Source organism: Pseudoalteromonas sp. MMG005 (genome assembly GCF_018101015.1).
Classification (GTDB): domain Bacteria; phylum Pseudomonadota; class Gammaproteobacteria; order Enterobacterales; family Alteromonadaceae; genus Pseudoalteromonas; species Pseudoalteromonas aurantia.
Map to the genome: position 1 here is coordinate 1 of NZ_JAGJEK010000010.1, position 57,671 is coordinate 57,671.

Annotated in this window: 42 protein-coding genes and 1 pseudogene (1 of these 43 running past the window's edge); 22 read left to right on the forward strand and 21 right to left on the reverse strand. The window is 40.0% G+C overall.

The window, feature by feature from the left end; translation table 11 throughout:
* The 7 genes from J8M01_RS09130 to J8M01_RS09160 all read right to left on the reverse strand — a co-directional run.
* A partial coding sequence (locus J8M01_RS09130; protein WP_211057774.1) for an IS256 family transposase occupies positions 1–796 on the reverse strand: 796 nt, incomplete at its 3' end.
* A 247-nt stretch (positions 797–1,043) separates the two neighbouring features.
* Positions 1,044–2,387: a hypothetical protein gene (locus J8M01_RS09135; protein WP_082653643.1), complete on the reverse strand. Its 1,344-nt coding sequence runs from the start codon at positions 2,385–2,387 to the stop codon at positions 1,044–1,046.
* Positions 2,380–4,611, reverse strand: a complete 2,232-nt coding sequence (locus tag J8M01_RS09140; protein ID WP_058405805.1) for an ATP-dependent RecD-like DNA helicase — start codon at positions 4,609–4,611, stop codon at positions 2,380–2,382. The genes J8M01_RS09135 and J8M01_RS09140 overlap by 8 nt, the downstream gene beginning before the upstream one ends.
* Positions 4,611–5,054 (reverse strand): hypothetical protein, encoded by a 444-nt coding sequence (locus J8M01_RS09145; protein WP_058405806.1) that lies wholly within the window; start codon positions 5,052–5,054, stop codon positions 4,611–4,613. The genes J8M01_RS09140 and J8M01_RS09145 overlap by 1 nt, the downstream gene beginning before the upstream one ends.
* A 3-nt stretch (positions 5,055–5,057) precedes the next feature.
* Entirely contained in the window at positions 5,058–5,762 is a 705-nt protein-coding gene (locus J8M01_RS09150) for a hypothetical protein (RefSeq protein ID WP_058405807.1), read from the reverse strand.
* Positions 5,755–8,124 (reverse strand): hypothetical protein, encoded by a 2,370-nt coding sequence (locus J8M01_RS09155; protein WP_058405808.1) that lies wholly within the window; start codon positions 8,122–8,124, stop codon positions 5,755–5,757. The genes J8M01_RS09150 and J8M01_RS09155 overlap by 8 nt, the downstream gene beginning before the upstream one ends.
* On the reverse strand, positions 8,114–11,386 hold the full coding sequence (locus J8M01_RS09160) for a hypothetical protein (RefSeq protein WP_058405809.1): 3,273 nt from the start codon (positions 11,384–11,386) through the stop codon (positions 8,114–8,116). The genes J8M01_RS09155 and J8M01_RS09160 overlap by 11 nt, the downstream gene beginning before the upstream one ends.
* A gap of 110 nt (positions 11,387–11,496) precedes the next feature.
* On the opposite strand from J8M01_RS09160, the pseudogene J8M01_RS09165 reads away from it, so the two are divergent.
* The 3 genes and pseudogenes from J8M01_RS09165 to J8M01_RS09175 form a co-directional block, all read left to right on the forward strand.
* Positions 11,497–12,036, forward strand: a pseudogene (locus J8M01_RS09165) (PhoH family protein); the annotation flags it as partial.
* A gap of 135 nt (positions 12,037–12,171) precedes the next feature.
* A complete protein-coding gene (locus J8M01_RS09170) occupies positions 12,172–15,891 on the forward strand; it encodes an ATP-binding protein (RefSeq protein WP_211057775.1) in 3,720 nt (1,239 codons plus the stop codon).
* Complete coding sequence (locus J8M01_RS09175) at positions 15,892–16,794, forward strand: diguanylate cyclase (RefSeq protein ID WP_210996018.1); 903 nt, start codon at positions 15,892–15,894, stop codon at positions 16,792–16,794. It begins immediately after the preceding gene.
* 48 nt (positions 16,795–16,842) lie between these two features.
* Here the strand turns inward: J8M01_RS09175 and J8M01_RS09180 are convergent, their stop codons facing one another.
* The gene (locus J8M01_RS09180; RefSeq protein WP_211057776.1) at positions 16,843–17,223 is read right to left on the reverse strand and encodes a DUF3192 domain-containing protein; all 381 of its coding nucleotides are present in this window, start codon (positions 17,221–17,223) and stop codon (positions 16,843–16,845) included.
* A 151-nt stretch (positions 17,224–17,374) separates the two neighbouring features.
* On the reverse strand, positions 17,375–18,322 hold the full coding sequence (locus J8M01_RS09185; protein ID WP_211057777.1) for a D-2-hydroxyacid dehydrogenase: 948 nt from the start codon (positions 18,320–18,322) through the stop codon (positions 17,375–17,377).
* A gap of 72 nt (positions 18,323–18,394) precedes the next feature.
* On the opposite strand from J8M01_RS09185, the gene zntR reads away from it, so the two are divergent.
* From zntR to J8M01_RS09205, 4 genes are all read left to right on the forward strand, one after another.
* Positions 18,395–18,808 carry a Zn(2+)-responsive transcriptional regulator gene (gene zntR / locus J8M01_RS09190; protein WP_210996020.1) on the forward strand — a complete coding sequence of 138 codons (414 nt, stop codon included), beginning with the start codon at positions 18,395–18,397 and terminating at the stop codon, positions 18,806–18,808.
* Positions 18,792–19,904, forward strand: a complete 1,113-nt coding sequence (locus tag J8M01_RS09195; RefSeq protein WP_211057778.1) for an SO_0444 family Cu/Zn efflux transporter — start codon at positions 18,792–18,794, stop codon at positions 19,902–19,904. Before zntR ends, J8M01_RS09195 begins: the two co-directional genes overlap by 17 nt.
* Positions 19,905–20,009: 105 nt before the next feature.
* Entirely contained in the window at positions 20,010–21,104 is a 1,095-nt protein-coding gene (locus J8M01_RS09200) for a 1-acyl-sn-glycerol-3-phosphate acyltransferase (protein WP_211057779.1), read from the forward strand.
* A 207-nt stretch (positions 21,105–21,311) separates the two neighbouring features.
* Positions 21,312–21,560, forward strand: a complete 249-nt coding sequence (locus J8M01_RS09205; RefSeq protein WP_211057780.1) for a DUF1289 domain-containing protein — start codon at positions 21,312–21,314, stop codon at positions 21,558–21,560.
* On the opposite strand, the gene J8M01_RS09210 is transcribed toward J8M01_RS09205, so the two are convergent.
* A complete protein-coding gene (locus J8M01_RS09210; protein WP_211057781.1) occupies positions 21,557–22,234 on the reverse strand; it encodes a hypothetical protein in 678 nt (225 codons plus the stop codon). The two genes, J8M01_RS09205 and J8M01_RS09210, sit on opposite strands and share 4 nt — an antisense overlap.
* A gap of 125 nt (positions 22,235–22,359) precedes the next feature.
* Here J8M01_RS09210 and J8M01_RS09215 point away from each other — a divergent pair, with 125 nt between their 5' ends.
* The 3 genes from J8M01_RS09215 to J8M01_RS09225 are packed head-to-tail and all read left to right on the forward strand — an operon-like array spanning position 22,360 to position 27,481.
* Entirely contained in the window at positions 22,360–22,566 is a 207-nt protein-coding gene (locus tag J8M01_RS09215) for a DUF3283 family protein (RefSeq protein ID WP_211057782.1), read from the forward strand.
* A 3-nt stretch (positions 22,567–22,569) separates the two neighbouring features.
* Positions 22,570–22,977 carry a GNAT family N-acetyltransferase gene (locus J8M01_RS09220; RefSeq protein ID WP_192506630.1) on the forward strand — a complete coding sequence of 136 codons (408 nt, stop codon included), beginning with the start codon at positions 22,570–22,572 and terminating at the stop codon, positions 22,975–22,977.
* Between the two features lie 16 nt (positions 22,978–22,993).
* Positions 22,994–27,481, forward strand: coding sequence for an EAL domain-containing protein (locus tag J8M01_RS09225; protein WP_211057783.1), 4,488 nt, complete (start codon positions 22,994–22,996; stop codon positions 27,479–27,481).
* Here J8M01_RS09225 and J8M01_RS09230 read toward each other — a convergent pair.
* Positions 27,478–28,422, reverse strand: a complete 945-nt coding sequence (locus tag J8M01_RS09230; RefSeq protein ID WP_210996144.1) for an ion transporter — start codon at positions 28,420–28,422, stop codon at positions 27,478–27,480. The genes J8M01_RS09225 and J8M01_RS09230 overlap by 4 nt on opposite strands.
* The gene (locus J8M01_RS09235; RefSeq protein WP_211057784.1) at positions 28,422–31,097 is read right to left on the reverse strand and encodes a bifunctional acetate--CoA ligase family protein/GNAT family N-acetyltransferase; all 2,676 of its coding nucleotides are present in this window, start codon (positions 31,095–31,097) and stop codon (positions 28,422–28,424) included. The genes J8M01_RS09230 and J8M01_RS09235 overlap by 1 nt, the downstream gene beginning before the upstream one ends.
* A 134-nt stretch (positions 31,098–31,231) precedes the next feature.
* Between J8M01_RS09235 and J8M01_RS09240 the strand changes: the two genes are divergently transcribed.
* Positions 31,232–31,945 carry an SIMPL domain-containing protein gene (locus tag J8M01_RS09240; protein ID WP_211057785.1) on the forward strand — a complete coding sequence of 238 codons (714 nt, stop codon included), beginning with the start codon at positions 31,232–31,234 and terminating at the stop codon, positions 31,943–31,945.
* Here J8M01_RS09240 and J8M01_RS09245 read toward each other — a convergent pair.
* The 4 genes from J8M01_RS09245 to J8M01_RS09260 all read right to left on the reverse strand — a co-directional run bounded on the left by J8M01_RS09245 (position 31,896) and on the right by J8M01_RS09260 (position 35,350).
* Positions 31,896–32,711 (reverse strand): transporter substrate-binding domain-containing protein, encoded by an 816-nt coding sequence (locus tag J8M01_RS09245; RefSeq protein WP_211057786.1) that lies wholly within the window; start codon positions 32,709–32,711, stop codon positions 31,896–31,898. The genes J8M01_RS09240 and J8M01_RS09245 overlap by 50 nt on opposite strands.
* Before the next feature lie 122 nt (positions 32,712–32,833).
* Positions 32,834–33,481 carry a hypothetical protein gene (locus J8M01_RS09250; protein WP_211057787.1) on the reverse strand — a complete coding sequence of 216 codons (648 nt, stop codon included), beginning with the start codon at positions 33,479–33,481 and terminating at the stop codon, positions 32,834–32,836.
* 176 nt (positions 33,482–33,657) lie between these two features.
* Positions 33,658–34,182: an NUDIX domain-containing protein gene (locus J8M01_RS09255; protein WP_211057788.1), complete on the reverse strand. Its 525-nt coding sequence runs from the start codon at positions 34,180–34,182 to the stop codon at positions 33,658–33,660.
* 115 nt (positions 34,183–34,297) lie between these two features.
* Positions 34,298–35,350, reverse strand: coding sequence for an aldo/keto reductase (locus tag J8M01_RS09260; protein WP_211057789.1), 1,053 nt, complete (start codon positions 35,348–35,350; stop codon positions 34,298–34,300).
* Positions 35,351–35,490: 140 nt separating this feature from the next.
* Here J8M01_RS09260 and dinB point away from each other — a divergent pair, with 140 nt between their 5' ends.
* The 3 genes from dinB to J8M01_RS09275 all read left to right on the forward strand — a co-directional run bounded on the left by dinB (position 35,491) and on the right by J8M01_RS09275 (position 39,938).
* The gene (gene dinB, locus J8M01_RS09265; protein ID WP_211057790.1) at positions 35,491–36,552 is read left to right on the forward strand and encodes a DNA polymerase IV; all 1,062 of its coding nucleotides are present in this window, start codon (positions 35,491–35,493) and stop codon (positions 36,550–36,552) included.
* Between the two features lie 72 nt (positions 36,553–36,624).
* Positions 36,625–38,310 carry a carbon starvation protein A gene (locus J8M01_RS09270; RefSeq protein ID WP_211057791.1) on the forward strand — a complete coding sequence of 562 codons (1,686 nt, stop codon included), beginning with the start codon at positions 36,625–36,627 and terminating at the stop codon, positions 38,308–38,310.
* Between the two features lie 95 nt (positions 38,311–38,405).
* The gene (locus J8M01_RS09275; protein ID WP_211057792.1) at positions 38,406–39,938 is read left to right on the forward strand and encodes a leucyl aminopeptidase family protein; all 1,533 of its coding nucleotides are present in this window, start codon (positions 38,406–38,408) and stop codon (positions 39,936–39,938) included.
* 125 nt (positions 39,939–40,063) lie between these two features.
* Here the strand turns inward: J8M01_RS09275 and J8M01_RS09280 are convergent, their stop codons facing one another.
* The gene (locus tag J8M01_RS09280) at positions 40,064–41,698 is read right to left on the reverse strand and encodes a methyl-accepting chemotaxis protein (protein WP_211057793.1); all 1,635 of its coding nucleotides are present in this window, start codon (positions 41,696–41,698) and stop codon (positions 40,064–40,066) included.
* A gap of 206 nt (positions 41,699–41,904) precedes the next feature.
* Positions 41,905–44,127, reverse strand: a complete 2,223-nt coding sequence (locus J8M01_RS09285; protein ID WP_211057794.1) for a S9 family peptidase — start codon at positions 44,125–44,127, stop codon at positions 41,905–41,907.
* Between the two features lie 110 nt (positions 44,128–44,237).
* Here J8M01_RS09285 and J8M01_RS09290 point away from each other — a divergent pair, with 110 nt between their 5' ends.
* Complete coding sequence (locus J8M01_RS09290) at positions 44,238–44,633, forward strand: HIT domain-containing protein (RefSeq protein WP_211057795.1); 396 nt, start codon at positions 44,238–44,240, stop codon at positions 44,631–44,633.
* Between the two features lie 33 nt (positions 44,634–44,666).
* On the opposite strand, the gene J8M01_RS09295 is transcribed toward J8M01_RS09290, so the two are convergent.
* Complete coding sequence (locus tag J8M01_RS09295) at positions 44,667–46,346, reverse strand: Zn-dependent hydrolase (protein ID WP_211057796.1); 1,680 nt, start codon at positions 46,344–46,346, stop codon at positions 44,667–44,669.
* 230 nt (positions 46,347–46,576) lie between these two features.
* On the opposite strand from J8M01_RS09295, the gene J8M01_RS09300 reads away from it, so the two are divergent.
* Complete coding sequence (locus J8M01_RS09300; RefSeq protein ID WP_192506645.1) at positions 46,577–47,416, forward strand: HDOD domain-containing protein; 840 nt, start codon at positions 46,577–46,579, stop codon at positions 47,414–47,416.
* 251 nt (positions 47,417–47,667) lie between these two features.
* Here the strand turns inward: J8M01_RS09300 and rdgC are convergent, their stop codons facing one another.
* The gene (gene rdgC, locus J8M01_RS09305; protein ID WP_210996040.1) at positions 47,668–48,576 is read right to left on the reverse strand and encodes a recombination-associated protein RdgC; all 909 of its coding nucleotides are present in this window, start codon (positions 48,574–48,576) and stop codon (positions 47,668–47,670) included.
* Positions 48,577–48,694: 118 nt separating this feature from the next.
* Positions 48,695–50,455: a HAMP domain-containing sensor histidine kinase gene (locus J8M01_RS09310; RefSeq protein ID WP_192506647.1), complete on the reverse strand. Its 1,761-nt coding sequence runs from the start codon at positions 50,453–50,455 to the stop codon at positions 48,695–48,697.
* Positions 50,456–50,666: 211 nt separating this feature from the next.
* On the opposite strand from J8M01_RS09310, the gene J8M01_RS09315 reads away from it, so the two are divergent.
* From J8M01_RS09315 to nrdR, 6 genes are all read left to right on the forward strand, one after another.
* A complete protein-coding gene (locus J8M01_RS09315) occupies positions 50,667–51,032 on the forward strand; it encodes a response regulator (protein ID WP_192506648.1) in 366 nt (121 codons plus the stop codon).
* Positions 51,033–51,313: 281 nt separating this feature from the next.
* Positions 51,314–53,731: a bifunctional aspartate kinase/homoserine dehydrogenase I gene (gene thrA, locus J8M01_RS09320; RefSeq protein WP_211057870.1), complete on the forward strand. Its 2,418-nt coding sequence runs from the start codon at positions 51,314–51,316 to the stop codon at positions 53,729–53,731.
* A gap of 12 nt (positions 53,732–53,743) precedes the next feature.
* The gene (gene thrB / locus J8M01_RS09325; protein WP_211057797.1) at positions 53,744–54,682 is read left to right on the forward strand and encodes a homoserine kinase; all 939 of its coding nucleotides are present in this window, start codon (positions 53,744–53,746) and stop codon (positions 54,680–54,682) included.
* Between the two features lies 1 nt (position 54,683).
* Positions 54,684–55,967: a threonine synthase gene (gene thrC / locus J8M01_RS09330; RefSeq protein ID WP_211057798.1), complete on the forward strand. Its 1,284-nt coding sequence runs from the start codon at positions 54,684–54,686 to the stop codon at positions 55,965–55,967.
* Between the two features lie 251 nt (positions 55,968–56,218).
* The gene (glyA, locus tag J8M01_RS09335) at positions 56,219–57,475 is read left to right on the forward strand and encodes a serine hydroxymethyltransferase (RefSeq protein WP_192506651.1); all 1,257 of its coding nucleotides are present in this window, start codon (positions 56,219–56,221) and stop codon (positions 57,473–57,475) included.
* Between the two features lie 85 nt (positions 57,476–57,560).
* Positions 57,561–57,671, forward strand: partial view of a transcriptional regulator NrdR gene (nrdR, locus tag J8M01_RS09340; protein ID WP_192506652.1) — the 5' end (the start) only. It continues 339 nt past the right edge of the window; only the first 111 of its 450 coding nucleotides appear in the window; it begins with the start codon at positions 57,561–57,563; the stop codon falls past the right edge of the window.

Here is a 57,671-nt window from a genome sequence, read left to right on the forward strand (position 1 = left end):
GGCGCAAAACCCCAACATACTTCATCGAATTACGAATTTGATGAATAACGCACTCCTGTACTTCGGCGTCAGGATAGATTGTTGCTATTGCTTCAGGGAAACCTTTTAGTCCATCAACACAGGCAATTAAAATATCGGATACACCACGATTATGTAAATCTGTTAATACTGATAACCAATAGTTAGCCCCTTCACTTTCAGAGACATATAAACCAAGTAACTCTTTGCGGCCCTCGATATTGACACCTAGTACGGTATAAATAGCCTTACTCACGTAGCGCCCATTTTCTTTAATCTTATAATGAATGGCATCAAGCCAGATAAACGGGTAAAGCGTGTCTAAGCTGCGCGCTTGCCATGCTTTAAGCTCTGGTATCAGTTGGTCTGTTACGGCAGTGATGGTGGCCTCTGATACTTCAACGCCATACATATCCTGTATGTGGCCTCGAATATCTCGGTAGCTCATACCTAAAGCAAACATAGATAGAATTTTCTCATCAATTTCAGGCGTTAACTTGGTTTGGTTCTTTTTAACAAGCTGAGGTTCAAACGAACCTGAACGGTCTCTGGGCGTTTCAAGTTCGAATTGACCTATGGATGACTTAACTGTTTTTTTGGTTGAACCATTTTTACGGTTAACTTCGGTCTCAGATTCTAAATGCTGCTCTAATTCAGCTTTAAGAGCCGCTTCGGTGAGTTGTTTGATTAATGGTGTTAGAACACCGTCTTCGCCAGTAAGATCTTTACCAGCTTGAAGTTCAGCTAATGCTTTGCTGAAGTCGAAAGATTGAGTCATGTGTCACTCCTGTTTTCTTAATAATACTGAAATGACACAGATTTCTAAACACTACCGTAAGCCCTTCTATAACTTCTTTAGTGGGATTTCCGTGAGGTGTTGTTTTTAACCACTCTTTGTTACTGTGGTCAACCTTGACTACGTTCCCGTGTACTATTAATCCCAATTACAGCCTCTTTCGCCTAACACTTTAACAATTCAGTCTAACCATTTATTGATTAAAAATAAATTTATATAATTATTTGCACTAACTTTGTTGTGTCAAATTAGCTTTTAACCTTTCTATCTCTAATAGTAATTTCTGATTCTCACTATCTTTCTGTTCGGCAATTTCAATCATTTTTTTCTTTTCCAATTCAAGACGTATTTTATCTGATTCTAATTCACTAATCTTCAATGACTTTTTAAAAGACTCCGTTTTTTGCATTGTTCTTTTTCGACTTGAAATATAATCTTCTAAGGAGCCTGAACTGCGATGGGTCATTTCTCTTTCCAACTGAAGTGCAATAGCGGTTTCACTTGCACTAAAACCTAACTCTATTGCAGCGTCCAGATGTTTATCAAGGCTATCTCCTGCAAACTTATGACGTAAAGAATAAATTGATTTACCTTTAGGCCAGCCAAGTTCTGTGGTGATTTCACTAAAGATCTTGCTAATATTCTCTGCCGTTAGTGGTTTAAAGCTGTTAGGGTCTAAAAACAAATGCCCTTCATAGCTACCTGTATCAACATTCCTAAGAAATTCATTCAAATCATTCTTAATGAAATGACTAATTGCTAGCACAGTAGATAACCTAAAGTTTATCGGCATAGTATTACCTTGCTTTGCTAGCTTCGGAACAACCGACAAGTAATCTTGTTTGTTTAGGTCGAATTCTTTAGTGATAATTTCATCTGAAAATTGAAGCCTTTTATAACTACTAACTGAAATTGGGCGACTACCAGTTTCATTCATAATCTGCGCAATTAGCAATAATGACGTGCGTTCATAACCGTCATATTCATTAATGATATAATTGTTTAATTCTTCTAGTTCGTATTCGCTAGCATCTTTCTTTTGTCTACTTCTTTTATCACAATCTCTGAATAATTCTGGATAAAGTGAATCATTGTTTGGCTTTTCGTTTCTAGATACGGCGATTTCCTTCAACAATAATGATGATGTTATTTGATATGAGAACTTATTAGCCGGATCAAAACCAAGAATATTTGGGTGATATGTACCTTGCTTTTGTACCCAATGATAAAAGTTATAGATTGGCATCAAAAAGTCGCTATTGACCGTCTGTTTAGCAACGTTTTCATCACCTCGATATCGTGAATCTGTTGTCGTTTCTTTCAAGCAGAACGTCCTAAATTCCCTCATGCGAGAGTCATTCATTTCAAGCCAGCTTATTTTATGTTTACCAGAGTTCAAAAATTTAAATAATCGTCTAAACGCTTTTCTATAGGTACGCTTGGTTTTAGGATCTCTATCAAGATCGATTAGAAAATCAGTAGGTCCCCAAAGGACCTCTCCGTTAATATCTTGATAGACGTAGTGATCGTGACGGTCATAGCGTATTTTTGTTTCAGTAATCTTGTTACTCACCTGAAACCTCCAATTTCAAAGGGGTGCCGTGATGTCTTTTAGCACTAAAATCAGTTGTATTAACTTGAGCAACTAGCTGGCTCTTATTGCCGATAAACAGAATGGAATCACTAGAAGCGTTAATACATGTATAAAGCCAAGGTTTATTAATCAAATAGAAATTATCCAAAACAACTAAGGAATGAGTAAATTGATTAGTTTGAACCTTATGCGCCGTAATTGCATAACACAGCGAAATACTTTCAATATCATCTGATGACAAATCGATACAATCATCGCCAATGTTTATCTTCATCCAATACTCACGCCCATATATAACGACAGGCTTTTCGTATATTTCTGCTATGTTTGCCAACGTACCAACTGGTACATCAACAAACTTATTAGATTTAGCAAAAATAATAGGCTCCCCCGCATAGAAAACAGATTCTCCAATTTCTAGCTTTGCTACTTTTTTTCGGTTAAAACGAATACGCTGAACTTGAGAATTTATGTCATCGCATAACTGAGGATTCGAACAAATGATCTTAGGTACATCACTTAACATTGGAATCAATTCGAACCAAATATTGATTGTAATGGCACTAAGCATCTCGTGAGATTTATCTTCAGTATGGTAAATACTTAGGCTTTGTTCTTTTGACACGTCAAATGCAGGAATAGCATCAAATACTGATGATGCCGTGCTGCCCATTAAAGAGCTATATAGCCGCTGGATATTAAGCTGGGACTCGGCACCATTGACCTCAACTAACTCTGTTACGGCTTCACTTTTCAATTCAACAGCTTGTTTAAAAAACGATCCCGGACCTATAGGCGGTAATGTAAATTTATCACCAATAAAACAAATGTGAGCATTAAGAGGAACAACCTTTAATAGTTTATATAACGTTAACATATCAACTGAATGTGAATTTTCTATCAGTATAAGTGCTCCTGACAATGCGCCTTTTAGGTTTCGCTTTTTTGCCTGTGAAATGAAGCGATTAATAGATTCTCCCTTTAAATTAGGCAGTATATTGTCTCCATTACAAACAACTGAATTAACTCTCCAAACGTTAATACCATTATTAAGGCATACATCAATGATGATCTGGGATAGCAAAGACTTTCCTGTACCAGCTTCTCCTACAATAAAAGAAACAGGTCGATTAAAGGCATTACCTAATGCCTGTAACTGAAGAGGATTTAGTTCAACACTGTGGTGATCTAATATTGATAACGTTTCGTCAAACGCCAACGAATTCGTATCAAATAGCTGCTTTATCTTAGATAAACGCCTGTGAAGTAATGCATTAATTGCCTTTTCAATCGCCTGATGACCTAAGATTTGTATAGTGTCATTTTGTTTGTTGAAACAAAGTGTCTGAAAAGCACAGTCTTCAATTTCATTAAGTTCAAGCCCAATGCCTGCTTCAATCAGTTCAGCTTTGACTTCATTAGCAGGTAACGCCATATCACCGTTATTGCTATGTGCTGAATAAAGTAGTGATTCAACAAATGAAATAGCTCTACGCTTATCGTTTAAATTGATATCAAAGTTAGCTCTTACTTTTTTGTCTAGTGATTTCCATGTCCGCTTTGCAGCATTTACAGATGTTATAGGATAGAGCAGATATGGATTCTTTTTTATCAAGCTAATTGCGTCACGGCCTAGTAGTTGACGAGTACTTTCAACATACTCAACTGGTAATTTGTGTCGTTCAAAAAATAGATTTAATTCACTTTCACCAACAGCCTTAGCCCAACCATCACAAAGATTTTGAGCCATAACTGGTGAGATTTTTAGCTTTTTACAGTTAGATAACTTTTTAGCTGAGTAACTTTGTAAAACTGCAAATAAATCTTCACCAAAAGCGAGATTAAGTTTCTTCGTCCAATAGCTATTTATACCGACAAAATGGGCGTTGTAGATAAGGAAATCACAAAGTACCTCAGTTGAAATTTCTGCGTTGGGGTGCAGCTTTAAAGCCTCATCTACAATGAACTGTGAGCCATATTCTTTATCAAAGGAATAATCACCAGTCGCTCTCCAGATTTCTCCTGTTTGCGGGATTGACGTAATCGCACCGAATTCAGCCTTAACGACTATTTTTTCACGTGCAACCTTTAATAAAAATATAGATGAGATACCACGTTTATCTTGTGTATAGTGCCGAACTAAAGTGACTACGCCTGTTAATTGCTTAACATCTTCGTGAAATGATATATTGCTTATTTGCATCACACGTCACCGTCATCCAAGTAAAGCTTTGGAATATACCGACCTGTTGCCAACAAAAACTCTTCTGAAGCCAGATCTAATTGAATAGAGTTAAGCTGGGTCTCTAATACCTTAACTTTCAATTCAAGCTCACTATTTGAAACCATATTTTCTACATTTTCTTTTGCTGAATTTTCTTCTTCAACATCATCAGGTAGTTCAATCTCAAGCCCGTTTTGTTTTCGAACTAGCTTCTCTATTGGACCATCAGGAGCAAATAACTTTTGTAGATCTTCATTCGTATCAAGTGTTGATTTAGGCACATTATGCATCTTGAAAATTTGAGTCTTGTTAACCCGACCTTGATACAAAGGGATAACAGGCGAAGTATTTACCCAATCTGCTATCTTTTTAGCATTCTGTTTACCGATATCCTGAGAAGATTTTCTGCGCTTATTCACCATGATTTACTTCCCCGGAAAATCAATAATAGAGGTGCTTTCGTCAGCATTTTCGTAGTCGATACCATGTTCGTCTAAAAGCTTTTTTAGCTTTGTATTTTCGATGCTAAGCTGCTTGCTCTTTAGATCAGACTGCTTAAGTTGTTTTTTCTTCAGATCAAGCTGGGATTTTATAGACAAACGTACACTTTCAATCTGGTTCTCTAGCGTGCAGTTTTCTTCTTCCAAGTGTTTGTTAGTCACTCGAAGTTCAATTAACTCGTATGCCAGCCCTTGGTGATTAGCTTTAGATATTTTCAGCTCTTCCTCTAGCTCTTGTAGGGCGTTCTTTTCTTTAGTGTTGGCTTGCAGCTTGGCCTTAAACTTCAGCCTTTCCCAAAGGTTAAGTTTATTTTTATCGCCATAAATTTTTAATTTTAAGCTCGTGGGTATAGCATCTAAAGACTTTGCAGACGTTGTATATGGCGGAATATCATATTGCTTAACAACTTCCTTACTATTTTGTTTACCGTTCCAATTTCTAAGTCCTGTAGGGCTGGTAGGAAAGAATTCAAGGACATATTTTCCTTTGTCATCAACTTGTTTATTACCTTGAACCAATACAAAAGGGATGCCTTCGTTTGCCCACTTTTCAAGTATTTCTACTTTTCGTTCAATACGCTCAAAGGCTTCTTTTTGTTGAGGATCTTGGTTTTGATTTGTCTTAGCCATTAGGTTGCCCCCCTTTGAAAATACTCTTACTTCTTTCCATTGCGCGTTCATGGCTTTCTATCAAAATAGATAAGTTATCGCTTTGCTCCTTTGCTCGCATACGTTCAATAGGAAGCATTGAAAAATCAGTTAGGACAGCCTTTAGCGCGATTAAGTCTTCTTTCATTATGTTTAGTTGAGTTCGTTTTACTTCTTGGTATACACAGCCCTTACAAACAGATGGCTCACAAGGAGACTTATGCTTTTTAGCTTCATTCTCTTTTTTATGGCAAGTTGCGTGGGGTTTAGGCTTGTGTTTATGACCTCTAGCATCAAGTACTTGAGCTATTTCATTACTTTTTTCTTCGTCAGGTAATTCGCTAAAGCCTTTACCGTACTTGTCTTTGGTATAGTTGTTGAACCTCACACTCTTTTGCAAAACGCGGTAAACCTTTTTCAAATAAGAAGTATATTTACCTGCCATTTCTTCGGTGCCCATAAGTAAAGCCAGAATGTCTTTTGCCGTTGTTTCAACACCTACTTCAGCAATGATTTTATCTAGAGACTTATTTTCTTCTTTTATCGCAATGGTTGATTCAGCTTTCTCATTTCGAGTCAGCTTGGTTTTATGATGAAGTTGCTCATGCGTTTCTCTAGCGGCAGGCTCCGTTACATAAACAGTTGTTTCTTCGGGATCAACATGTCCTAGCTGGTGACATAATGCTAGTAAGTCTGCGTTTTTATACTGATAATGGTAAATAACAGCGTAGATACGTCTGAATGGGTGGCTTGACATGTCCACTTCAGCATCATCTAGCACCATTTTTAAAAATGCATTGCCAGTGATCTTTGAATCTTTTCCCTTATTAAAATGATATTTATAGTGTTTAAAGTTTCCTTGATCATCAATTCGAAAACTTGGCACATTAAACAAACCGTCAACATCAACAGCGCCCCATGCTTTTTTCAATTTAATTAAGCATTGAATTGCTTTAGTGCTACCGTTGTTAGTTGTGTACCAGCGTCGCTCACCATTTTTCTCGTTATAAAAGCACGCTTGATACCAATTGAATTTTTTATCTTTACAGCGAAAGAACTCTTCCGTAATGCCAATAAGAGGGTGCTGGACTTCGGCTTGTCTTCTTGCGTTGTAAGTTTGCAATATGACATAGCATGCGGTCATCAATAACGTGATTACTTCGGTTACAGAGAACGCCTCAGAATCTTTATCTGAAGCGGTTAAACTCGATTTGTGAATTTCAATACCTAGCAGTTTTTCAAGCTCTTTAACTTTTTTCGAACTAACTAAAAACTCTGGAAATCTACCTTCAGTCAGTGTTCGATGGCGAAGCCCTTCATCAAGGTATTGATTTTTTAAGTTGGTAATTTCATTTACTAATGAAATTATTTTGGATGAATATTCGTATACCCAAAGGTGTGAACCGCCTAATAGATCAACAACATGTTCTAAATCCAAATTTTTTGTGCGACCAGCAACTTTACCTAGTTTTTTAGAAAGCTGGTTGGGGTTAGGAAAAGGAATAAACTGCATCCGATCTTCATTATCTAGTTTTGCAAACCTATTCCAAGTACCAAACCAGTTATTCAAAGATTTAACGGCTGGTTGAGAAGGTGCAGATGCGCCTTTAGATGCTAAACGAGCACCGAATTTAACTCCCTTTGATTTTAGGTGTTCTGTTACTTTTTTGTAAACGCTGGTTGGAACTTGATTTTCTAGACTAACCGCACCGATACATTGGGCAATCTTAGGTACTCTTATACTAGTTACTTTAGAGTTTTCGGTATTACCGTCTTTGATTAAAAATGGCTCTAGTTCGTCATTCTCGATTAACAAATCGACAAATGAATTAACTCGTTCATGCAAGGCTAGCGTTGCTGGAATACCACCTTCTTTGAGCGTTACTTTCATCTTATCGATTTGCTTTTGATTTACACCATTTAGTACGAGATGACCATGTAAGCACATATATTCAATGAATTGCGCTGCAACGTTAACTTGCGACATTATCCCTGTTTTTACAAATGTCGGCGTATGTTTAGCTCTGTTTGCATAGATATCGACGATTTCAACAAGCGCCTTGGCATAGTCAGGGTAAACCAAGATAGGCACTGGGTGCTGCCACCCCGCAGCACCGGGAACCCATATATCACGTAGATCTACAGAGCCTTTTTGCACTACCGTTTCATTGGCTTTCGCGCCAGTGATCTTTGCATGATAATGTAAAACAGTACCTTCAATAGAGAGCTTTTCATCTGTAACTTGCAACAGTTTTGCATTTTCTAAAAGCAGGTCGTCATGCTCTTCCAGTATCTCTTCCGGCTTTATGTCTTCTAAGAACTGGTACTTAAGATTACTGTTCATTTTCTAATCTCCCTTTAGCGTCTTTGAACATTAGAGGATTGGATAACTCTACATACTTCACTAAACCAAACGTAAATCGCATGTCAGGCGCTATATACTCATCAAAATACTCTCTACCATGCTTTGCCAGCAGCACCTCACCACGTGCTATGTAATAAGCCTGATGTCGCAGAGTTCGTACAAATTCATCAACACCTAGTTCTACGCGATTGAACTCACATCCTTCTCCTGAATGGCATTTTCGACCTTTACAAATGCTATCTTGCTTAGATTTATCAACAGCAGCGAAGATGTCTGTGCATGATGAGCCGTCTGCTAAAATGAACCAATCTGGCAATTCTTCTTTATGGTCTGCTGGTGCTACGATTAAATCTTCGTCAATGTTGTTGCGATCTAAGCCGTATTTCTCTATTGATGTTTCTTTATGTCTAAACTGGACGGTTGTCTCAAATTTTCGCTGAAAGTCAGCATTGTTGGCTTCATATTCAATCACGGCGATAGGGTGCGTTAGATAAGCAGAAGTGACTCTACTGCTTGCATGATTCCGTTCTCGTTGTGAATTAACCAAGCTACCGTCGATACCTTTTCTAAGGTTCATTTGATGTTTGGCTAATAACTCCATCCGGAAATATGGAAGGGTGTAGTGATCACGCAGCCTGTCTATAATAGCTGCCGATAGGAAATTTAGTTTTGTCGAACCCGGAGTATCCCAAATACTATCTGGTTGAAAGTCCATTCGTATCATGTTGTCATGATGTTGGATAAGAAAGCTGATCACCTCACGAATTTCTCTTTCATGAGGCTCAATCGTAACGGGCGTAGTCTCTTTACCTACTTTTTCTTTGAAGCCAGCAAGTACAAAAGATCCTTCTGGCATTTGCTCTGGCAAATTTGCACGAGTCAATGTAGCTATTACATCTTTATTCCAAGTGGTTCTGATAACTAATCTTATAAAGCACACAAGAAGAACATTTTTAGGCAAAAATATGCCTGACCAAAAGAAATCTCTCATACCTGTACTTGAGTTAGGAAACCAGTGTTTCACATAAGTCGGGATTAACTCAGATTTTTGAGAGCAGTAAATTGAGCCTGATATGCCAATGGATAGTTGATGTCGAAGGTAAGCCCCTATCACAACTTCATTTGTAAATTCCTTTCTGATGGAACTTGCTTGTGACTTTAAAATCAACCGACCTTCGTCAACCTGATTATCTTTAACTAGAACAGTAACTTCTTCTGGGGTATCTTTGATGTGAACCCCATTTTCGTCTTTTTCCGTATAAGTGTTAAAAGTAGATACAAGCTGTTTATAACATTCAACTTCTTTCTTACACGCATTTAGTATCTGGTTAATTGGCTTTTCAAAGTACGCTTGTACACTTTTTCTTAGTTCTGACAGCGATTGTTGTTGGTTTAAAATAGGGCTGGGTAAGACATCGCCATTCTCATCTACAGGCTCAATTAGTTTTTGAGCATTCATTTCATCAGAAGCGCTAAACCGAGATTTGAAACCACAGTTTTTTATATCAATCTGGCCGTTGATTTTACCCGCGTGATTACTTAAAAATGTTCGTAGACTTTGGCTTCTAGGTGCTTTTAATTGTATATCTTGCTCATCGATGATGTCTTCAAGTTGAGCAAAGCCCAACCTGAAATCCCGCTGCTCTAGGTCAGATAAAGGGCTGATAAGGATATGCCTTACTTGCGCTGACTCTAATGATGTATCTACGACATAGCCTAAAGTTCGCTCTATGTCAGATAAAGATATGGCAGGCATCGGCGTGGTTTTTGTGTACGTTTGTAGGTTGTTCAACGCCGTGACTAGCACGCTATTTAATTTTAATAAGGGGGTTAATTTGGTCAGGTTAAACTCGACGGTAACATCACTCTTTTTACCGTTAACTTTGGAATACCCTTGAAAAGCCATAGTTTTAACTTTTTCTTTTACATTGATAGTCGAATCAATCTCAAAATCGTTTAATAATTTTCCACTTTGAGTTGGGATATCACATAAGTTCAGAAAGTCACGAATAAGGCGTAGCTTTTCTTGTTTCTTGTCTGGGAAGTGTTTGGTGATTAATAGCTCTAGATCTATTAAACCCTTGGAAACATTATAAGTAATCAAGTCTTCGGGTTTTTTAGCTAATAATAGTCTCGCGTCACTATATCCCCCTTGCTGAAGCAGCATCAAGATTTCTATTAGGTCAGTTACGCTGTCCGTATCGGCAACGCTGGTTTCTGATATTTTTTCGAACTGATTAAAACAATTCTCGCCCACACTCTCTAACGGCAGAACCAATGGTAGTTGAAACGAATCTACAATATGCTCAACGTTCTTACATTGTATTATGAATCGTGGTTTAAATTTTAACTGACCTGAGCTGTTGAAATTGGTTTTGAAGAGGTCTTTCGCTTTATTTAGCTCAGGAGCGGTTAGTCCATGATCAAATAGTTTCTGTCTAAACAGTGTACTTAGCTGATTCAACTTTCTATTTGGCAATGCCTTATGTAAGCATTTCTCAAAATCGATTAGTGCATCGTTAATTTTATTTGGGGTTAATAAGTTTAAGGGACTGTTAAGTAATATTTTTATTTCAGAATATTCAGGCCACTGATCAATTTCACGTATTAATTTTTTTAAGCCCGCAATGACTGAGTATTCAAAGGGGGCTTCTTTTGATGCGTTTTCTAAATTGACCAGAAGATTGTGTAAAACCGAATCGTTAACAAATAGATTTGGGAAGGTATCGGGATCAATAACGGCAAATTTTGTTTGATTTCTTACATAGACGGTAAAAAGGTCGATGTTAGGGTTTTTCTTAAAGTCTACAGTTGTTGATAATAGTGTTTCATAAGCTAATTCTGATGCATTGAAGCCACTTTCTATGGGAGCACTGAATGAATTGAAAAAGTTTCTGACTGCGGTGCTGTAACTTTTGGCTCTGCTCAAAGGAAAGCTGTTTATTAATGCTAGCTCAACTGACTTGTAACCTTGGATTAGATCTGTGATGGTTATAGTTTCTGGTTTACGCACTAATAAATGGATTAATGCTTGGTGCTCTTCTTCGTCAGCTTTTATCAGTTGCAGTAACTTTGATATCGCTAATCGTAAATTGTAATGCGCAAGAGAAGAGCTTTTTTCGTTTTCATCATCCCATTTTGAGCAGATTAAACAATGTTGTAAAAAGCTACCTTTTGGGGCTAAGCTTTGGAAAATTGCATTGTCGATGTTGAGGATGCTTTTATTGTTATAGTTTTTCATGGGCTGACTTAGGTATACCTTAAAAAATTCATCGACTTTCAGAATGGTTAATGTAAATCATAGCATTTAATCGGTCGGTCGGTGTGTCTATTTATAATTTATAATACCTCAAGACTCTGTTAGCACTTGCCAGTGCGCTGGAAATGATCATTGAAAAAGGGGTGTATGATAAGGTTATCGTTACGAGAAATACGCCTGAAATCGCAGAGAGTATCGGGTTTTTACCAGGTACCGAAGAAGAGAAAATGGCCCCATGGCTTGCTGCGATCACGGACACACTTGAAGTGCTTCATAAAAATGATGAAAGTCCTATTTCAAGTCGTAATTATATAATGGAGAAAGCCAATATTCAGTTTAAATCGGTCAATTTTATGCGTGGTCGCAGTATTCAAAACGCCGTAGTGATTTTAGATGAAAGCCAGAACTTAACCGCATCGCAGTTAAAAACGATTATTACGCGTTGTGGAGAAGGGACCAAATTAATATGCACGGGTAACTTAGCCCAAATAGACAGTAATTATTTAACACCTCTCACATCTGGCTTGACCTACATTGTTGAGCGTTTTAAACACTTTGAAGGCAGCGCAACAATTAATTTAAATGGGGTTGTACGTAGTAGATTGGCGTCTTTCGCTGAGGAAAATCTATAGTTCTTGAAGTCTTAGGCCACGGAAAGGTGGTGGCCTTTTATTTTACCAAAAGCAAGGTGTTTCACTGTTGAGCCTTGCTTATCATTACCTTGCTCGTTATTGTGTTGGGCATAGGGAATCATTTAGCTATCCTTTATGGACTTTGATCAAGCGTTCTTACCTTTAAAAAAATATCATCAAGCGATTGCTGTTACCTTAAGTATCGCGATGCTTGTGGCCGCAATTTTATGCCTGCACTTGTACCATATTAAACTTGAGCGAAGTTATAATGACAAGGTTGTGCATTTTCAGCGTTTAAATGGGCAGTTAGATCAAGCTATGTCTGCGGCTGAAACTGTATTTCAAAGTGTCTTTATTAGCCTTGAGCAACCGCTCAGTTATCATTTTGATCCATTTATCATGGCGACAATTGATCAACGGGCAGATTACTATTATCGAAAATTGCCGCATGGTGCAGGTGAGGTGATAGGGCGGGGGCGCTTTTTAAATAACCCTCAAGCTTATCGACAATGGCAACAGGTTATGGCATTAGGGCCAGCTTTTAATACAGCGTTAGCGTTAATCTTACCAGTAGATGCGCTCGCTTACGTCAAAGATAATGGCTTTGCATTTGTAAAGCGCCGTTATCACAACGAAAGTCATTTATTGACGGCATTACTTGAGGGGAAGTTGTCACCTGACTTTTCTGAGAAAATGTATAGTAGTACTGGTGTAGTAGAAATTAACGGTAGAACCTATTTTGCGATAGGACAGCGTCGCTCAAGTACGTCAAATGAGCATGTTTTATTGGTTTACAATACGCAAAAAGTGCTGGCGTGGTTGAATCAAGTCGGTTTACCTAAAACGGTTGCTACATTATTAAATAAACACCAGCAAAACTTACTGACCCACCATGAGTTTTTAACTGAATCCCAGCAACAGCGCGAGCGGGTTGCACCGTGGTTAGGTGGAATTCACCTTTATAGTGAAAAATCAACAAGACCAATTGATTTAGCGTTTAAGCAAACAGAGCAAGATTTTAGAACGCCAATTCTATATGAGATAGCACTAGAGTTACTTTTTTTGGCCAGCTTCATAGGGGCTACATTCCTAGCAGTTACGTGGCTGAGTAATCGGATATTTATTCGTCCGGTAAGTCATTTTGTACGGTACCTTACGCTGCAAGAGCACGCACCAAAAACAACGTTCGATTATATAATTCCTGAGGACTGGCAGCCTTGGTTTGCAAAAATTAAACGGGTAGTGACGCAAAAGCAAGAATTACTCGAGCAATTAAAGCAGCATAACGATGTTTTAGATGAGCAAGTGCAAACGCAGAAGAAACAGCTTGCGCGCTCGCTTGATATAAAAGAGCGTCAAGCAGCTTTACTGAATACCATGTTAGATAACATTCCAGATTTAATTTACTTTAAAAATATCGATGGGTCATTTATTGGGTGTAACGCAGCTTTTGAAGCATTTCTTAAAGTTAATAAAAGTGAACTGGTTGGCAAAGAGCTGCACGAGGTCACAGATAAATTTGCAGAATTGACCATGCTAGAGCAGTGTATGAGAGAGCAACGGCACTCGCTGACAGAAACATTGCTTTTGCAAGATACGAGCTACATGTTTACCGTGGCGCCATTTTACAATGAGCAACATAGATTAATAGGTAGTTTTGGAGTAGCGCGGGACGTCACCGAACAACAGCAAGTGCTTAAATCATTGCAGACCTCAGAAGAGAACTTTAAAGCGGCAATGGAATATGCACCAAATGGTGTGATCTTAGCCTCGATTGATGGAAAAGTGTTGAGTTTAAATAAAGCAGCAAAACGGTATTTAACAGAGCATCAACCGAAAGTAGGATCCTTGTTATCCAGATTATTTGATGAGCAAAGCTACAAGGCGTTAACTGAGACATTTGCGGTATTACTAGAGCAAAATAAAAAGGCGGCTGAACTTACGATGCCTCAGTCAGGACCTTACATGTGGCTGCAATTAAGTATTTCTTTGGTGTGGGATAAGCAGCGTCAGCCAAAATACTTTGTTATTCATCTACAAAACATTACTCAGTTAACAAGGGCTAAACTCGATGCGGAGCGAGCTACTTTAGCAAAAAGTCGCTTTATTGCGAATATCAGTCATGAAATTCGCACGCCAATTAACGTCGTACTTGGACTGGTTGATATAGTCAAAGAGCAAGGCTTAAATGAAACCCAAAGTGTACAAATGGGTCAAGTGAGTTACGCGGCTCAGCAATTACTCGATATGCTGAACAGTATTTTAGCATTTGCTAAAGTGGAAAGGCACCAAGAGAGCGTAAGAGTTCGTGAGTTTGAGATAGTAACACTCGTTGATGATTGCTATAAATTGATGGCGCCCTTATGTGCTCAAAAGGGTTTACAACTCACTATTGAACTGAAACACTCGGTGCCGCCCACGTTCAAAGGTGATATGCAAAAAATAAAACAAATCTTAATTAACTTATTGAGCAATGCCATAAAGTATACCCAAAGAGGGAAAGTTGTATTGGCCATTATTCAAGAGCAGCAAAATAGCGACGAGCAACGTACTAAATTCAGTGTTATAGATACAGGGCAAGGGATTAAAGAGGTGGATCAAGAGCGGCTGTTCGATGCGTTTACTCAAGTTGATGAATCCTTGTCTCGTAAACATGACGGGATCGGGCTTGGCCTTGCCATAGTAAAGCAAGAAGTTGCATTATTAGGTGGAGAAATTCAGCTGAACAGTCAATATGGACAAGGCAGTGAATTTTACTTCTCATTACCATTGGAAGTGGTGCCATTACTTTCTAGAAAGACCGACGTTCTTTGGTTTACGGGTAATAGTATGAGGTTCGTTTGTTCTGATCTCAATGTATGTATAGAGCAGGATAAAATGAGGGTGTTACAACATCTAAATGATCAACCAGCTTCATATCTAGTCTGCGAGAGCGCGGTGCAACTTGATATGCTAGGTGTGCACTGTGAGCAGGGTTGGCTCGATAAGCTTGTTCGTGTCTATGTACCAGAAAGCACACCGATAGAGAATCTTAAAGTGATCAGGAATAAGATTAAGCAGTTTCCTCAAGTTGGCTATGCTCAGAGAATCTCAAAAGATATTGAACAGCAGTTGAAGCAAAAGCCACAATCAAGATGTCAAGATGTCAATGTAACGGGTAGCTTATGTTTAATTGTTGATGATAATGAACTAAATTTAGATATCACAAGCAATTTGTTACAACAGGTGTGTGTAAATATCGTACGATTGAATGGCGCGCAAAATATTGTTGAAATAGTATCCAAGTTACAGCCAGATGTGATTCTAATGGATGTACAAATGCCAGAATTAGATGGCTACCAAGCAACAGAGCTATTGCGCAAAGCGTTGCCAGAGCAACCTGTTGCCATTATTGCATTAACCGCCAATGATAATGTTGGTGAAGTCAATAAAGCGCTGAGTGTTGGCATGAATGATTACTTAATTAAACCCGTTGAAAAAGGATTATTAAGTGAGACATTAGCTCTGTATGTCACCGCAGAAATTCGGTTTTTTGATCGCGCATTTGCGCTTGAGCAAGTGATGGGGAAAGAACCGTTTTTAATCACAATGTTAGAAAAGTTTGCTAAGCTAAGTACAGAATATTTACATCAGTTAGATAATTGTGAAAGTCATAAAGAGGTTTCATTATTAGCTCATAGTATCAAAGGCGCAGCTGCAGGGTTGGGGTTTTGCCGATTAGCCGAGGCAGCTAAGGTACTAGAATTACATATAAAAACCTCGAATAAAACACCAGATGAGGTGCTTGTTACAGATCTAAAAATGAGATTACAGCAAGTTGAGTTATTTTTAACGATAGGAAGTCTAGGGGATTAAATGCCAAAGATTGCTCGTATTTTGATTGTTGATGATGATCCGCTTAACCGCGTGGTTCTAGACAACACGTTATCTGAAGATTATCAAATATCACAATGTGAAAGTGCAGAGCAGGCGCTGGCATTTCTATCTAGTCATGAGATAGATCTCATTATTTCAGATATTCGGATGCCAGGGATGTCTGGTTATGATTTATTAGAAAAGCTAAAAACACAGCAACATACTTACGCAATTCCAGTCATTATTATTTCTGCAAGTAATAGCTATAATGATGAAGCAAAAGGCTTACAAATGGGGGCAATGGATTATATTACTAAACCATTCAGCCCACTTATCGTTAAAGCAAGGGTGAAAAACCACCTAGCGATTAAGCAGAAGAATGATTTACTTGAAAAGTTAGCATCGATTGATGGTTTGACAGAGATTCCGAATAGACGTTTATTGGATGAAACACTGGCTAGAAACTGCCAGATGTGTGCGGAATATGAAAAAACGCTGAGCTTATTGTTAATTGATATTGATTATTTCAAAGAGTTTAATGAATTTTATGGTTACTCTGCTGGTGATGAGTGTTTGGTTAAAGTAGCACGCGCACTTGAGCATGTGACTATTGAGCACCTAGGGTTTGTGGCGCGCTATGATGGCGTTCGATTTGCGGCCATACTTACAGAAAGTACCAGTGACAGCGCCGAAAAAGTTGCATCTCAGATGCATGATGCAGTTGATAGCCTGTTAATAACCCATAGCACGTCACCCATTTGTGCTCACTTAAGTATAAGTATCGGCATTGTACATATCACCACAAACTTTAATGACAATGAACAGCAAGTATTTAAGTTAGCGGATAGCGCCTTACAACAGGCACATCAACATCAAGAACGTATAGTATTAATCAATAGGTAAATCCTCACCTATTGATTAATCGTATTCAAGGCTTTATTTGACGCCTAGTTAAAGGTATTCAGACACCGCACTTGCGCCGTACCCAACCAGTTTGCCATTTTTAAATACCAATGGCGTGCATTCATCTTTGGTAATTTTACCGTCTGAATGTTTGCTGTTTGTGGCGAAATACAAGACTTGATACACGTTATCACCTTTATTGACTAAATCAGAAAATTCAGGCGTATCGAATTCTTGTAGAACCGTTTGATATGCAACGCCGTTCTTTAATCCGGTAATTTTATCTCTATTAGACTTTTGATGTTTTTGCCAACCAGAACTGCGATGGTCAGAAGCCCAGCTGTGTTCAGCTTCGCCATCTGAGACTGCGACAATACAGCCACTTAAGAAAGGTGTTGTTAGTAGTGCGGCTATAAGTAATTTCTTCATTTTTATTTGTTCCTGGATAGATAGTGTTTTTTTAATTGCAAATAATTTGCCAATTATTTTTACATTAAAAATCAAAGGTTTACAGTTTTATTTATTAAAAGGAATTTATATAGAAATCAAAAAATGGTTAATTTGATGATTTATTAGTGTTTTATACTACACGGTTGATATGTTCACCATTTAAAAAGCACTTGATATTGTTAGCAAGAGAATAGATTAATCTATCAATAGACTCTTCAGCAGCCCACGCATTATGCGGCGTTAGTAGTAGGTTATGACCTGAATATTCAAATAGCGGGTTATTCTTTTGGGCGGGCTCAATGGATAGTACATCTAGCGCAGCACCAGCAAGTTGCTGTTCATTTAAGGCACTGACTAATGCGAGTTCATTTACTATGCCACCGCGAGCTGTATTAATAAGTACGGCGGAAGGTTTTAGTTGTGCCAACACGGATGCGTTAAATAGATCTTTCGTTTCATCATTGAGTGGACAGTGAATCGAAATGATATCAGCAGATTTAATGGCATCTTTGAATGCCACTCTGCCCGCTCGGATTGAACGCGCATTGGGTCGTTCAGCTATGATCACGTGTGCACCAAAAGCCTGAGCCACGTTTGCAACGGCTTTGCCCAGTGTACCATAGCCAATAATAGCGAAGTTCTTGGCTGCGATTTCTTTTATTGGATAGTCTAAACGACAAAATATATCGCTGCTTTGCCATTGTCCATTTTTACAATCAGCAATATATCGATGCATATTACCCATTAAATTGCCCAGCAGTGTAAAGGTGTGTTGGACAACCGCCGAAGTTGAATACCCAGCAACATTACACACCGCGATGCCTTGTTTTTTGGCCGCACGTAAATCTATGTTGTTAGTGCCAGTGGCGGCAACGCAAATTAACTTTAATTTAGGCAGTGAGGCGAGTACCTTACTGTTGATGACAACCTTATTACTGACTATCACATCTGCGTCAATGCAGCGGGTAATTATTTGTTCGTGTAGCGTGTTCTGGTAAGTCACTAATTCACCGAGCACCGTTAGCGGTAACAGAGAGTTATTTGCGAGTGTTTTCGCATCTAATAGCACAATTTTCATAAACGACCTTTGCTATGCTTGACCTTGGGGTTTACTCTAAGGTTTATACTGTACCACAGTAAGGAGAAAGATATGAGAATAGGTCAATTATCTAACGCATTAGGCGTAACGACAGACACGTTACGTTATTACGAAACGCATGGTTTGTTAACGCCTTCTTCTCGAAACGACGCTGGGTATCGTTTATACGATGAGACCCACCTAAAGCAAATGCACTTTATCCTACGCGCAAAAGAAGTCGGATTTAGTTTGCGAGAAATTCAGGAGCTGCTGCAAATAAAAATTGAAAAACAGCAGCGCCGTTGTGAAGAAGTAAAAGCGATTACACTACAAAAACGTGACTTGGTACGACAAAAAATTTCAGACTTACAACGCTTTGAGCAGTCACTCACAATACTGGCAAATCGTTGCTGTGGCGGTAAAGAGAGTGCGGACTATTGTTCTATATTGACAGCATTGGAGGACATAGATGTTACTTATAAATAACTTTTGGACATTATTTCTGGTATCAGCGCCCTGGCTGATGCTTGGTTTATTACTTGCTGGAATATTAAATGTGTTTATTCCGACAGATTTTCTACAGCGTCATTTAGGTAAAGAAGGATTTTGGACAACTTTGAAGGCAGCCCTCATTGGTGCTCCTATGCCGCTCTGTTCGTGTGGTGTAATACCCGCAGCGATTGGTCTTAGACGCGCTGGTGCATCAAAAAGTGCAACGACCGCATTTTTGGTATCAACACCGGAAACTGGGGTTGATTCAGTATCTATTTCGTATGTTTTATTAGGGCCATTTATGGCTATTATTAGGCCTGTTGCGGCTGTGTGCAGTGCGATTGTTGCAGGCGTACTTGTTGGAAGAGATAAGTCAGATATTGCACCTCCTTTGCATGAACCGCCTAACTCATCACACTGTCATGACACACAACAACAGGTCCATGATAGTTGTTGTGCGCCTAAGCAAGCACAGACCGAAAAGAAAAGTACCTGTTGTGCTTCATCAAAACCAGAAAAAATGCAATTTTTAGGTAAAGTGTGGCAGGCAATTAAATTTAGTTGTAATAAACTGTTATCAGATACAATGTTGTGGCTGATAATAGGGTTGTTTTTTGCTGCACTTGTGCAGACCTTTGTACCTACATCATTTTTAAGCCAATGGGGGAGTGGCATGATGGCAATGGTGGCTGTGATTCTTGTGAGTATCCCTATGTATATTTGTGCTACCGCCTCAACGCCTATTGCAGCGGGTTTGTTGATGGCGGGCGTTTCTCCAGGAGCTGTGTTGGTCTTTATGTTAGCTGGACCCGCGACGAATATTGCGACATTAGGGGTCGTTGGCAAAGAGCTAGGTCGACGAGCGGTGATTGCTTATTTAATCGGTGTGATAGGGGTTGCGATCCTATTCGGTTATTTAACAGATTACTTAGTTATGGCGTATGACTTTAATGTGAAGACGGCGGTGGCAATGCAGCACGATATACTACCGACTTGGATATCAACTCTCAGTGGCGTATTATTGTGTTTATTGATGTTACGATTAGTGCTGCTTGATATTAGCAAAAAGCTTAAAGCATCAATCGCTTAATGTTAGTAGCAGGGTGGTCAGACTTGTTAATCTTAGCTTAACAGTCAATAGCGCGATAAAATAGTCCCGTTATTTCGTTTAATTTTTAACAAAAAGAGCAGTTTAGTGGATAAATACGCAGATATAAGACCGTACAATGATGAAGAAGTTGCGTCGGCCTTAGGTCGATTAGTAGCTGACAATAGCTTCATTGATGTGATTGTAAAATACACTTTGCCAGAGTGGCTGAGTAAATGGTCTATGTTATGCCGTCCATTTGTACGTTATAAGTTACGTCGAAAATGGGGTCGTTTTAATTCTGTTAAGCAGGTGCAAGACGAAGTCGCACGTTACCTTGATATGCTAGTAAAAAAAACGACGAGTAAAGTGACCTACTCAGGCTTGGAGACACTTGATAAAGAATCGGCCTATTTGTTTATTTCAAACCATAGAGACATTGTGTTGGACCCCGCTTTAATGAACTGGGGCTTGCACAGTCATAATATGAATACCGTACGTATAGCGATAGGTGATAACTTATTGCAAGTGCCTTATATTACTGAGCTAATGCGACTCAATAAGAGCTTTATAGTTAAGCGTTCAGCAAAAGCGCCAAAAGAGATGTTAAGAGCACTAACACATTTATCAAGCTATATTTTTGATTCATTGAACTCAGGTCAATCAATTTGGATTGCCCAAAAAGAGGGGCGGGCAAAAGATGGGGTCGATCAAACCGATCCGGCTTTGCTGAAAATGCTACAATTATATGGTCGAAAACAGAAGCTTTCGTTTGATGAGTACGTTAAGCAGCTCAAGATAGTGCCAGTTTCGATTTCATATCAATATGAGCCATGTGCCGTTGCTAAAGCTAAAGAACTCGTACATAAACAGCTTCATGGTAGCTATGTTAAAGCGGATGGCGAAGACATAAAAAGTATTTTAGAAGGGATCCGTTCTGATAAAGGCCATGTACATATTTCTTTTGGTCAGCCAATAGACGATGAGTGTGATTCGCCAGAGATGTTAGCGGAAACCATTGATAAACAAATTATTGGGCAGTATTACTTACATCCAAGTAATTATATTGCGGCAGGAGATAAGCAACAGGTATCGCCTAAGGAGCAGCAAGATTTCATGGGACGTTTAGAGTCAGTGCCTGAAGAGCTTAAACAACAGGTATTAGCTATGTATGCAGAGCCACTCAGACGTAAAGCATTATAGGTAAACGAGTTGAAGTATAAAAACGCCACTATTTAGTGGCGTTTTTTGTTTTTATTGGCTTGCGATAATTCACGAAGATGATTTGTTATTCAAAATAGGTTTATACTGATCAGAGACTATAAACCTTTTACATACGTATCGTTATACTTTCAAATAAGTAATGTAGCTATGTGTGCACTAAATTGACTAGATGAACTGTGAGCCAATGTGGAACAAATTGAAATATTTGAGATCCCCAATCCCTGTAAAGGCATATGTGAAGTAAACATTCGGGGTTATTGCAAAGGGTGTTACCGCAGTAGGGAGGAGCGTTTTGCATGGGGGCAATTGACAGAGCAACAAAAAAAACATGTTATTATTTTATGCCAGCAGCGTTATAAACGTTATTTGGCAAAGCAGAACGCAAATACTCCTCCAAAAAGTGGAGCCGACGACCAGCAGCAGTTGGACTTTTAAATACCATATTTATTTTTTAACATGGATACCGTACCTTTTTTATCTAAGTCAATTAATGATGTCATAATACGTGGTACTAGATGAGCGTGCTTTTCATGTAAATAGTGGTACAAGTTAATTTTATCTAGCGTTGTGCTAAATATCCCGAGCTTCTGGAGTTTTTCTCTGTATTCTTTAATGTGAAACCCGATTACTAATGCCGCGCTGACTTTTTTTTGGGTTAGTAAATTGAGCTGCGTAGAGTTACTTTTTACTTGAATCAATTCACCTAAGTAATTTTGCTTGCCTAAATACGCTTTTGGCGCCAAATGTGATGCTTGTATTACAATCGATTGGGCGTCTAGTAGTGAGCATGTTTGACAATGACTCAAGAATTGAAGGTTAAAAGAAAGTAACGGGAAGTCCACCTTTATGAGTGACGGATACTGCTGTGACGCGCCATCGACCCGACCAAGTTGCCCATCTAAGACACCTGCATTTGCGGCGACCAATGCACTTTGATAGTTAAAGTCGATAATTTTTATATCATAACCGATATTTTTATACACAAGCCGTGTTAGCTCAATAACATACCTAGATTGCGGTGTGTCGGCAGGACGATTAAATATCAATGTATTATTACTGTATGCAAACGAGCTAAAGAGTAAAAAACATAGCGTATATATAACAGGCATGATTATGGGAGATCCTATGTTTGTTTTATTAATTATTAAGTTCTCAGTAAGGTGCTCAAGTCAGTCTAGCAAATTAATAATTTATGTTACACTAGGCAAACGTTTACAATCACAATAATGTACCTATGAGTTTTAATCTGTGTAAATTATCTCGACATGAAAAGTATCAAATTCAATTAGACTATGAATCGTCATTTTGGGCATACCAAATTAAGCGAGGAAAACGTTCTCGAGAGACGGTATATGATACAATTAACAGTCGTCCCGTATCTGAACAGGCAGTTTTAAAGCAGCGGTTTGAGTATTATCTTAGTATTATGCTTGCAGGTTAGAAAATGTATGTTGTTAAACAACTCACGCCAATGTCTGTTCCGCTGATAAATAAGTTTTACCAACAATTCTCTGTACGAGGACGTGCGACTAAGCAAGATCAGTGCTGGGTTGTTAAATCAACGGAGATAATTGCTGGCTGTCGAATACAAAGTAAAGACGATGCATTACTCTTATCAACGGTATTTGTTCACCCTGAATATCGTTCTCAGGGCTTTGCAAAGAGCTTGCTCACAAGCGTATTACAATCTCAAAATGAAGTCTTGTATACATTTGCATATAGAAAGCTAGATGGCTTTTATCGCCAGTTGGGGTTTGAATATAGTCCTAACTTACCACATCACTTATCCGTAAGTTTCTCTAATTATATTAGACAAAAACGTGATATTGTGGCGATGTGTATTTATAAATAATCAATCGTTAACACCTATGAGATATTTGATATTTATCCTAATTACATTAATATCCTCGAGCCTTTTCCCTTCCAATATACTGGCATCTGAAGTCACGCGATTATCTCCTTCAGAAGGCTTATCTCAAAGTTATGTTAATACTTTAGTTATTGATAATAAGGGATATTTATGGCTATCTACCGAAGGTGGTCTAAACCGTTATGACGGTTATCAAGTCTTACGCGTTAAAGGGCCTCAAGGAGAGCTTGAGGAGGTGATGATTGATCGTATTTATCAAGATCCATTAAATAGGATTTGGATAGCCTCTCGTAGATTAGGCCTTTACAGCTATGATCCCGAGCATGATAAATATCAAAAATATTTGGAAGTCGCACAGTCGCAAGAAGAGATGCTTGAGCAGTCGGTGAATCAAATGCTGTCCAAAAGTGACACGCAATTATGGTTAGGGCGCGGAGATAACGTTGCATTGCTCGACATTTCTACCGGTAAGGTGTCTATTGAGGTTCATTTGCCAATAGATAAGCAATCTGGGCATGTTAGAAAACTGTTACGCAAGAATGAATATTTGTTTATTGCAACCTCAGAAGGCGCGTTCGTTTATCATTTAGACTCAAAAAGACTGAAAAGAATAACCCATGTTGATACACCTGAGCACAATTTACAATTACATACTAAATCATTTGCGCTGCAAGGGGAGAATACTTTATTAATTGGCGCTGTAAATGGGTTATATCAAGTTGATATTAGTCAATTGGGTGATCTAACAGACGAAAATTATCAATGGGAAAATCAGCATTTAATCAAAGAGTTAAATATTTGGAAAATTGTGGTTAAACCAAATTCATTATTGCTAGGCACTGATAAAGGTTTGATGCACTTTAATACCATAGATGGTGTATTGACAAGGGATGAGCGGATCTCAAAAAGCCGTTATACGTTGACCGATAATAGTATCATTGATTTTCTTGAAGACAAGTACGGAGCATTGTGGGTTGCAACTAAGCGAGATGGTGCTTTTTACATTCCCAAGCGAAAAACACATTTTCATAATGTAAACAATGGTTCAGTAAAAGGTACTGGGTTTTCTCATTCAACGGTGTGGTCTTTGTTAGAATACAAAGGAGTAATATGGGCGAGCACCAATGACGGATTAACCAGTTATGATTTAAGCACAAATGAAACAAAAACTTATTTAAAAGGGTATATGGGGGAGGCTGTGATGCCTGAATTCTCTATATCAAGGTCTTATTTATATAAAGATAAAATTTGGCTAGAATCGAGCCGAGGTTTATTTGTATTCGATCCGAATACGTATGAAGTCAGTCGTCCTCAAGTGCAAACCGCAGCCCACCAAAAAGTGATTGAAGACTATTTATATGGCATGTTACTAATGCCTAATGGGAGGTTGTACTTTATTCACCCTAGTGAAGGTTTTTATTATTATGATATTGATAATAAAGAACTTAAACAACTTGAAGGTGACATTGCAGCGCGCAACCCATTTTTATCCTATGCGTTTCTAGCCCCTTTACCAGATGAACCGTCATATCCGCTTTATTACTCCGGTGGGGTATTATATCGCTTGAATCCAGAGACATCTGAGTTAACAGAAATATACGCAGTGCCAGATGCTAACGAAAACTTACCAGTGTCATTACTCACTTACACCGTCGATAAAAACAACGTGCTTTGGTTGGCTTTTTCTAATTTTGGTCTGGTGGGTTTATCGCTTGATGGGTTTGAAGTGATCCACACAATTGATCTAAAAAAGCTTAATCTTGGTACTCCTATGTACGGTATGCACCAAGACAGAGCGGATATGATTTGGATGTCTTCTCACAAAGGGATTTGGCGGTTAGACCCAGATAATTTGCATTTGCAGCAGTTTACGACGAAGGATGGCCTTTTTACTAATGAGTTTAATGGCGGATCATCAATCAAGTTATCAGATGGTCGAGTTGTATATGGCTCATTGAAGGGCTTTACTATTTTTAGTCCAAGAGAAAACCGCCCTAAGCAACCTTTATTATCACGCATAAATATTACCTCAGTAGAGCTCATGTCACGAAAGTTGCATTCATATGGCTTGAAAACGTTTGGGGATATAGTGTTAAACCATGATGATATTGGTTTGGAGGTGGCTTTTTCAGCCATGGTCTTCAATTATCAACAAAGTATTGTGTATGAATATCAAATATCAGGGAGTCAGAAAATCTTAACTCGAGGTAATAATCGAGTGACGTTCCCTAAACTTAATCCAGGTAATTACCAGCTGAAAGTGTGGGCCAAAGACCCTTTAACTGGTGATTACACTCAACCCGCGAAATTGAACATTCGTGTGAGGTATCCGATGTGGCGCTCTCCTATTGCTTTAGCCATATACTTGATGCTTGTTTTGTTTATTTTTGGCCTTTGGCTTTATCGAAAAAGCCGAATTGAGCAAATGATTATTGCTGCCCATAAAGAAACTCAAAACAGTGAGGCACGTTTAAAACTTGCGCTAGAAAGTAGCGGCTCTGGCGTTTGGGATTGGCACCTGCACAGCCAACTAATTTACCAACCGAGGCTGTTTTCTGAATTGGAATACGCACAGAATAATATTTGTTTGGATGATTATTTACAACTTATCCATCCCAACGATAGAGCTATTTTTAGATTAGAGTGGCTTGAATTTGTTTCCACAAATAAAGGTGTATTTGACTGTACTTATCGTTTAAAGCATGCGAAGGGACATTGGCGCTGGTATAAAGATTTTGGCAAAGTAATGGCGTGGCAAGAAGGCACCCCAGAACGAGTTACGGGTACCTATACCAACTTGACACGTGAACGTATGTTTGAAGAGCGCGCTAGGCTATTTGGTGCGGCGTTTGAGAAAACGCGAGATTGGGTGTTTATACTAGATAAAAATTTACGCATTCAAGCGTGCAACACAGCATTACAGCAAGCCTTTAATATTGAAGCAGAGCCAAAGTCGAGTACGAATTTACACTTGGGGTTAAATCGTCAGACGAGAATGCGTTATTTACGACGCATGACCGATTTAAAAATGGGTGAGCATATAAGTGCTGAAGATCAACTGATTTTAGCAAATAGTCAAATTTGCCATGTTTTGATCAAGATAAGTGCGGTAGAAGGTGTGAATGGAGAACTGCATAACTATGTGGTCGTTTTAACTGACATTTCTTCACAAAAACGAACGGAGCAAGAATTATATCAACTTGCAAACTATGACACCTTGACGGGGTTACCGAATAAAGCGTTATTTATTGACAGAACAGAGCATGCAATAGAGCAAATGTATGGTACGCAACCAGTGGCTGTACTGGCTATTAAGTTTAAGCGTTTACAACATTATCAGGATAGCTATGATAGCGATTTTTATGATGTACTTATTAAGCAATTGGCAAATACCTTAAAGTGCTGTTTTCGAGATCACGATAGTCTGGCTATTGGAGTGAGCCAAGAATTTTACGTATTAATGGAACAAATAGAGGATATATCGCAAATTACCCGCTATATCAACTGTCTGATGAACCGTTTTGAACCTCCTGTTAAAGTACTAGAACATAGTTGTAATATACAGTTAAGTATTGGCGTGGCTATGTATCCTGAAGATGCCCTAAATGCGTTTACATTAAGTGACCGAGCAAAAATAGCGTTAAACCACGCAATGAAACATTATGGTAATCACTATCAGTTTTATCAAACTGAGCTAAACCTGCAGGTGCAAAAAGGCATTGAAATAAGCAAAATGCTTGAGCTGGCGAATCAACGGAATGAGTTTTGCAACTTGTACCAACCTATTATCAATGGTACGAGTAAAGTCATTGATGGATTTGAGGTGATGTTACACTGGCCTACAGATGCCCTTTACCGGCGAGATGAATTGACCGATGCAGCAGAGCAATCAGGGTTAATTAGTGAGTTGATGTTACAAACCTTAGAGCGTGCATTAATTGAATTGAAACAGTGGCATTTGTTCGCTCCGCAATTATATATTTCAGTGAACCTATCACCTTTAGATTTTCAATACCCAGAATTAATAAGCAAAATAGGGGATACGTTAAAAAGAACGCAAGTTGATGGGAAGCATGTGGTCTTTGAGATTTCAGAGCCTGTGATGATGACTGATATTCCTCACGCGTTGGAACGAATGTACCAGTTGAAGGTATTAGGGTGTCGATTGTTTATGGATGATTTTGGTACAAGTTATGCCTCATTAACGTATTTGAAAAAGTTACCGGTTGATGTGCTTAAAATTGATAAGGGCTTTATTCAAGACATAGGTGTAGATAATGAACACGAAGTGATCATTCATTCTATTTTGTCACTGGCACATAGCTTAGGTATTCAATGCATTGCTGATGGTATAGAAAATAAAACCCAGATGAAATTTTTACGCTTACTTGGTTGTGATTATTTTCAAGGCTCACATTTTAGTGAGCCAATACTGGGAGAGAAAATCGCAGATTTACTTACTTTGACTTGGCAACATCGCTTTTAGAGTTTGTTGCCACAGTGGCGACAGTATGTCGCGTAAGCGCGTTGACTACTCATGAGTTTTATTGCTTGGCTGGCTTCACTTGGGCTGAGCCCAAGCTCTACTCTCAAGCTTTCTAAATGTTGTCGCTCTTGTTCATCTAAGACGCCATCATGTAGGCTGTGTAAAACCGCTTCATTAAATGCATCTCTGCGCTTTCTGAGTTGTTCAGCAAAACTTGACGCTAATAAGCCTGTGGGGATGGCGACCATTCCCATACTTAATAATGTAATTACACCACCAAAAAAGCGACCAATAGGCGTTATTGGTACGACATCTCCATAGCCAACGGTAGTGAGAGTTGCCATTGCCCACCACATAGAATCAGGGATTGAACCAAATTTATCAGGTTGTACGTCATGCTCTAATAAATAAATGCCGCACGATGCCATTATTAATACCACAGACATGATAAAAAATGCGGCGAGTAAGCTACTACCTTCCTCTTTAAATGCGGCAAGTAATAATTGCATTGCTCTTGAGTAGCGAGTGAGCTTAAAAATACGGAAGAGCCGAATTACCCTTAAAAAGCGTAGGTCAAAACTAATGAACATCATTAAAATAGTGGGTAAAATAGCCATTAAGTCAATCAATGCGAGCGGAGAGAAAATGTATGCTAGCCGCTTCTTTAAGTTTGAGGCGCTAAGTTGTTTAGCATCAATATTATCGACACAAGACCATAACCTCAGTAAATACTCAATGCTAAAAATACCCACAGATATGACTTCAAGTAGTAAAAAATAGTGATAATACTGTGCCGTGAGCTCTGGTACCGACTCTAAAACAATAGCGACCACATTGATCATGATAAGCGCTATTAAAAAAAAATCTAAATATCCCCCCATTTTTTGATAGGGGCGGCGACCTGCAAGCAGCGCAGCCACTTTTTCTCTGTATGTTGTCATCATAGTTTGCTGATTTCTAATCGCATGTCTACTGTACCCTCAGAAAAATCACGAGTGACCGTAAAGCCTAATTTTTTTGAGAGCTCAATCATACCTATGTTTTCTGGTAATGTAATACCTACAACCATTTCAACACCGATGGATTGGCAGTGTTTTATCACCGCTTGCATAAGAACTCTGCCAAGCCCAAGTCCTTGACAATCAGACCTAACGATAACTGAAAATTCAGCATTGTGGTTATCTGGATCCATCAATACTCTCGAAACGCCCAGTGTTCTATATGTGCTTTTATAGGGCTGAGAAACTATAAAGGCCATTTCGCGATCATAGTCAATTTGTGTCATCTTCGCGAGTTGTTCATGGTTAAACTGCGGTAACTCCCCAAAAAACCGTTTATACCTATCCTCTTTCGTGAGGGATTGATCAAATTCTTGGTGTGTGCGCTCATCTTCAGGTTTTATCGGTCTGAGGATTGCATGGGTATTGTTTGTAAGTGTGATTTGGGTGACAAGCTCCTTTGGGTAAGGGCGAATTGCCAGCCTTTTTTTGCCGAGCTTAGGCTGGTATGGTCGTAGTGTGATATCAGCATCCAAGACAAGAAATTGGCCAGAACTGGCCAAAATGGGATTTAGTTCAATACTGTGAATGTCAGGTTGATCAACAACCAGCTGCGAGACTCGGGTTAATAGCGCACATAGGCGATATTTATCAACTTTATCGGGTAATGTGCGCTCTTTTAATACCCCTTTATCGTGAGCCGCAGCGATTAGATATTTGGCTAAATTCATGTTTAATGGGGGAAGTGCAACGGCTGCTTGGGAAAACTCGAGCCCAGTACCCGCTTCTCCTAGCAAAATAACGGGGCCAAAGTTTGGCTCTGTTTTAACGGCAATTCTTAGCTCTTGAACACCAGCTCTGGGTGCCATCCTTTGTAAGGAGAACCCCTCGATTTCGGCATGTGGATATGTTTCTTTGATGCGTAGCAGCATTGCAAAAGCGGTTTGCTCTACCTCATGCGCATCATTTAAGTTTAACACTACGCCACCGACTTCAGATTTTGAAGGGATCGAGGCACTGATCAATTTAAGTGCAATTGGAAAGCCTAACTCTTGAGCTTGCTCTTTTGCGTCACTGGGTGTGAGCGCTATGAGAGTTTCAATGCAGTGTACCCCGTAATGACTGAGAATTTGACTTGCTAAATGGGTTGATAGGTGTGAAAAACCTTGAGAGATGAAATGTTCAACCTCTAGTTTGGCAGCTTGACTGTCGATTTGATCATCATCGCTGGTGGACTCAGGAGTTTGTGTTAAGTGTTTTTGGTTACGACGATAACTAACTAAGTGCATAAATGCACCCACGGCACCTTCGGGTGTCCGATAAGTTGGAATAGCGTGTTCTGCGCATACATATCGTGCTTCGTATGCCGCCTCTTCACCCATAAAATTTGTTATGACATATGGTCGAGCCATTTTATGTATCTTATCGAGTGTCGTGGCAATTATTTCTGCGTAATCTTCACTAGGCGCTAAAGCTGAAGGCGTGTGTATTATGAGTAGGTTTTTTACTTCAGGTGCTTTGAGCAAAATATCTAACGCTTTTTGATAACGCTGCGGTGATGAATCTCCGAAAATATCGACAGGATTTGATGTCATGTCCGATTGTGGGATCACTTTATTGAGTGCATCTCGCGTTTGTTGAGACAGCTGAGTTAGCTTCCCTGAATGTTGTAACAGCGTATCAACGGCCATAATTGCGGGGCCTCCGCCATTGGTGAGTATGGTTAATTGTTCGATTTGTAAGAGCTTGGGATGAAGTGCTAATGTTTGTGTCGCTGCAAAGAGTTCTCGCAAGTCATTCACCCTCAGCATACCCGCGCGCTGAAACATAGCGTCATAGACTGCGTCGTCCGAAGTGCTGCCCCCGGTATGAATGAAAGCGGCTTCTGCACCAGCTTGAGTCCGTCCTGTTTTAATGACGATGACGGGTTTACTAAATGCAGCAGCACGCGCAGCAGATATAAACCGTCTGACATCTTCGATATTGTCGATGTATAAGAGAATTGCTTTGGTTTTAGGATCTCGGCCTAAAAAGTCGAGCAGCTCGTCAAAGTCAATGTCAATGCAATCCCCAACAGAGACAAAGTAAGAGAATCCAATACGCTTGTTTCTGGCCCAATCTAAAATCGTTGAACACACTGCGGCTGATTGTGAAACAAACGCGAGTCTACCTGACTGAGCAACAGTATGAGAAAAACTTGCGTTTAACCCCAAATGAGGGATTAGTAAACCAAGGCAGTTAGACCCAAGTAATGTTACATTCGCTGATTTAGCTATGTGCTTTAAAGATATTTTTTGCTGCGTATTTAGGCCGGCTGCTATGATGATCGCGTGTTGACAGCCAAGGCGGCCAAGCTCTCTGATCACTGTATTTAAAGTGGCTTTATTCGTGCAAATAACAGCAAGGCTAGGTACATGTGGTAAGTGTTCAATACTTGGGTAAGCGAGTACTCCATGGACAGCGTCATGCTTGGGACTGACAGGCATAATAGGTCCTTTGAAGCCCCCTTGTAGTAAATTTCTCATGACGATATAACCAGCGCGGCCTGGATTGTTTGAGGCACCAATCACTGCAACTGAACGAGGGGAAAAAAACTGGCTTATGCGTTTCACGCTCATAAAAGAATTCCTTATTATAATTCAAGTTCAGCTTAGGCTCATCGGTTAGGTATCACTCTATCACTTTTTTAGCGACGATCTAGCCTATTAAGGTTAGACTTTGATCTGACAACTTATTTTAGGGGAAAAGTGGCATGCCTGTAGATATGACAAAGCACATCGGCGCTTCGATAGTTCTGGCTTTGGGGGCTATTGTGAGTACGTGGCTGATCATCAATACCATTGCTGATATTAAAGCAATGGAAAGAACGGTTCAGGTGAAAGGGTTAGCCGAGCAGGAAGTGTCAGCGGATACCGTTATTTGGCCTGTATTTTACAAAGATGCAGACAATAATCTAAATGCATTAATGGCGCGTGTTGATGAGAAAAACTCGGCGATTCGCGCATTTCTAGTGCTGCAAGGTTTTGATGATGAAGAGATTAGTGTGTCTGCTCCTTCTATTGTTGATAAATATGCACAAGAATATAACCAGAGTGAACGTGGTTTTCGCTATGTCGCGAAAGCAGGCATGACCGTATTTAGTCATTCGCCAGATAAGGTAAAAACAGCATTTTCTCAGCTAAGTCAGCTCGCAAAGCAGGGCATTGCTATTACCCAGGATGATTATCAAAATAGGGTAGAGTATATGTTTACCCAGCTCAATGATATTAAACCTGAGATGGTGCAGTTGGCGACACAAAAAGCGAGAGAAGTTGCGTTGAAGTTTGCGAAAGACTCAGACTCTCAACTAGGAAAAATTAAATCGGCTCGACAGGGGCAGTTTAGTATTCGTGATAGAGACAGTAATACACCACATATTAAATTGGTACGGGTTGTAACAAGTGTTGAGTATTACTTGGCGGATTAGTCATTTTTTTTGGGGGGGGGACCTTGAGTTTCCACCTAGCCAGTATTTGTTGATAAAGCCCTTTCTTTTTTATGCTTTGCAGTGCTATGGCGAGGCGTTGGCAGATATTATTGGGTATTTGCTTATTGGCTACCAAATGTAAAGCGGAAGGGAAGTGGGTAATATGTAACTTTTTTTCGACTTTGAGGGCACTATACCCAGAATTTTTTAACTCTTTTTCAAGTGTAAGGGTATTTGTCATCACAAAATCAACTCTGCGCTTAAATAACACATGCCATAATTGTTGATAGTGACTGGCAAGAAGAAGATTTTTATCTTCTACAAAGCCTGAACTTTGTAAATATCGCGCACTAGAATACCCTCTAATTGTGCCGACCCTAAATTGTTGTGCATCATTAAGCGTAGAAACATGATGAGGGGAGCCTTTTAAACTAACCAGATAAGCATCAGCGAAATAAAGTTGTCCAAGCCAAGTAAATTGTGATGCGCGAGAGGAGGTTTTAAGTAGGGACATCATTAATGCTAAGGGGTTGCTTTGTAACTCATGATAAGCCCGAGCCATCGGCATAATTTCAAACTTTCCCTGTAATTGCGCTTCATGTAAGACGGCTTTAGTGATGTCAACGAGCGCGCCAGCAGCATTACCATTTTTATCGGAAAAGTGGTAAGGAGGTAAATCTTCAGCAACAAATACGAGTGGTTGCGCATAGCTGAGCTTTACCTCGAGAAAAAGCAAGGAAATGAAAATATAAAGAGTACTGCGCATACACCTACCTCCTCAATATTGATTTTTGATTGTAGGGAATTTAATCGTGAAGGGATAGAGGTAATTCTATTTTAATTTAAAGTTCTTATGTATTAGTTGTTTACTTGATTTTAATGCAAGTGTTATGGCTTTTTTTTAAGCCATTTATTCATTACTTTGTCGTATGCTTGAGTTATCTTGGTGTTGTTACAGGTATAAGGTAAACTTTGCCATTGCGTGGTTAACCCTGAGTCTGCAACGCGATTGTTAACGTCACCAGTAAATACTTTATAGCACGTATTATTATGCTGGTATTCAGTAAACGTGTGGTTCATTGCGATGACTTTTGGTTGTTTATTTAGCGTATTTAGGGTGTGTGCGATGATGCGTTTATTTTTTCGGTTGTGTGGACTCGAAGAAAGAGGAGTCGTATGCGCCAGACCTTGAGCTTTAACGTGTTGTAGAAATTTACGTGGATTAATATCAAATTTTGTTGTTGGCATCTTTGTGGTTTTTGGGGAATGAGGCTGGGAGTCTGATACTGGCTTGAGCGATGTCGGTATGGGACGTGTTTTATTCGGATCTGGTGTGAGGCTTTTTTTGATTGGCGCTAACGGTTCTAAGTTAAGCTTTTTTTGATAAAGTTTATTGTTAGTCTCTATAACTAAATAAGTTTTTAGCGCAGGGGTTATCGAATGGGGAATCGTAATGTGGTTTTGTGAATTGAATAAGTATAAAACGGCAATGTGTAATACAGCAGAGTAAAGCACTGTTTTTATAGTAAGTTGCACGTAGAAACCCCAATATCAAAAGTGACGTTATGACAAATAGGTATCTAGAAAGTTCCTTTTAGACAAAGGGCTTTACTCATAACCTACACCAGTCATAGTTGTGAACCTTGAATAAACAGCCTTTGCTATGGTCGATAAAGTATCGATGCTGAATTTCTATGTTAAGGCGTTAACCACTATTCGCTATGGTTGCTTGTCATATAGTGATCTTTGATTTGCTCAAGTAGGGAGATTTCCCTAATAAGTGATAGGCCTTGCTTTTGACTGTTTGCGAGGGTTTTTTTGTTGTGCTCGATTGCCGTATTTATATCAACCCATATTGGAGACATACCGTTAGCGGTTTCATAGTCTTCCATTTTCGGTGTATCAAAGTGACCGCAAATATCACATATGTAGCAATCTGAAACAATGTGAATCACATTAAAGTCGTTTTTGTACCAAGGTCGATACTCTTCATATCTGCCAAAAGCTTCAATCTGGGTTATTTGCCTCACTCCCGTTTCTTCTTGTAATTCCCTAAGTAGCGCATCTTGGATAGATTCACCAGAGTCAACGCCACCACCAGGCAGGGTGTAGTCGTCATACCTAGCCGTATACAAGAGTAATATTTTATCACCATCGAGCACGATAGCCCGCGTTGTTTGGCGGGTAAATTGGGTCCCTAGCAGAGGCTTTACGGGGGTTGAGTTTAAACTACGCATAAAAAGAGACGGGCCGATGATCACAAAGCCCGTAATTATACGTAAAATGATGCCAGATACAAAACCAAGGAAAAAATAATGTTGTGTTTTTTCCTTGGTCGGGACGTGTAGCGGTTTAAAACGGTGCTGGGTATTGTTTAAATACTTGTGTTATCTCTTCGAGTACTTCACTCGTCAGTGATTGCTCGAACGCGTTTAAGTTTTCCTTGAGTTGTGACATGTTGGTTGCACCGATAATGGTCGAAGTGACACCATCGACTTGGTTACACCATGCCAGCGCCAATTGAGCCGGCGTTAACCCATGGCTTTTCGCGATATCGATATAAAGTTTCGTCGCTTGATTACTATATTTAGTATCTCTAAATAGCCCTTGCCGCTGCATCAAAGTCCATCGACTACCAGCAGGGCGAGCACCATCGATGTATTTCCCTGTCAGCATGCCGGCTGCTAAAGGTGACCATGGTAAATAGGCGATATCTTCGTGAACACAGTTTTCAATGAGATACGGCCAGTCTTTAGCATGTAATAAGCTAAATTCATTCTGAATAGATACTGGCGCAGGTAAGCTGTGTTCACGTGCAAGTCTAAGGTATGTATTTATGCCCCATGTTGTGTCATCTGATAGACCCCAGTGCCTAATTTTTCCGGCTTCAATACAGTGTGCAAGCCCTTGTAAAATATCCAGCATATCGGCAGTTTCTTGCTCAGAATTCACGTTTGAAAAGTTGATTTCACCAGGTTGGTGTTTGGCGAAGTGAGGTGTACTGCGGTTGGGCCAATGTAGTTGGTAAACATCAATGTAGTCTGTATTCAAACGCGCTAATGAATCATCAATGGCTTCGATAATAGACTGGCCAGAGATAGGTGCGCCATTTCTAACCCAGCTGAGCCCAGGGCCTGCGATTTTAGTGGCGATGATGAGTTGGTCACGCTTCTCTTTGTGGCGAGTTAACCAGTTACCAATAATCGCTTCTGTTTTACCATAAGTTTGCGGTGATGGAGGGACAGCATACATCTCAGCAGTATCAATAAAATTTACGCCTCTGCTTAATGCATAGTTAATTTGTTCATCGGCGTCATGTTGATTATTTTGTAAACCCCAAGTCATGCTGCCTAAACAGATGCGAGAGACATTAAGTTGGCTGCGACCTAAACGACTAAATTGCATGCTAACTCCTTGTTGTTATTGAAGTGACTGTGATAAGTCAGAAGAGTTAACATTGTAGTGTAAATAAGAGAATAGGAAAAGTTGCATAAATAGGAAATTTAGGGTCATAATAACTGTATATAAATACAGTTTAGTTTGTGATGCGTAAATTTATACACATTGATATGGATTGCTTTTATGCTGCGGTGGAAATGCGAGACAACCCTGAGCTGGCAAATGTGCCTATGGCTATTGGTGGAAATAGTCATCGAGGTGTCTTGTCAACGGCAAATTACTTAGCAAGAGAGTTTGGTGTTCGTTCTGCTATGTCTAACTATCAGGCAAAGAAACTCTGTCCAAACTTAGTCATTGTGCCGGGGCGAATGCCTGTTTATAAAGAGGCTTCGGTGCAAATTAGAGCGGTGTTTTCAAAATATACAGATTTGATAGAACCGCTGTCGTTAGATGAAGCATATTTAGATGTGACTGACAGTCGGCACTGCGCTGGCAGTGCGACGTTAATTGCTGAAAAAATTCGTGCAGATATTTTTGATGCAACCGGATTAACGGCTTCTGCTGGTGTTGCCCCAATTAAATTTTTAGCCAAAATAGCCAGTGATGAAAATAAACCCAATGGACAGTTTGTGATCACCCCATCAGAGGTGGGCGATTTCATTGATACGCTCGCGCTTAAAAAAATACCTGGTGTTGGTAAGGTGACGCAACAAAAGTTACAAGCGATGGGGTTGGCGTACGGGAAAGATATCAAAGCGTGTGAAGAGCATTTTTTAACTCAGCGTTTTGGTAAATTTGGTGGTGTGTTATGGCGTCGATGTCAGGGGATTGATGAGCGTGGTGTCGAGACCCATAGAGTAAGAAAATCAGTAGGAGTAGAAACCACATTTAGTGAAGATACGAGTGAGTTTGAAATACTAAAAGCACGTTTAGTCAATGATTTATTACCAGAGCTCAATCGTCGGGCTGTTAATCATATTCAAGAGCGGGGTATTGCTAAGTTGGGGGTGAAAGTTAAGTTTTTCGATTTTCAACAAGTCAGCAAAGAGTGTCAATTCGATGTCTTAGATGCCAATGTGTTGTGCAACTTATTGAATGAGTTATTGGCGCGTTATCGACACAAACCCGTCCGGCTTATCGGTATTCAGATTGGGTTATTAGATTCAAAGCACAGCCAACCTCAGCTCGGTTTATTTGATTTAGACTAAAAGATAAGTGCTGTGAGCTGTATTTATGATAACGTAAAGTTAACAAAAAATAATAATTAACAGGAGCCCGCTATGCAATCAATTATGATTGTACTGTTTGGTATTGCCGGAATGATATTTGGATGGTTTGTGTATTCGAAGTTCATTGCTGAAAAAATATTTAAAATGGATGATGGCTTTATCACTCCAGCCCATGAGTTGAACGATGGTGTTGATTATGTGCCAACCAACAAAGTTGTTTTATGGGGGCATCACTTTACGTCTGTGGCAGGGGCTGCACCTATCGTAGGGCCTGCCATAGCAGTGTATTGGGGGTGGGTACCCGCGGTCTTATGGGTTGTTTTAGGCACAATTTTCTTTGCTGGCGTGCATGATATGGGCGCTTTATGGGCAAGCACGCGCCATAAAGGCAAGTCAATGGGCGCACTCTCAGAAACAGTTATTGGTAAACGCACGCGCGCATTATTTATGATCGTCGTATTCTTAGTGCTACTGATGGTAAATGCGGTATTTGGTGTGGTGATCGCGAATTCATTTGTCGCGAACCCAACTGCGGTATTACCTGCTTGGTCTGCCATTATTGTAGCTTTAGTGATTGGCCAATTGTTGAAGCGAAAAATCCCCTTAGTCCCTTTATGTATAGTCGGTGTGGCTATTTTATATGCAACAATTTACATAGGGTCAGGTGCGCCAATTTCGTTGCCAAGTGAGTTGCTCGGACTGACAGACAAAGCCAGCTGGATTGTGATCTTATTTATTTATGCCGCAGTGGCGTCCTTACTACCTGTATGGATGTTATTGCAACCGAGAGATTTTATTAATGGTATGCAACTCTTGGTTGGTTTAGTGCTCTTGTACGGAGCGGTGTTTGTGGTAATGCCAGATATCACGGCGCCGGCGTTTAATACGCAAACCGTTGTTGATACGCCAAGTATCATTCCTTTGTTATTTGTCACGATTGCCTGTGGTGCTGTATCTGGCTTTCACGGCATTGTTTCTTCTGGCACCAGTTCAAAGCAATTAAAAAAAGAGTCCGATGGCCGGTTTGTTGGGTATTTGGGCGCCGTAGGTGAAGGGTGTTTGGCTTTGATCACATTGGTTGCTGTGAGTGGCGTGATGCTTGCTGTATCACCTGAAGAGTGGCATGAGATATATAGCCATTTGGGCGCTGGGAGTGTGTCTGCATTTATTACTGGGGGGTCGAATTTAATCAGTAATGGATGGGGGATTTCAGCTGAAATAGCAGCGACTTTACTCGCTGTGATGGTGGTTTTGTTTGCTGGAACGACGATGGATTCAGGGGTGAGATTGCAGCGTTACATTATCCAAGAGTGGGGGGATATTTATCAGCTGACATTGCTCAAAAATGGTGTAATAGCGACATTTATCGCCGTCGCATGTTGTTTGTTACTCGCTTTTGGTGCTGGTGGGGCGTCAGGTAGCGGTGGAATGATCATTTGGCCATTATTCGGCTCAACCAATCAAATATTAGCCAGCTTAACGTTATTGGTGATTTCTGTATATTTAATTAAGCTGGGTCGACCTGCAAAATTTACTTTGATCCCAATGAGCTTTGTGCTGGTGATGGCTTTTTTTGCTGGGTTAATTAAGCTTGTTGAATATTATGCGCAAGGAAATTGGTTATTGGTGAGTTTAGATATTGTCGTACTCGTTGTGAGCGTGTTAGTGATGTTAGAAGCTTGGTCAGTAATCACTCGGCTTAGGAAAGATAACGCTACGCATAAGCAAACTCAGTGATACAAACGCAATTTGAGGTTTATCGCACAAACTGGTAAACCCCCACTCAATAGCTGATAATTGGGCCCTTAAGTTACTCTTTAAGGGCCCATTTTATGTCTTTCCCTCTCGCGTTACCCTGTCATGATTTTTTAACTCAAGATGCAGATGCAGTGATTGTAATTACAGCCAATGTGCATGATCTTGGTCATACTCAATTGAATGCCACTTTGGCTCCCTATTTGTCGGTCGATCAACGTATCGCCAGTAAAGCAACGTTAGTGCTTGCCAATGACTTACCTGGCAAACGTTTGATTGTGTCGCCTACTGGACCATTGCATCGCGATTATGATGATGTACGCCGCGTATTTGATGCAGCTAAATCGGCGATTACAGAAGCAAAAGCAGCCGGTGTGACAAACCCTGCATTGATGATTGTAGGGTTACCTGCTGATGAGCGCTACAAAAACGCATTAGAAGTGGCTTTTTTAGGCACTTGTCAAGCATTGTGGCAACCGCTTGAAGCACGTGAATATCGTGGTGAGAGTATTGAGCCTATTACTGTAATACATATGGTCGGGGCGACCGAAATGCAGACGAAGCAATTAAATGCGATTGCTGCTGGTCAATATGCTGCCAGAGATTTATGTGGCACAGAGCCTGAAAGAATGGCACCGCCACGTTTTGCTGATTACTGTGAAGCATTATTTGTGAACACCTCTGTGGCCGTTGAAGTGATATCAGATATTGATAAAATTGAAAATGACTACCCCATGCTGGGTATGGTAGCGCGTGCATCTTATGCTGTTGAACGTCATCACCCTCGTGTTGTTAAGTTGGAATATACGCCGACAGATGAAGTAACCCGTACTCTAATGTTTGTTGGTAAAGGCTTGGTATACGATACTGGTGGTGCTGATTTGAAAGTGGGTGGTTTTATGGCTGGTATGAGCCGAGACAAAGGCGGGGCAGCATCGGTAGCAGGTTTTATGAAAGCCGTTGCTGAATATCAACCTAAAGGTGTCAAAGTTATTGCTTACTTAGCCGTTGTACGTAACTCAATTGGCTCAGATTGTTTTGTACCAGATGAAATTGTAACATGCCGTGAAGGTCTTAATGTTCGGATAGGTAATACCGATGCTGAAGGACGTTTAGCCATGGGCGACTTACTGAGTGAAATGAAGGATTTGGCTAAATCTCAAGTTAACCCTGAACTATTTACAGTGGCGACACTGACAGGGCATGCTGCACGCGCAGTGGGTCCATATAGTGCTTATGTTGAAAACGGCCCAGCACGTACAGCAAAAATATCTCGTCAATTGGCTGATATGGGAGATTTGTGGGCTGATGGTGCAGAGCTATCGCGTAGTCGTCGTGAAGATTATGACTTTATAAAACCACGCACTTTGGCTGATGACGTTATTTCAAGTAATAATGCGCCATCCGCTATCACTGCGAGGGGTCATCAATTTCCCATGGCATTTTTAGCGTTAGTCGGTGGGCTAGATAAACACGGCTGTGATGCACAGCAGCCTATTCCATATGTTCATATGGACATTGCAGGAAGTGGTGTTGAAGGGGGAGATTGGCAGCATGGAAAACCAACTGCTGCAACGGTATCTAGCCTATTTGCACGCTATTGTCTGTAGCTGTTGAGTGGTGAACAGTTAATCTGACGTCTGTACTTCGTCAGTGGTTAGTTCAATTACTCCAAATTACACTAGGCAGCGAATCTAATTATTTGTTGCCTAGTTGTAATGTACCTTGGGATAGGTTAAATTTTAAATCGCTGCACGATGTCATCCAAATGATGACTGGATTGTTTTAGATCAAGGCTGGCATCCGTTAGGGAATGAGTTGTGTCTAGAGACTGATGGGTAGCTTTAGATAAATCGGTAATACGTAAACTGACCTCTTGCGCAACACTGCTTTGTTCTTGAGTTGCTCTTGCAATATGGCTATTCATTTTACTTATCACTTTGATTAACCTTCCAATTTCATCTAGGGATTGGTCAGTGCCGCTAGCTTGTTTTACTGTACTGGTTGATATTTCTTGGCATAACTGCACGGCCCTCACCGTTTCTTGGGCATTTTTTTGCAACTTTTCAATCATTTTTTGGATTTCGTCTGTGCTTTGCCCTGTGCGACTTGCTAGGGTGCGCACTTCATCGGCTACGACCGCAAACCCTCGACCTTGTTCTCCGGCTCTGGCTGCTTCAATTGCCGCATTAAGAGCAAGTAAATTTGTTTGCTCTGAAATACCACGAATGACATCCAGTACAGAGCCAATGTTATTACTCTCGGTTGCTAAAATTGCAGATACTTTACTTACGCTTTGGATATGGGTTGACAGAGTTTGAATGGCAGTAATGGTATTTGCAACAACTTGCTTACCCTGTTCACTATTTAGTAGTGCATCAGCGGCTGCGACTTCAGCAGCGCGAGCATTTTCATTGACTGCCGTTATTTGTGTACTCATTTGTTCAACGGCAGTAGCAACCTGCTGACTATTGTCATTTTGTAGTTCTATGTGGGTTAAGTTTATGGCGCCTGCTTCATTTACTTGATTAGCAAAGAGGCCCAAATGTGTAGCACTCTCAGCGACTTGAGAAATGGATTGGCGCATTTTTTCAGTATATAAATTGAAGTACCGTGAAAGCCGAGAAATTTCGTCGTTGCCTTGCTCGTTCAGCTGTTGGGTTAAGTCTCCTTGGCCTTGAGAGATATCTTTCATCATGTTTGTTGCCAGGCGAATTGGATTTAAAATACTGTTACTAATAATGGTGCAAAGGATGGCTAAAACAATAACGATGATAATAACATCTATGATCATACGCCAGCGAAGCTCTGAAAATGCGTCATCTATGGTATCTAAATAGACCCCAGAACCGACTATCCATTGCCATGGGAGAAATCCTTTAACAAATGATATTTTATCTACCGGTGTTTGTGCGCCAGGTTTAGGCCATTTGTAAGGCACAAACCCTTCCCCGTGACTGACAACCTTGTCCACCATCTCTACAAATAAAGGGTTCCCGTCAGGGTCTTTGCTATTCGTTAAATTTTTTCCATTGAGCTGTGGTTTCAGTGGGTGCATAATCATCGTTGGGGTGAAATCATTGACCCAAAAGTAGTTATTACTGTCATATGTAAGTCCTTTGATTGCGGTTAACGCAGCATGTTTAGCGGCAGCTTCTGTTAAGAGGCCTGTTACTTGCCGTTGGTGATATACAGAGAGTAAGCTGTGTGCAGTTTCGACCAAGTTTTTGGTTTTTTCATATTGTTGTTTTTTTAGAGTGGCGTACTGCTGAGTTAAATTTGTCAGACTTAGAATAATTAGTCCTAATATGACTACTATGAGTAACATCATAAGGCGTTGAAAAATCGTAAATCGTCTTAAAATCTGCATATCAATCTCCTTGCTAAAAATACACAGTCCTGTGCATTAAGATAACGGGCGAGGTTTTAAGATAAAGAAATAAAGAGAGTCTGTCAGTACATTTTTAAGATGTTTTTATCTTTAAAAGCAAAGAGTTATTTGTTTTTGTTTAACAAGGAATACAATTAGATTTTGGTCTAAGAAAAAGCCCACAAATATGGGCTTTTTGACTAAATTTACATGTTGAAGTGACGGTTAAAAAAGTTTGTGATCGTTTGATGTAAATGGGTTTGCACTTTCTTACCGCGTAAGCTGTGCTTTGAGCCTGGGTAAGTCATCATCTCGAATGGTTTCGCATTGTCTTGAAGCTGTTTAAAGAGTTTAGTTGCATGAGTAAATAACACATTGTCATCTGCCATACCATGATAAATCATCAATGGACCATTTAAATTATCAGCAAAAGGGAAGACAGCACTTTGTGCATAGCCTGTTGCGTTACTTTGCGGGTGCCCTAGGTAGCGCTCAGTGTAATGGGTGTCGTATAAAGCCCAATCAGTCACTGGGGCACCTGAAACACCTGCTTGGAAATAATCACCTGCTTTAAACATAGTCATAAGTGCCATATACCCACCGTAACTGTGACCGTAAATACCAATTCTTGTCGGGTCAACGTAATCAAGCGAGCGCAAGAACTCAACACCTTTGATTTGGTCAGCTACTTCGACAACACCTAACTTTTTATATATTGGCGCTTCAAAGGCTGTCCCGCGGTTATATGAACCACGGTTATCTAATTGGAAAATCACATACCCTTGTTGTGCCATGTATTGAAAGTAAAGGTTTTTACTACGCCAACTGTTGGTAACCCGCTGTGCGTGTGGTCCACCGTATACATTGACCATAACAGGGTGCTTTTTACCTTTTTCCATATTTGTAGGTTTGAAAATACGGTAATGCAATGTTTGTCCGTCTTCGGCTTTAATGGTGCCATACTCAGGTTCCGCCAACTTACTCAAATAAGGTGTAAGTGGGTGAGTACTGTCTAACTTGTTTTGCTCCAGCCAAGTAATGAACTCTCCATTTACTTTGCGTAGCGCGACAGAGTTGGGTTTGTTAACTGAGGAGCTATTATCAATAAATGTTTTAGCATCTTTGGCGACAACGATTTTATGATAGCTGCCCGTTTGTGTGATGCGTTTGGTATTGCCTGATGTGAATATAGGGGCGCTATATAAATGTTGTTCTAGAGGTGTATCTGCACGACCAGCAAAATAGATGACCCCTTTAGTTTCATCAATACCTTTTATACTATCGACAATCCACTCCCCTTTGGTGATTTGGCGAATGAGTTGGCCATTGGTTCGATAGAGGTATAAATGTTTATATCCATCACGTTCAGAGGCCCACACAAAGTGTTTTTTGTCGGCTAGGAAGCGTAAGTCAAAGTGTAAGTTAACCCAAGTATCACTTTGCTCTGTTAGCGCAACCGTTTGCTGTTTTGTTTTGGTATTATAAAAGCGCAGCTCTAATGCTTGTTGAGAGCGATTTTGCCATTGATATGACAGTGTTTTATCATCTTTAAGCCATTTAGCGCGGGCAATGTAAATATCTTCATTTTTACCTAAGTCAATCCAGTCAACCTGTTGGTTATTCAGCTTAACAACACCTAGGGCTATTTTGACATTACTTGTACCTGTGAATGGGTAACGCTGATTGAATAGTTTAACTTCATCGGCATATATTTCGTTACGAATTGCTTCTTCTACAGGGCTTTCATCGATACGAGTAAAGGCGATTTTTTTCTCATCACCTGACCACCAGTACCCGGTCATGCGACTCATTTCTTCTTGCGCAACAAATTCAGCCATGCCATTTTTGATGACGCCGCCGCCATCCGTGCTGAGCGCAATTTCTTTGCCACTGGCAAGTTCAAGTGCGTATAAATTTTGCTCACGAATAAATGAGACATAGTTGCCTTTCGGAGAGAAGCGAGCATCGGTTTCAAAAGCAGGTGTATTTGTTAGTTTCTTACTTTTCCCTGAGTCTATTTGATAATGGTATAGGTCGCCATTTAAAGGAAACAATAAGGCTTTTCCATCGTTTGACCATTTGTATTCGAGAATACCGCGACCAAAAACCCGTTGTCGTTCACGACGGGCTTTTTCTTCGTCAGATAAAGTTTCAGGCCCTGAAAACAGCGCGGCTGAGTCAACTAATAATCGGTTAGATTTGTCTTTTAGGTTGTACTCCCAAAGGTCGTAACGGTTATAGTCGTTTGTTTTACCTTGTAAATACGTGACACGTTTGCCATCAGGAGAAAATTTGAGTTTAACAGGGGCTTTGCCTGCTAAGTTTGGGTCATCAAAAATACGTTCAAGGGAGAGGGGTTTTGCTGCAATGGTTGCACTGCACAATATAAGCGGCAGACATAACGCTAAAGACGAAAGAGTAACTCGCACAAGAGGGCCTTATCAAAGTGATTTGTTGGTTGGATGTTATAGGCAAGCATAGGCAATGGCAACAAATTGGGATAGAGTTCACATAATAATAAGTGTAAGTGGAGGTAATTATGACATTTGAGCTCGCCCCAGAATTGAAGCGTGATTGTATCGAGTTAGTTGATTGGCAGTTATGCAAAGTATTATTGCTGAACGATAGCCAGTACCCGTGGTTTATTTTAGTACCAAGAATTGATAATTTAAAAGAGATCATTGATTTAAGTCAATCTCAACAAAGCCTTTTTTGGTCTGAATCAGCGAAGCTTAGTGAGTTATTACGAGAAGTATTTAATCCTGATAAGCTAAATATTGCTGCATTAGGTAATATGGTGCCGCAATTACATGTGCATCACATTGCACGGTTTACAAATGATATTGCATGGCCGAATCCAGTTTGGGGCTTACATCCAGCAGTGCCTTATTCAAATGAGCAACTTATATCACTAAAAAAGGCGCTAGCGTTGTAGTGCCCATTATGGTGTTAAATTTAAAGTACCGAATTACAAACCGAGCACTTTTTTACCTTGCGTAAATGTGACATCTACTGGAATGTTGGCTGCAGACAATTTTGCTAAATCTGCTTTCAACTCTGCTTTAATGCTTCCATGTGTTGCAATAAGTTGGCTTACTTTTTCGTAGTCACCATCACCTTGTAGAGTAAGAATTAACTGTGATAAGTTTTTCATCGCAGTCGCCATTTCCTTCATGTTTACTTTGTAAAGACCTTGTGCATTTTTAGAAAATGCCCCTTGCTCTTTGAAGAAGTTAAAGCGGATCATATTGGCTTTGCCATGGGCACTTGATGCGCCGAAACGTACAGAGCGGAAAATCCCAGCCATAAACGTGGTGTAGTAGTCTTCCAATGTCCCGTCTGTTATTTCACCTTTTTTAAGTAACTGCTCGACCATGTATAAGCCAAGAATATCAGCTTTCCCTTCTTCTAGTGCACTTGCATGCTCTTGTAATGATTGACGAACGGTACCTTTATCAGTAATGGTATTTTTTATTCCCAGTCCATGTGCGACTTCATGAAACATGATATTGGCAAAAAAGGCGTCGAATGTAATATGTTTACGTTGCTCAGGCACAATTAACTGTTCAGAAATAGGAAGCATAATTTTATCAAACTTCGCGCGCATCGCATTTTTTAATTGCAAACGGCGTGTGCCTTTTTCTAATTGAACTTGCTCATCATTAGGTAAATTAATTGCAATTGTTTTACTACCGGCGTTGGAGTGACCGGCATAATAAATGACATCATATGCGTTTAGATCAGCATCAGAACCAGGTACTTCTTGTTTGTACTTTTCATCGACAGGCAAGCCAGCTTGTAGTTCTGGTAAAAATGCGGCAAATTTAGCGAGACGTTCACTCCATGCTAAGTCTTTTACAAGTACATAAGACTCAAATCCTGCACGATATCCGAAAAGCTGGTCTTCATAGGTTTCAATAGGGCCGATAACAATATCAATGGAGTTATTTTTCATATCCATCCATGCGAAATCAGAGCGTTGGTAGCTATTATTTAATAATGCATCTGCACGCAGGTTGAGGTAATTGGCAAATTCTTTGTCAACGGCTAAGTTACTGGCTTCTCGTAATAAAGACGCCGCTTTTGTTAACTCTGTTTGAAATACTTCTGAATATGAAGTACTAGATAGGTTGCCTTGGTCATCACGTGTGATAATTGAATAAAGGCCTTGTTTATCTTTAACCGATGAACTGTTTAATTCCTCTTTGGTAATGTTGTGAGGGTAAAATTCAGCGCCAGGTGTTTTGGGGGCAAAGCCAGATAAAAATACTTTATCACCATTGAGCCTATCCCATGGCCCATAATTTATTTCGGCAAATTGACGTACTTTTTTATCCGCTATGTTACTTAAGAATTGTGTTTTATCCATTCCAAAGCTTTGCTTCCAGAATAGGTCATCCATCAATTTAGATGCATCGATTAATTTGCTGAGCATTTTCTTCTGATTATCAGTCAAATGCGATAAATCACTGGTTAGCGTTACGTTTGTATAAATATCAAGACGCGATTGTTGGGTGTTTACTAGGTTGTAGTCATTATTTTCTTGGGTGCTAGTTTGCGTGTTATTTATTGTTTCTGGTTCTGAGCATGCACTGAGTGTTAACGCACTGGCGATAAGCAGTGCATGGCTAATTTTTGAAAGCTTCATGGGTAACTCTTTTGTTGTTATCTGTTTGGTTATCTACCATACCCGAATGTTTTATGGATTTCTGCCTTTGTACGTTGTAGTGGCAGTAAATATTAGCCATGCGCGAATTAGTAAGAATATTTTTTATACTTTTCTTAACTTTATGGTTAACTTAGTCAATACTAAAGGGTATAAAAATAAGCGTGCTTTATTGTGCACACCAGAAAATTTCTACCCAAGGGATATAGCTTATGTCGACAGAAAATGCCTTACTGACCATTCTTATTGATAGGATAAATAACGATACACTTGTTTTGCCCACCTTACCTGAAATTGCTGTAAAAGTAAGACAAGCAGCAGATGATCCTGAAGTAAACTTAGCACAGATGGCAGAGGTTATTTCTCAGGATCCCGCTTTATCAGCCCGCATGATTAAAGTTGCCAATAGTGCGTTTATGGGACGCTCAATTAAGGTGAATACACTTAACCAAGCTGTTACACGAATCGGGTTGCGACAAATCAAAAATATCGCCACAGCAATGGCGATGGAACAATTGTTTGTATCGAACAATAAGTTGATCAGAACGTATATGGATAAGGCATGGCAAAAAACGCTCAAAGTGGCGTGCCAAGCTATTACGACTATGGATTTTTATCTTCGCGTAAATAAACATACCTCTCTAAATAAAGATACCATTACGTTAGCATCATTGGTGTTTAACATTGGCGTTTTGCCTATTTTAACAGAAGCGGAGCGTCATCCAGAAGTGTTCGCGAACCCGAGCTTTTTAGCTCATGCAATACAAAAGCTCGCGGGTAAAATTGGCGGAGCAATCATGAGGGAGTGGGGGTTTACCGATGACTTTGTTGAGGTTGCTGAAAGTTGGTCCAATCCAAACTACAAACCTGATCATGTTTGTTATGTCGACTTTATTCGTGTGGGTGCGATTATTGAAGGTATCTTACAAGTGTCTGATAAAGCTGCGGCGCTTAGTGCCTATGAAGCCAAGGGCGTAACGCGTACATTAGACATGTTTACGAGTGATGAATATTTATCGACGTTAGAAGATGTAAAAAGTATGTTTGCTTAACATCGAGCGTTTAAAAAGTAGTAAGGTGAAGCTCACCTTACTACTAACTAACCTCAGCTCTGGATAAGCGAATTTGCCCAATAAAGCTATTTTTCTCACTCTCGGCGTTGCTTTCATTTGTAATAGCCCGCTATTACTGCATAAAAGCGCCTTGATATTGAACAAAATATCATCATTGGATTGTACATAAGTTTGTTTACAAAATATTTCCTATTCCAAAACCCTTATCCAAACCTGAGGTTAACTAATGTTTATAAGTCTTCTGCTTCGCCTAAGCTTTGCGTTAACTCATCTATCAGCTCTTTGATTTCTTCACTTACCAGAATAAAATCGGCATCGAGCTTTACGAGCATATCTTCTTTTGGAATATCAGCATTTTGTTCTTTCAGTGCGTCAGCGTAACTTAAGCGTTTAATCGAGCCGTCATTTTGAAGCATAAACTTAACACGCTCACGCCAATCTAAGGCGAGCTTAGTGACACGTTTACCACTTTCTAAATGGTGCTTGATTTCATCAGTAGATAAATCATGTTGCTTTAATTTTACTTGCGCGCCATTGTCATCCGGTTCTTCTAATTCAGCATCGGTACCAATTGCAAACCCATCTGGAGTTTCAAACTTAGTTAACCAATTGGTCAAAAACACATCTAAATCATAATTAGCAAAAGCAGGAACAACGGGCAATGTACCAAGTGATTTGCGTAGTAATGCCAATAACTCTTCCGCCTTGTTGAAGCTGGCGCTGTTGACGATAACCCAGCCGTTCTCTTGATCAATAAAAGCGAATTGTAAACTTGATTTCTTAAATGCTTGTGGCAATAAAGTCGCGAGAATATTTTCTTTTAACTCGTCTTTTTCTTTTTTCTTAACCGGGCGGTTCTCTTCGCGCTCGATAAGCTCAACTTTTTCTGCAACCATGTCATTAACAACAGCTGCAGGCAGCACTTTCTCTTCGCGTTTTGCGCAAACTAAAATGCTGTTTTTTGAAAAATGTGACAGGCTATTACCATGTTTACCGAATGCTTTTGACCAGCCAAATGTACTCATGTCTTGGCTACCACAAGGGCGGAATACATCTTGCTCTAATGCTTGTTCAAAATCTTCTTGGTTGTATGAGATATCTTGTTTGAATCGATAACAGATCAGGTTACTAAACCACATAAAAACGGTATCCGTGCTAAATAGTGGTCGCTATGATAACAATAATTTTCAGACAAGGAAGTGTTAAAGCGACTTGAATACAACAAAGGTAAGAGATTGCTGTATTCAAGTAATCAGACTAACTAAACATCGCCAGTGGTGCTTGCATGTTTTTAGGGAAGCTGATTTGGTATACTAGACCTTTACCTTCTTCACTGGTCACTTCTATATCGCCATTAAGTGTTTGTTTTACCAAGTTTAAGGTGATGTGAGTACCTAAGCCACTGCCGCCTTGATCTCTTTTAGTTGTGAAAAATGGGTCAAACAATTTCTCCAGTTGCACAGCACTGACACCGCGTCCATTGTCTCTATACAAAATACGTACGTCATCGTTGTCATCAGTAATTTCAATATCTATGCTGCCTTTATCAATACCTTCAAAGCCATGGATCAATGAGTTCATAATAAGGTTAGTAAATATTTGACTAATCGCGCCAGCAGGCAAGTTCAAGGTTAAATCTTCAGGGCAAGAAATATGTATATCATGCTTGGTTTTTTTTATTTTAGGGTGTAAAGAACGAACCACTTCTGCCAAGTATTCTTTAAAGTTAATAGTACGAACGGCCTCACTGGCTTGGTCAACCGCAATTTGCTTAAAGCTTGCGACCAATTCAGAAGCTCTGTCTAAGTTAGTTGTTAACAAGCTGGTGCTTTGCTTGGCCTCATTAATAAACTCCTCAAGTGCTTTTGGAGATAAGGTTTTGGCCTCATAAGCGGCCTCCAGCTGATGTAATCGTTCCTGTAAAAATGATGTCGCGGTCACACCTATACCCACAGGGGTATTTATATCATGGGTTATCCCAGCTACAAGGCCACCTAGGGCTGCCATTTTCTCAGATCCAACCAAGCGCTCTTGTGCCATATTTAGCTCGTCGAGATAACGTTCAAGTTCTTTTTGCTTAGTTAACAGCTCTTGTTCTGTTTGGCGACGTAGATCTATTTCTTCTGTAAGCGTTAACTTTTGCTTTTCTAGCTCATATTTTTGTTGTTGTAAGTCCATCATTGCTTGACTAAGGTTTGATGTTTTTCTTGCCACCTCTTGTTCTAATTGCAAGTTATGCTGATCAAGTTTTTCATTACTTATTAGTAACTCTTTTTGTGTTTGATCCAGCTTTTTTCGGTACTCAGCGACTTTATCAATTAATTTATTGAACGCTTCTTCCATGACTTTAAGTTCATTGCGTTCAGTTGTGCCAATGTCTATGCGTTGTGCATCAATATTGTCTAATTCGAAGTCCTCAACTTGATCTGTAAGATCTGTTAAAGGCTCAGTAAGTAAACGCCTAAATGCGATCAAAAATAAAATAATAAGGAATGTCGTCTTGATCATTGCATTACCGATCAAGAAGTAAATGGAGATCATGATTCGGCTAAAGACGACTTCTCGACTAGAAAACAGGGTGACATCACCCACTTGTGTTGCGCGGCCGGAAAACTCAAAAATTAATGGAAATGTGTACCCAAATAACCCCGATGGGGTATCTTCTATAATGGCTTCTTCTTGTACTAGCTGCTGACTATACAACTCGTGAATGTCGAGCGAACGGCCCAATTGAGAAATAATCTCTCCACTGTCATCGCGGACAATGATCCCTTCAATCATCGGAATTGCAAGTAACCCTTCAGCAGTAGTAACTGTTTGTTTGGTATTAAGTTCCCATATGGCACGCGTTAAACTTCTACTGAATGTTTTTTGTAGCATCGTTAATTCATTACGAATATAGTCCTTCGTATTGACGTATTCAGCAACGACTTGGCCACAGGTAACAACAAAGGTCAACAGAAAGTAAACCGATAGCACATTCGTGAGTAGCTTTTTCGATAGGCTTTTTTGTAACATGAATGAACCTTGGCTCCTCAATTAGGTCAACAGCAGGATATGTACTTAAACTTAGCTAATAAAGCCTTAAAAATAAATAAATATCTGACATTATTGCACACAATGTGCATATTAAATGAATATATAGTTTAGGGGCTTACTGAATTATCATTAAATGTGGTATAAGTTGATGATTGCCATCGTACGGGTTATTGGAAGATAAATATTTGATATGAGTTATTCTATATTAGTTTGTGATGACTCAAGGGTTGCAAGAAAACAGGTTGTTCGTTGTTTGTCTAGCGCACTTGAGGCTAAGATTGTGCAAGCTGAAAATGGTGCGCAAGCTGTGACAATGTTAGAGGAGCAGCAAATTGATTTACTCTGTCTTGATTTGACTATGCCAGAACTGGACGGTGTGGGTGTGCTTGAGGCAATAAAACAGCGCAAAATAGAAACCTACGTGGTGGTTATTTCAGCAGATATTCAGCCAGAGATGAAAAGTCGTGTTATTGGTTTAGGCGCAATAGATTTTATTGAAAAACCGGTTACGGCAGAACAACTATTAACGCTCCTTGGACAGTATGGTATTCGTTAGCAAGAAGAAATAATGCATTTTCTCCTATAATGAGCAATGTTTTTGAAAAGGTTTGTCATTAACGTGAGTAAATTGCATAAAGGTTGTTGTACTTTAGCCTTGACACTTCGCCTACATTTCAGGCACTCTTAACTCATGAAATTAAAATTTAACACTTCGACCATTATTATTACAACCACCATCCAATCTGGATAGTGGCATAGGTCGGTGCGTATTTAAAAGGCCTGTGTTCACTAAGAACACAGGCCTTTTTTCGTTTTTGGAATGAGGAAATTACCATGATGCGAGTATTAAAATTTGGCGGCTCTTCTTTAGCCGACTTTGATTGTTTAAGGCAAGTACAGAATTTAGTGTTAACCCAGTCAGGCGATGAAGCACTTATTGTTTTATCAGCACCTGGTGGGATGACAGATCAATTAGTTGAATTAGCAGCATTGGCAGAGCAAGGTGTATCGTATGAGGTGCAGTGGCAAGCATTACAAAGCAGAGTAAATGCGCTACATCTGCAGGTGACCAAGCTATACGGTGAAATAGCGCATTGGCCTGACTTTTCAGCTTTGGCTAATAAATTAGCTGGGGTAAAACTTCTCAATCATTGTCCAGCACAAGTGCGCGCTTACATCATAAGCTTTGGCGAGCGAGTGAGCTGTGCCTTAATGCAAGCTATGTTGGGCAGCGCTCAAGCCAGTTATTTAGATGCGACAGACTGTATAGCGACTGTTGGTGGGTATTTAGATGCGGAAGTTGATTTAAAGCTGAGTAAGGCGCAATTTACTTTATCTATGCGTGAAAACCCCAACAAGTATTATATCATGCCAGGGTTTACTGGTCGCAATCAAGAGGGCGAACTTACGACACTTGGTCGCAATGGTTCTGATTACTCAGCAGCTGTTGCAGCCGCTTGTTTGCAAGCACAAGTCTGCCAAATATGGACTGATGTTGATGGTGTTTATAATGCAGATCCTCGTTTTATACGTAAAGCAACTAAAGTTGATTGGCTCTCTTATAAAGAAGCAATGGAATTATCTTATTTTGGCGCCAAAGTACTTCATCCGAAAACTATCTTGCCTTGTGCGAAAGCGGGTGTGCCGTGTGAAATAAAAAATACCCATAACCCAGATGTGCCAGGCTCGGTGATAAGTAATGAGCGTCGTGGTAATGAGCAGGTGAAAGCTTTATCAAGTCTAGAATCGCTCGCGATGCTGACGGTGTCAGGTCCTGGCATGAAAGGTAAAGTTGGTATGGCATCAAGAGTATTCAACGCGTTAGCGAATGATAACGTGTCTATTGTTTTAATCACTCAATCTTCTTGTGAATTCAGTATCAGTTTTTGTGTACACGAAGCTGATTTAAATCTGGCGTTGACCGCACTTGAACAAGCATTTGAATTAGAGTCTCAAGCGGGTTTGATTGAACCTGTTCAAGTACAAAGAGAATTGGCGATAGTGACTCTAGTTGGTGATAATATGAAAGCACATCGTGGCTTAGCTGCGAAGTTCTTTGCATCATTAGCTCAAGCGCAAGTTAACATTGTAGCAATCGCTCAGGACTCTACCGAAAGTGCAATTTCTGCTGTTGTCGATGGCAGTTTATGTAATGATGCGGTGAAAGTATGCCATGAAAACTTCTTTACACATATTCCTTCAATTGATGTGTTTTTATTGGGGGTTGGCCTCGTAGGGCAGGAGCTGATCAAACAACTTGAAAAGCAACAATCTTGGCTTCAAAATCGAGATATAAAGTTGAACCTTTATGGTGTGGCCAATTCTCAAAAACTGTATCTAAATGCGCAAGGCGTCCCTTTTGATACTTGGCACGGAGAGTTAGAGCAGCAAACAGATGGGCTTACTTTAGAAAGGTTAGAAGCGTTTGTGAAATCAAACCACTTAATAAACCCTGTTATTGTCGATTGTACTTCATCGCAGCAGTTGGCTGACCAATATTGTAATTTTCTTAACGCCGGCTTTCATGTTGTTGCAGCCAATAAAAAAGCAAATACAGGAACTTATGATTACTATCAAGCATTAGTGAATGCAGCGCAACAAAAGCACCGTAAGTTTTTGTACGAAACAAATGTTGGAGCTGGCTTACCTGTATTAGATAACCTTCAGCTTTTATTTAGTGCGGGAGACGAACTTTTATCCTTTAATGGCATATTATCAGGGTCACTATCTTATATGTTTGGCGCATTAGAAGATGGCTTGAGTTTATCCGAGGCTACAGCGAAAGCGAAAGCAAACGGTTTTACAGAACCCGATCCTCGTGATGATTTATCGGGTACTGATGTGGCTCGTAAACTACTTATTATTGCCAGAGAGTCAGGGCTTGCGTTGGAGTTATCTGACATCGAAGTGGAACCGGTCGTCAGTGAGTCATTTGCTGAGGGAGCATCCGTTGACGAGTTTATGACAAAACTTCCAGAGCTTGATGGTAGTTTTGCTTTAAAAGTGAAAGCCGCAGCAGAGCAAGGTCAAGTGTTGCGCTATGTTGGAAGTATTGAAAATGGCCATTGCAGAGTTGGTATTGAAGCCGTCGACAAGTCACATGCTTTATATGATATTCGAGATGGCGAAAATGCATTAGCCATATTGAGTCAGTATTATCAACCTCGCCCATTTGTTATTCGTGGTTATGGAGCAGGTGCTGAAGTCACGTCAGCGGGTGTTTTTGCTGATATATTAAAAACGTTGTCACGTTAGGAGTTACGCATAATGATATCTATTTATGCACCGGCATCCATTGGTAATTTTTGTGTTGGTTTTGATTCCTTAGGGGCTGCATTAGCGCCCATTGATGGTACTTTACTTGGCGATGTTGTTCATCTTGAACATGCGGATAACGATGCATTTTTTTGTGTTGGCCCATATGCCGAAAAGTTGCCAAAGAGCGCGCAAGAAAACTTAGCGTATCAATGTTTGGTGCATTTTCGAGAACATGTGGCGTCAGATATGCCAAGCGTGTCGTTAACTCTTGAAAAGCGTTTGCCGATAGGATCGGGGCTAGGCTCTAGTGCTTGCTCGGTTGTGGCAACATTTGCTGCGTTAAATGAGTTTGCACAAACGAAGTTATCTCAGGAAGCACTGATTGAGTTAATGGCTGACTTTGAGGGGAAGGTTAGTGGTGCTCGCCACTACGACAATATCACCCCGTGTTACCTAGGTGGGTTGCAGCTAACTTCCCATTTGGTCCCCAACAAGGCAATTAGTGTTCCTGTCAGTGAAGATTGGCACTATGTTGCTGCTTTCCCAGGTTTTGCTTTAAATACTGCTAAAGCGAGAGGCGTACTACCGGCTAGTCTGAGCAATCATGACGCGGTTGAATTTGCACAGCGGTTAGCGAGTTACTGCTTACTAATGCAAGTAGGACGTTTTGATGAAGCATTAGAACTTATGGAAGATAAATTGGCTGAGCCCTACAGGCAGTCATTAATAGCTGGTTTTAGTGAAGCAAAATCGGCACTACCTAAATTGGGTGCTGAAATCGTGAGTATTTCAGGAGCAGGCCCGACGTTGTTCACTATTTGTAAGTCGTTGGCCGCAGCTGAACATTGTCAGCAGTGGTTGGAAAAAAATTATATTAATGCGCATGGCTTCAGCCATATTTGCAAGCTAGATAATCGTGGTACTCGTGCCATTTCTTTAGGAGTTTAAAATGAACCTCGTAAATTTAAAAGATAAACAACAACAGGTATCCTTTACGGAGGCGGTAAAAACGGGGTTAGGACGAAATCAAGGTGTATTTTTCCCCACTGATTTACGAAAACTCAGCGATGTAGATGCATTACTTGACTTGCCATTTGTAGAACGAAGTACAGAAATACTTGCACATTTAATTGGCAATGAATTGCCTAAAGATACATTAGCAGACATGGTTCAGCGGGCTTTTAACTTTCCGGTGAAGTTAGAGAAAGTAGATGATAAAAACTATTGCTTGGAACTCTTTCATGGACCAACGCTTGCGTTTAAAGACTTTGGTGGGCGTTTTATGGCTGAATGTGTGGGGTTATTCAATCAAGGTGAACGCGTCACTATTTTAACCGCAACTAGCGGCGATACGGGGGCGGCTGTTGCTCACGCATTTTATAAAAAAGCCAATGTTGATGTGGTAATTTTGTATCCTGAAGGCAAAATATCACTGGCTCAGCAAAAGCTATTCACCACTTTAGGTGAAAATATACATTGTTATGCGGTTGATGGTAGTTTTGATGATTGTCAGGCACTAGTAAAACAAGCCTTTTTAGATGAAGAGCTAAAAAGTAAATTAGGACTTAACTCTGCAAATTCAATTAATATAAGCCGTTTAGTGGCGCAAGTTTGCTATTATTTTGAAGCCTTAGCGCAATTACCGAAATCAGAGCGTGATAATGTGCATGTATCGGTGCCAAGTGGTAATTTTGGCAATGTGTGTGCTGCGATGATAGGTTCTGTAATTGGTTTGCCTATTGCTAAGCTATCAGCAACAACAAATCAAAATGACACTGTCCCACGATTTGTTCACTCAGGTGATTGGGCACCAAAAGCAACAATGGAATCATTATCAAACGCAATGGATGTGAGTAAACCTAATAATTGGCCAAGAGTGCAAAGCATGTTGGACTCTGAGCAGTTTAGTAAACATGATTTTTATTCACGTAGCGTGTCTGAGCAAGTGACAGAGAAAGTGATGCGAGAAATTGCCCATACAGGGTATATCGCTGAGCCACATACAGCTATTGCGTTCGAAGGGCTACGCCATGATAAAGGTGAAAATAGCATCGGTATATTTTTAGCAACGGCGCACCCCGCTAAATTTAAAGAGTCAGTTGAAAATGTGTTAGGTCAAGAAATTGCGATGCCTCGCGTTTTGCAAGACGCGTTAGATAAAAGCTGTTTGGCGCAACCGTTGGGTGCAGATTATCAACAATTAAAAGCGGCGATGTTTGAAAAACTGTTATAGAGATTAAAATCGATATATCGTGATGATAGGTATTTAAGAGTCGATTTGCTCGGCTCTTATATTAATAACTTTAATTCACTGGTTTTTATTTATTAAAATTATAAATGTTTAAATAAAAAAATATCATTGCATAAACACTGTGAAATAAATTCAATCCCTGTTTAAATATGCTCACGCCTACAGCATAGGCAATACACGCATTAGAGCGTACAATACGGCTTTTATACCTTTACGTGCCCCTAGGAGACCCCATGTTAGAACGTAACATGAACATTGCAGACTTTGATCCAGAATTATTTAACGCGATTGAGCTTGAAACAACTCGTCAAGAAGAACACATTGAACTTATCGCGTCTGAAAACTACTGTAGCCCACGCGTTCTTGAAGCGCAGGGTTCGCAGTTAACAAATAAATACGCAGAAGGTTACCCAGGTAAGCGTTACTACGGTGGTTGTGAGCATGTCGATGTTGTTGAGCAGCTAGCGATTGATCGTGCTAATGCACTGTTTGGCTCAACTTACGCCAATGTTCAGCCGCATGCCGGTTCTCAAGCAAATGCAGCAGTATTTTTAGCGCTGTTAGACGCTGGTGATACTGTACTTGGTATGAGCTTAGCCCATGGTGGCCATTTGACTCATGGTTCTCATGTGAGCTTTTCTGGTAAATTGTATAATGCAGTGCAATACGGACTTAATGAAGCAACGGGTGAGATTGATTATGAGCAAGTAGAAGCGTTAGCGCTTGAGCATAAACCTAAAATGATCATCGGTGGGTTCTCTGCTTATTCTGGCATTGTTGACTGGGCTAAATTCCGAGAAATTGCAGATAAAGTCGGTGCATATTTATTTGTTGATATGGCGCACGTTGCAGGTTTAATTGCTGCTGGTGTGTATCCAAGCCCTGTGCCTCACGCACATGTTGTCACCACGACAACACATAAAACACTTGCTGGTCCGCGCGGTGGTTTGATCATTTCGGCATGTGATGATGAAGCGATTTATAAAAAACTGAACAGTGCAGTATTCCCTGGCGGCCAAGGTGGCCCTCTATGTCATGTTATTGCAGCTAAAGCAGTTGCGTTTAAAGAAGCACTTCAACCTGAATTTAAAGCATATCAAACACAAGTTGTTAAAAATGCTCAAACGATGGTGTCGGTTTTACAAGAACGTGGCTATAAGGTTGTTTCTGGAAAAACTGAAAACCATTTGTTTTTACTAGACCTTATTGATAAAGATATCACGGGTAAAGATGCAGATGCTGCATTAGGTCGTGCCAATATTACGGTTAATAAGAATTCAGTACCAAATGATCCTCGTTCACCATTTGTGACATCGGGTTTGCGTATAGGCTCTCCTGCGATTACGCGTCGCGGTTTTAAAGAGACTGAGTCTCGTGAATTGGCTGGTTGGATTTGTGATGTACTAGACAATATTAATGATGAGTCAGTACAAGCGGATGTAAAAGAAAAAGTGAAAGCTATCTGTGCTAAATTACCCGTTTACGCATAATTTAGCGCACACAATTAGAGATTTTTGATATCATTAAGGCCGCTATTTAGCGGCCTTTTTTGTATCCAGTTATAAGTGAACAACTATGCATTGCCCATTTTGTACCGCCAAAGACACAAAAGTAATTGACTCGCGCCTTGTGAGCTCTGGTCATCAAGTGCGTCGTCGTCGCGAATGTATTGAATGTCATGAGCGT

Excerpts from the sequence above, each read along its gene's own strand:
- dinB (WP_211057790.1), top strand. The coding sequence starts at position 35,491 with ATGCGTAAATTTATACACATTGATATGGATTGCTTTTATGCTGCGGTG.
- zntR (WP_210996020.1), top strand. The coding sequence starts at position 18,395 with ATGAGAATAGGTCAATTATCTAACGCATTAGGCGTAACGACAGACACG.
- J8M01_RS09275 (WP_211057792.1), top strand. The coding sequence starts at position 38,406 with ATGTCTTTCCCTCTCGCGTTACCCTGTCATGATTTTTTAACTCAAGAT.
- J8M01_RS09175 (WP_210996018.1), top strand. The coding sequence starts at position 15,892 with ATGCCAAAGATTGCTCGTATTTTGATTGTTGATGATGATCCGCTTAAC.
- J8M01_RS09225 (WP_211057783.1), top strand. The coding sequence starts at position 22,994 with ATGAGATATTTGATATTTATCCTAATTACATTAATATCCTCGAGCCTT.
- J8M01_RS09145 (WP_058405806.1), bottom strand. The coding sequence starts at position 5,054 with ATGGTGAATAAGCGCAGAAAATCTTCTCAGGATATCGGTAAACAGAAT.
- J8M01_RS09295 (WP_211057796.1), bottom strand. The coding sequence starts at position 46,346 with ATGAAGCTTTCAAAAATTAGCCATGCACTGCTTATCGCCAGTGCGTTA.
- rdgC (WP_210996040.1), bottom strand. The coding sequence starts at position 48,576 with ATGTGGTTTAGTAACCTGATCTGTTATCGATTCAAACAAGATATCTCA.
- J8M01_RS09185 (WP_211057777.1), bottom strand. The coding sequence starts at position 18,322 with ATGAAAATTGTGCTATTAGATGCGAAAACACTCGCAAATAACTCTCTG.
- J8M01_RS09230 (WP_210996144.1), bottom strand. The coding sequence starts at position 28,422 with ATGACAACATACAGAGAAAAAGTGGCTGCGCTGCTTGCAGGTCGCCGC.
- J8M01_RS09215 (WP_211057782.1), top strand. The coding sequence starts at position 22,360 with ATGAGTTTTAATCTGTGTAAATTATCTCGACATGAAAAGTATCAAATT.
- J8M01_RS09310 (WP_192506647.1), bottom strand. The coding sequence starts at position 50,455 with ATGTTACAAAAAAGCCTATCGAAAAAGCTACTCACGAATGTGCTATCG.
- J8M01_RS09220 (WP_192506630.1), top strand. The coding sequence starts at position 22,570 with ATGTATGTTGTTAAACAACTCACGCCAATGTCTGTTCCGCTGATAAAT.
- J8M01_RS09300 (WP_192506645.1), top strand. The coding sequence starts at position 46,577 with ATGTCGACAGAAAATGCCTTACTGACCATTCTTATTGATAGGATAAAT.
- J8M01_RS09150 (WP_058405807.1), bottom strand. The coding sequence starts at position 5,762 with ATGGCTAAGACAAATCAAAACCAAGATCCTCAACAAAAAGAAGCCTTT.
- J8M01_RS09280 (WP_211057793.1), bottom strand. The coding sequence starts at position 41,698 with ATGCAGATTTTAAGACGATTTACGATTTTTCAACGCCTTATGATGTTA.
- thrB (WP_211057797.1), top strand. The coding sequence starts at position 53,744 with ATGATATCTATTTATGCACCGGCATCCATTGGTAATTTTTGTGTTGGT.
- glyA (WP_192506651.1), top strand. The coding sequence starts at position 56,219 with ATGTTAGAACGTAACATGAACATTGCAGACTTTGATCCAGAATTATTT.
- J8M01_RS09140 (WP_058405805.1), bottom strand. The coding sequence starts at position 4,611 with ATGCAAATAAGCAATATATCATTTCACGAAGATGTTAAGCAATTAACA.
- J8M01_RS09195 (WP_211057778.1), top strand. The coding sequence starts at position 18,792 with ATGTTACTTATAAATAACTTTTGGACATTATTTCTGGTATCAGCGCCC.
- J8M01_RS09235 (WP_211057784.1), bottom strand. The coding sequence starts at position 31,097 with ATGAGCGTGAAACGCATAAGCCAGTTTTTTTCCCCTCGTTCAGTTGCA.
- J8M01_RS09260 (WP_211057789.1), bottom strand. The coding sequence starts at position 35,350 with ATGCAATTTAGTCGTTTAGGTCGCAGCCAACTTAATGTCTCTCGCATC.
- thrC (WP_211057798.1), top strand. The coding sequence starts at position 54,684 with ATGAACCTCGTAAATTTAAAAGATAAACAACAACAGGTATCCTTTACG.
- J8M01_RS09315 (WP_192506648.1), top strand. The coding sequence starts at position 50,667 with ATGAGTTATTCTATATTAGTTTGTGATGACTCAAGGGTTGCAAGAAAA.
- J8M01_RS09270 (WP_211057791.1), top strand. The coding sequence starts at position 36,625 with ATGCAATCAATTATGATTGTACTGTTTGGTATTGCCGGAATGATATTT.
- J8M01_RS09155 (WP_058405808.1), bottom strand. The coding sequence starts at position 8,124 with ATGAACAGTAATCTTAAGTACCAGTTCTTAGAAGACATAAAGCCGGAA.
- thrA (WP_211057870.1), top strand. The coding sequence starts at position 51,314 with ATGCGAGTATTAAAATTTGGCGGCTCTTCTTTAGCCGACTTTGATTGT.
- J8M01_RS09170 (WP_211057775.1), top strand. The coding sequence starts at position 12,172 with ATGGACTTTGATCAAGCGTTCTTACCTTTAAAAAAATATCATCAAGCG.
- J8M01_RS09160 (WP_058405809.1), bottom strand. The coding sequence starts at position 11,386 with ATGAAAAACTATAACAATAAAAGCATCCTCAACATCGACAATGCAATT.
- J8M01_RS09255 (WP_211057788.1), bottom strand. The coding sequence starts at position 34,182 with ATGCGTAGTTTAAACTCAACCCCCGTAAAGCCTCTGCTAGGGACCCAA.
- J8M01_RS09180 (WP_211057776.1), bottom strand. The coding sequence starts at position 17,223 with ATGAAGAAATTACTTATAGCCGCACTACTAACAACACCTTTCTTAAGT.
- J8M01_RS09245 (WP_211057786.1), bottom strand. The coding sequence starts at position 32,711 with ATGCGCAGTACTCTTTATATTTTCATTTCCTTGCTTTTTCTCGAGGTA.
- J8M01_RS09210 (WP_211057781.1), bottom strand. The coding sequence starts at position 22,234 with ATGCCTGTTATATATACGCTATGTTTTTTACTCTTTAGCTCGTTTGCA.
- J8M01_RS09240 (WP_211057785.1), top strand. The coding sequence starts at position 31,232 with ATGCCTGTAGATATGACAAAGCACATCGGCGCTTCGATAGTTCTGGCT.
- J8M01_RS09290 (WP_211057795.1), top strand. The coding sequence starts at position 44,238 with ATGACATTTGAGCTCGCCCCAGAATTGAAGCGTGATTGTATCGAGTTA.